This is a genomic window from Flavonifractor sp., assembly GCF_019422385.1.
GTDB lineage: Bacteria > Bacillota > Clostridia > Oscillospirales > Oscillospiraceae > Flavonifractor > Flavonifractor avistercoris.
Window position 1 is genome coordinate 1 of record NZ_JAHZDL010000009.1, and the last position, 46965, is coordinate 46965.

A 46965-nucleotide genomic window follows, 5' to 3' on the forward strand; every position below is an offset into this window, starting at 1 on the left:
TTTACGCTGGAGGACCGCTATGGCCTGAAAATCTGCGAGTGCGATGGAGAAATACATCTTCGGGTGGATGTGTTCCAAGGGAAAGAAGCGGCCCGGCTCCATGAGATGCTCTGCGCATGGGGAGAGCAGGCGGCCAAGCTGAAATCGGGGGAAATCAGCAAAGAGGACTACGACCGCTGGCGTTACCGCTACCCAGAGTTCGATACCACAGGCCACTGGCACAAGGTTGTCCCTTCCCAAGGGCTCAGCGATCTGCTGGCGGAAGCAGAAAAAGCAAATGGAAAATGAAGGGAGTAGAGCTTTATGAACCGCAATGATAAAAAAGCCAAAAGAGATTATATTAGTACCCATATCGACACAAGCAAAGCGCGTTTAAAGGACGATGAAGTTGATTTTCTCTGCGAGTTCATAGATGAGTATGATGAGAAGTACAAGGGACAAAGTCATACTCATAGGAGCAGCTATGATGGGTGGAGTTCAGATGGCAAGTACACCCGCAAAGAGGAAACTACATATACATTTAGCGATGATATTGGAATTCATGAGGAATATAGTTACCATGATGACGATGGTCAATCTGGATGCCAGAGCAGAGATATTACAGATGCGCGCGGAATTTTAAATTGGTTCAAAAAGCACAAGGACTAAAAAAAGAGCTACCTGACTTTCGCAAATCAGGTAGCTCTTTATTTTTGGAATAATGAAAACCGTTGCCAAATCGTTGCCACGAAGGGCATCAAGCCTCAAAAAGTCCCGTGTTTACAGGCTTTTCTCGACCTCTGAAATCATTCGAACTCAATGGTTGCCGGGGGCTTGCTGGTGATGTCATAAACGATCCGGTTGATGCCCTTGACCTCGTTGACGATGCGGGTGGAGATCTTGTCCAGCACGTCGTAGGGGATGCGGGCCCAGTCGGCGGTCATAAAATCACTGGTGGTGACGGCGCGGAGGGCCAGGGTGTAGTCGTAGGTGCGCCCGTCGCCCATGACGCCCACGGAGCGGGTGTTGGTGAGGACGGCGAAGTACTGGTTGATGTTCCTGTCCTCGCCGGCGGCGGCGATCTCCTCCCGGTAGATGGCGTCGGCATCCCGGAGGGTGTCCAGCTTCTCCTTGGTCAGATCGCCGATCACGCGGATCGCAAGGCCCGGGCCCGGGAAGGGCTGGCGCATGACCAGATACTCGGGCAGGCCCAGCTCCCGGCCCAGCTGCCGCACCTCGTCCTTGAACAGCAGGCGCAGGGGCTCAATGATCTCCTTGAAGTCCACATAGTCGGGCAGGCCGCCCACGTTGTGGTGGCTCTTGATCACGGCGGCGTCGCCGGCGCCGGACTCGATCACGTCGGGATAGATGGTGCCCTGCACCAGGTAGTCCACCCGGCCGATCTTCTTGGCCTCCTCCTCAAAGACGCGGATGAACTCCTCGCCGATGATCTTGCGCTTGCGCTCGGGCTCGGTGATCCCGGCCAGCTTGGCCAGAAAGCGCGCCTCGGCGTCCACCCGGACAAAGTGAATATCCCACTTGGCGAAGGCGGCCTCCACCTCGTCGCCCTCGTTCTTGCGCATAAGGCCGTGGTCCACGAACACGCAGGTGAGCTGGTTCCCCACCGCCTCGGCCAGCAGGGCGGCCGCCACGGAGGAGTCCACGCCGCCGGACAGGGCCAGCAGCACCTTGCCGTCCCCCACCTTCTCCCGGATGGCCCTGATGGAGCTCTCCTTGTAGTCCCCCATCGTCCAGTCGCCCGTGGCGCCGCAGACCTCATAGAGGAAGTTGCGGATCATGTCGATGCCGTGCTGGGTGTGGTTGACCTCGGGGTGGTACTGCACGCCGTAGAAGCCCCGCTTCTCGTCGGCGATGGCCACGTTGGGGCAGGCGTCGGTGTGGGCGGTGAGGGCGAAGCCCTCGGGCACCTTGGCCATGTAGTCTCCGTGGCTCATCCAGGAGATGCCCTGCTCCGGCAGGCCCTTGAACAGCTTGCAGCTGGTGTCGTAGTAGGTCTCGGTCTTGCCGTACTCCCGGGCGGTGTCCTCCTGGGCCTCGGTGACCTGTCCGCCCAGGGTGTGGGCCATGAACTGGCAGCCGTAGCAGATGCCCAGCACCGGCACCCCCATCTCAAAGATGGCCGGGTCGGCCTTGGGGGCGCCCGCCTCATAGACGGAGTTGGGGCCGCCGGTGAAGATGAAGCCGATAGGCTCCATGGCGCGGAGCTGCTCCAGCGGGGTGGTGTAGGGCTTGACCTCGCAGTAGACGCCGCACTCGCGCACCCGGCGGGCGATAAGCTGGTTGTACTGGCCGCCAAAGTCCAGGACAATCACGGTCTGATGGGACATTCAGGTACCTTCTTTCTATGGATTGTATGCTGCCCTTGAAGCAGGCAGCAATTGATATCTTAGAATATCATACTTTCCCCCGGCGCGCAATACTTCTACACAATATGCCCTCCCGATCCGGCCCCGGCGCGCGCCCGCCGCCGCTCCTCCAGCCGCCCGGAGAGCCGGCGGTACCAGCCCGCCTGAAACAGGAAGCGGACACAGCGCCCGACGGCTGGGTTTCCCAGGGCCAGCAGAATCAGCCCTCACACCGCCAGCACCTGCCACGTGCCGGAGAGCAGCCAAGGAAATTTGAGGCGGAGCAGCTGGATGAGAAAGCCGTGCAGCAGGTAGATGGACAGGCTGTTCTGCCCCAGGGTGGTGAGGAGCGGGAGCCGGCGTTTCATGCGGGGGGCCGCCACAACAAACAGGAGGAAGACCGCGCTGGCCGCGCAGCACATGATGAGCAGCCGCTGGGGCCAGCCGTAGTGCAGCTCCCCGTATGGATAGGCGCCCAGCATCATCTTTGCCGAGATGCCGCACCGGAAGACCAGCCACTCCAGCGCCGCGCAGCAGGCCGCCGCGGCGGCGGCCATCCCCGCCCCGGGGAGCGGGGCCATGCCCTCCAGCCGCTCCCTCCACGGTCTCTCCTTCCTGTAGTAGTAGCCCAGCAGGAACCAGGGCTGAAAGGCCACAATCCTGGAGGCGCTCCACTGGTAGCCGATGCTGGGGTCACACCCCACCAGCAGCGCCAGCACCACCGATCCCGCCGCCAGCATCCCCCGCCCCCACCGGGACGGGCTGTCGTAGACCGGCAGCAGGGCGGTGTACACCATCAGGGCGAAGAGGTACCACAGCAGCCAATAGGGCCGGGAAAACTCCACATGCACATAGGGATCCCCCAGCGCATGCACAAAGGAGGTGTACAGCGTCTGGAGGAGCAGATAGGGCAGGGCCAGGCCGAAGATATAGTGGATGCGGTCGAACCGGGCGAACATCCCGCTCAGGAACAGGAACGCCGGCATGTGAAAGGAGTAGATCACCGCGTAGAGGAACTCCCGGTGGGGGAACCCCTCCGCCAGCTCCAGCAGGTGCCCCAGCACCACCAGCGCGATCAGCAGAAAGCGGAGCGTATCATATTGATATTCCCGCGGCCCCGCATACGTTTCCATCTTTTGCACCCTCTCATCAGAAAGCCGCCGGATCCGGCCGGATCCGGCGGCTTTTTATTCGTTCTCCGATTCCGTCAGCTCCGCGCCGCCCCACTCCACAGCGGTGAAGCCGATGCGTGCCGGGCGGCGGCCAGCAGGGCCGCCAGGGTCAGGGAAAGCAGCTTTTTCACGGCGGATTCCTCCCCTGGTTCCGATGTCCTTTGGACGAAACCGGCGGGAAAAGGTTCCCTCAAATGGTGGTGATGTCGATGGGGCGCAGGTCGGAGGCCCGGCCCTGGGCCCGGACGGTGAGCATGGCCCGGGCGGTGTCGATGGCGGTGACGCAGGCCACGGAGTGCTCCACGGTGGAACGGCGGATCTTGAAGCCGTCGGTATCGTGGCGGCGGCCCCGGGTGGGGGTGTTGATCACCAGATCCACGGTGCCGGAGGCGATCATGTCCAGGATGTTGGGGTGGGCCTCTGAGACACGGGCCACCCAGCGGGCGGGGATGCCCGCCTCATTGAGCACCTTGCAGGTGCCGCTGGTGGCCAGGATCTCGATGCCCATGTCGTAGAAGCCCCGGGCGATGCCCACGATCTCCTCCTTGTCCTCGTCCTTGACGGTGATGATCATCCGGCCGCCCTTCTTGGGAGCCTTCAGGTTGGCGCCCTTGAAGGCCTTCAGCAGGGCCTGGGGGAAGGACTCGGCCAGACCCAGGCACTCGCCGGTGGACTTCATCTCGGGGCCAAGGCCGGTGTCCACGTCGGTGAGCTTCTCAAAGGAGAACACCGGCATCTTCACGGCGTAGTAGCTGGCCTCCGGGTAGATGCCGGTGCCGTAGCCCAGGTCCTTCAGCTTCTGGCCCAGCATCACCTTGGTGGCCAGGTCGATGATGGGCACGCCGGTGACCTTGGAGATATAGGGGATGGTGCGGGAGGAGCGGGGGTTGACCTCGATGACGTACACCGTGTCGTCGTAGATGACGAACTGGATGTTCACCAGGCCGATCACCCCCAGGGCCTTGGAGAGCTGGTAGGTGTACTTGAGGATGGTCTGCTTGTGCTTGTCCTCGATGTGGATGGGGGGATAGACGGAGATGGAGTCGCCGGAGTGGACGCCCGCCCGCTCGATGTGCTCCATGATGCCGGGGATCAGGAGGTCCTCGCCGTCAAAGACGCCGTCCACCTCCACCTCGCGGCCCATGAGGTACTTGTCCACCAGGATGGGGTGCTCCTGCTCCACCTGGTTGATGATGCGCATGAACTCGATGATGTTCCGGTCGTTGTAGGCGATCTCCATGCCCTGGCCGCCCAGCACGTAGGAGGGGCGCACCAGCACGGGGTAGCCCACCTCGTGGGCGGCGCTGAGGGCCTGCTCGGTGGTGAACACCGTGCGGCCGGCGGCCCTGGGGATGCCGCACTGGTTCAGAATCTCGTCGAACCGCTCCCGATCCTCGGCGGCGTCCACGCCGTCGGCGGGGGTGCCCAGGATGGGCACGCCCATGTCGGTGAGGGCCTGGGCCAGCTTGATGGCGGTCTGGCCGCCGAACTGCACCACCGCGCCCCAGGGCTTCTCCAGCTCCACCACGGCCTCCACGTCCTCGGCGGTCAGGGGCTCGAAGTACAGCTTGTCGGCCACGTCGAAGTCAGTGGACACGGTCTCCGGGTTGTTGTTGATGATGATGGTCTCATAGCCCAGGCGCTTGAAGGCCCAGACCGAGTGGACCGAGCAGTAGTCGAACTCGATGCCCTGGCCGATGCGGATGGGGCCGGAGCCCAGCACCAGCACCTTCTTTTTCTCCTCTCCCCCCTCCGTCCGGTGGGCCTGGGCGGGGGCGGCGGAGAGCCAGGGCGCCTCGGGCACGTGGGGGGCCAGCTCCCCTACGGCGGGAAGCTGCAGCTCCTCGGCGGCCTCGTTCTCCGTGTCGTAGGTGGAGTAGTAATAGGGGGTCTGGGCCTCGAACTCGGCGGCGCAGGTGTCCACCATCTTGAAGGCCGGGCGGATGCCGAAGCCCTCCCGCAGGGCCTTGATCTCGGTGCGCTCCTTCCCGGACAGGGCGGCGATCCAGGCGTCGGAGAAGCCCATCTCCTTGGCCTGCCGCAGGGTGTCGGCGTCCAGATGGCCGTGATCCAGCTTGTCCTCCATGTCCACGATGTTCTTGAAGCGGTCCAGGAACCACAGGTCGTACTTGGTGATCTTGTTAATCTTCTCCGGGGAGAAGCCCCGGCGCAGGGCCTCGGCCACCACAAAGAGCCGCTGGTCGTCGATGTTCACCAGCCGGTCCTCGATCTCCTCGGTGTACAGATCCTCCAGGCCGGGCAGGCGGAGGGACTTGACGGGCAGCTCCAGGGAGCGGATGGCCTTCATCAGCGCCCCCTCGAAGGAGTTGCCGATGGCCATGACCTCGCCGGTGGCCTTCATCTGGGTGCCCAGGGTGCGGCTGGCGGTGGTGAACTTGTCGAAGGGCAGGCGGGGGATTTTCAGCACGCAGTAGTCCAGGGTGGGCTCGAAGCAGGCGGTGGTCTTGCCGGTCACCGCGTTGGGGATCTCGTCCAGGGTGTAGCCCAGGGCCACCTTGGCGGCCACCTTGGCGATGGGGTAGCCCGTGGCCTTGGAGGCCAGGGCGGAGGAGCGGGACACACGGGGGTTGACCTCGATGACCGCGTACTCGAAGGAGTCGGGGTTGAGGGCCAGCTGCACGTTACAGCCGCCCTCAATCTCCAGGGCGGAGATGATGTTCAGGGAGGCGGAGCGGAGCATCTGGTACTCCCGGTTGGCCAGGGTCTGGGTGGGGGCCACCACGATGGAGTCGCCGGTGTGGACGCCCACGGGGTCGATGTTCTCCATGGAGCAGATCTGGATCACGTTGCCGGCGGAGTCCCGCATGACCTCGAACTCGATCTCCTTCCAGCCGGAGATGCACCGCTCGATGAGCACCTGGCCCACCCGGCTCAGGTGGATGCCCCGGTCGGCGATCTCCCGCAGAGACCACTCGTCATAGGCGATGCCGCCGCCGGTGCCGCCCAGGGTGTAGGCCGGGCGGACGATGACGGGGTAGCCGATGGAGGCGGCGAAGGCCACCGCGTCCTCCACGCTCTCCACCACGTCGGAGGTGACGCAGGGCTGGCCGATGGCCTCCATGGCGTCCTTGAAGCCCTGGCGATCCTCCGCCTTGCGGATGGACTCCGGGCTGGTGCCCAGCAGGCGGACGCCGTACTTGTCCAGGATCCCCTGCTCGTACAGGTTCATGGCCAGGTTCAGGCCGGTCTGGCCGCCCAGGGTGGGCAGGATGGAGTCGGGCCGCTCCTTGGCGATCACCTGCTCCACGCTGGCCAGGTTCAGGGGCTCGATATACACGTGGTCGGCGATGTCCTTGTCGGTCATGATGGTGGCGGGGTTGGAGTTGACCAGCACCACCTCCACGCCCTCCTCCTTCAGGGCGCGGCAGGCCTGGGTGCCGGCGTAGTCGAACTCGGCGGCCTGGCCGATGACGATGGGGCCGGAGCCCAGCACCAGCACCTTCTTGATATTCGGATTCTTAGGCATGGGCGCGCCCTCCCTTCATGTTGTCCACAAAGCGGTCGAACAGGTACTCGGTGTCCATGGGGCCGGGGGAGGCCTCCGGGTGGAACTGGACGGTGAAGCAGTTGGGCCGCCTGTACTTCAGGCCCTCCACGCTGCCCTCGTTCACGTTGACGTGGGACACCTCCGCCACCGCCGGATCCACGCTCTCGGCGGTGACCACGTAGCCGTGGTTCTGGCTGGTGATATAGGCCCGGCCGTGCTCCAGATCCTTCACCGGGTGGTTGCCCCCCCGGTGGCCGAAGCGCATCTTCCGGGTCTCCGCCCCGGTGGCCAGGGCCAGCAGCTGGTGCCCCAGGCAGACGGCGAACAGGGGCAGGTCGGAGTCGTAGAGCTTCCGAACCTCTTTGATGATCTCCGTGTTGTCCGCCGGGTCGCCGGGGCCGTTGGAGAGCATCACCCCGTCAAAGCCGCCGGAGAGGATTGTCTCCGCCGGGGTGTGGGCGGGGAACACGGTGACCTCACACCCCCGGTTCTGGAGGCAGCGGATCATGTTCTCCTTCACGCCGTAATCCATCAGGGCCACCCGCAGCTGCTGTTCCCCCGCGGCGGGATACACCTGGGCCTCCTTGCGGGTCACCCGCTCCACGGTGCCCTCCACCCGGTAGGCGTGGATGCGCTGGAGCGCCTCCTGGACAGAAAAATGCTCCGCACAGGTGATCATGCCATTCATGGTCCCCTGACTGCGGAGTATTCTGGTTAAAGCACGGGTGTCAACGCCCTCGATGCCGGTGATATGGAATTCCTTCAAATAGTCGTCCAGGGTGCCCTCGCAGCGGAAATTGCTCCCCCGCTTGGCCAGGTGCCGGACGATAAATGCCTCCGCCCAGGGACGGGAGGACTCATTGTCCTCGTGGTTCACGCCGTAGTTGCCGATGAGGGGATAGCTCATCACAATGCCCTGCCCGGCATAGGACGGGTCGGTGAGGATCTCCTGGTAGCCGGTCATGGAGGTGTTGAACACCATCTCACACACCCGCTCCTCGGTGGAACCGATGCTCCGGCCGGTGAAGAGCATCCCGTTTTCCAGGATCAAGGTCGCCTTCATCTTTCGCATCACGCCTTTCCCAAATTATCCTTTTGAGTATACCCGAAAAAATGGCCCCTGGCAACCGTCTTTTTCGCCTTTTTAAAAAACCGGGATTTTGGACAAAAAGCAGGGCGTTTCCGCCGGTATTTCCGCCTGACGCGCCCCCAAAAATTCAAAAAAATTTTCTTGTCAGATCATTTTTATTTAGTCTTTCTCTCCCGATCGCCCCATTGCGCCGGCGGGGGAAATGGGGTATCCTTATCCTAGGGCTTGTTTGAAACATGTCAACATGCCCAAGCGGCGGATCTTTTGCCCCCTGGACGGCGCAATTTTTCCTTGAAATCCACCAGGATTCCTGCGAAAAAATTGCTTGCCAGCGGCCCAAAATCCCTCGCCGCTGGACACATCGCCAATTTTCAATCAAGCCCTAGGAGGTGGAACCCATGGCAAACGAGGAGAAGAAGGATTTCAACGCCATGCTGCGCCGGGACAACGGGATGCCCAGAATCCAGACCGTCACCGACGAGGCGGCGATCCGCACCTATGAGGGGAGCCGGATGCTCCTGGCGCCCCCGCTGGCCTACGACGCCCTCATGCGCCGCGTCCCCGCCGGGAAGGTGACCACCACGGGGGAGCTGCGGGCTCACCTGGCCCGGGAGAACGGCGCCGACTTCACCGACCCCATGACGGCGGGGATCTTCGTCTCCATCGCCGCCTGGGCCAGCCACCAGCGCACGGAGGACAAGATCCCCTACTGGCGCACCCTGAAGGCGGGCGGGGAACTCAACCCCAAATACCCCGGCGGCGTGGAGGCCCAGCGGGCCAGGCTGGAGGCCGAGGGCCACACCGTGGTGCAGCGTGGGCGGAAAAACCTGCGCTGGTACGTTCAGGACTATGAGAAAGCCCTCTATCCCCTGTAACAGACGAGAAAGCCGGGCGGAGGTCGGGAATTCCTGATCTCTGCCCGGCTTTTTTAGGCAGTCCCCTCCGGCAGGATGTCCACCACCACCAGCTCCGGCCGGTTGAAGAGCCGGGGGATGCGGGTGCTCTCCCGGGCCAGCCCCCGGCTGACAATCATCGTGGTGTCCCCGTCCAACGCATAGCGCCCGCCGGCGTACCGGGGGAACAGGCCCTGGTTGGGGGCAATCAGGCCGTTGATCAGCCCCGGCAGCCGCCACTGGCCCCCGTGGGCGTGGCCCGCCAGCACCAGATCGAAGCCCCGGCCGGTGTAGTCCTCCACCCGCTCGGGCCGGTGGGTCAGCAGAATGGAAAAGGTCTCCCCATCCTGGGCGGCGGTCACCGTCTCCAGCTGCTCCCGCCAGATATCCTCCCCCACGCTGGGGTCGTCGATGCCGCCGATGCGGAGGGTCTGCCCCGCCGCGGTGACGGCGGCGCTCTCCCCCTCCAGCACCACGGCCCCGCGGGCGCGGAGCAGCTCCCTGACCTCCTCCACCCGCCCCGTCCAGAACTCGTGGTTGCCGGTGACGTAGTACACCGGCCACACCTCCGCCAGGGCCTCCACCGTGGCCAGGGCCCGCTCCTCGGGCATCCGGGGGTCGTCGTCCACGATGTCGCCGCACAGAAGCACCAGATCCGGGGACTGCACCGCCACCACGTCCAATAGGTTTTTCTGCCCCTCCCCGTAGGCGCAGGCGTGGAGATCCGTGAGCACCGCCAGCCGCACCGGCGTGCTCACCTGCTCGCTCTCTATGGCATAAGTACGCACCACCAGCCGGGCGTCCAGCCCGGCCAGCAGGGTCACCCCGGCGGCGGCCGCCAGGCCCAGGGCCAGGGTTCGCTTAGTTTTTTGGGTCATGGGACACCTCCAGTCTTTTCCCTGATTGTAGCCGCTCTCCGCCGTCCCGTCAAGGTTGGGCGCATAATCCGCCCAACCGCGGCCATACTGAGAGGAGAAACCATCCGGGAGGCCGCTTACATGGTCATCGCCTTTCTGCGCACCATCATTCTCTACATCTTCATCATCGCGGGCATCCGCCTCATGGGCAAGCGGCAGGTGGGGGAGCTGGAGCCCTCCGAGCTGGTGCTGGCCCTGCTGATCGCCGATCTGGCCGCCGTGCCCATGCAGGACTTCGGCATCCCCCTGCTCACCGGCATTGTGCCCATCTTCACCCTGTTGTGCCTCACCATGGCCCTGTCGGTGCTCACCATGAGGAGCATACGGTTCCGGGCCCTGATGTGCGGCAAGCCCAGCATCATTGTGGAGAACGGCAAGCTCCACCAGCTTGAGATGCAGAAGAACCGCTTCACCGTGGACGAGCTGATGGAGGAGCTTCGGATGCAGGGGATCACCGACCTCACCACCGTGAAGTACGCCATTCTGGAGACCAACGGGCAGATCTCCGTCCTCACCCGGGCGGAGGAGCGGCCGGTGACCGCCAGGCAGATGGAGCTCCACCCCAAAGACGGGGGCCTGCCGGTGGTGATCATCAACGACGGCCGGGTGCTCACCCGCAATCTGCACAGCCGTGGGCTGGACGACACCTGGCTGGACCGGCAGCTCAAGGCCCACCACGTGCGCCGCAGCTCCGACGTGTTCCTGCTGACGGTGGACGAGCAGAACCAGGTCTACCTGGCGGAGAAGGAGGGGAAGCGGTGAAGCGGCTGTGGATCGCGGCCATTCTGCTGTGCGCCCTGCTGGGGGCCACCCTGGCCAACGCCTGGTATCTGGGGCATCTGACCGGGGAGCTCACCGCCGCGCTGGAGGAGTCGGAGGCCCTGGCGGAGGCGGGGGACTGGGCGGGGGCCCAGGCCGCCACGGAGGCGGCCTTCCAGCGGTGGAACAACCACGAGATGTATCTGCACATCCTGCTGCGCCACTCCGACACCGACCTGATCTACGCCGGGTTTCAGGAGGCGCTGGAGTACCTGGACTGCCGGGAGGCGGGGGAGTACTCCGCCGCCAACGCCCGGCTGATGCTCCGGCTGGGCCTGCTCAGCGAGGCGGAGCGGCTCACCCTGAAAAACGTGCTGTAGCGATGGTTGACGGGAGGGGCAAAACCCGGTAGAATGGTGGGTGAAAGGAAGGCTGATACCCATGAGCACACCCACCGTATTCCTCTATAACCTGGACAACCCCCGGGGGGCCAAAATCCGCAGGCTGTGCATGCCCCTGGGCCTGCGCACCGCTCTGGTGCCCAGGGAGTCCTACGGCCTGCCCCTGGGGGAGCTGGCCGCCGGAAAGCAGCCCGAGGCCCCCTATGCCGGCGAGGGCTTTGACGACGAGATGATGGTGCTCTCCGACTGCCCCGGCCGCCTGCTGGATCTGCTGCTCCAGTCCTTCCGGCGGAACAAGGTGGCCCCGGTACACCTGAAGGCGGTGCTCACCCCCACCAACCGGGCGTGGGACTCCGTGGCCCTCCATGCCGAACTGTGCCGGGAGCGGGAGGCCATCCGGGCCGGTCAGGCCGCCGCACACCCCCAGAAGCCGCTGTGAAGCTGCTCATCTCCCCCGCCAAGAAGATGCGGGCGGACACGGACTTCCTGGCCCCCAAGTCCGTCCCTGCCCTGCTGGAGCGGGCCCGGGTGCTGGCGGACTGGCTGAGAGGGCTGGACTACCCGGCCCTGAAAAAGCTGCTCTCCTGCAACGATGCCATCGCGGAACTGAACTTCCGCCGGTATCAGGAAATGGACTTTGGCCGGGCCAATACCCCCGCCCTGCTGGCCTACGACGGCATCCAGTACCAGTATATGGCCCCCCAGCTCTTCACTGCGGAGCAGTTTGCATACGTGGAGGCCCATCTGCGCATCCTCTCCGGCCTGTACGGGGTGCTGCGGCCTTTTGACGGAGTGACCCCCTACCGGCTGGAGATGGGGGCCAGGCTGAAAACCCCCTTCTGTAAAAGCCTCTACGACTTCTGGAGGGACGGCCTGTACCGCGCCCTGACGGCGGACGGCACGGACACCCTGGTCAACCTGGCCTCGGCGGAGTACGCCAGGGCGGTGCGGCCCTGGGTCTCCCCGCCCGTGCGGTGGATCCACGTGGTGTTCGGGGAGCTGGACGGGAAGAGGCTGGTGGAGAAGGGGGTCTACGTGAAGATGGCCCGGGGGGAGATGGTGCGCTTCCTGGCCGAGCGCGGGGCCGGGACGCCGGAGGTCATGCGGGAGTTCGACCGGATGGGCTACGCCTATGCCCCGGAGCGGTCCGACGACACTACTTACGTTTTTCTGCGGGAGAGCCGCCCGGGGAGGTAGCCATGGAACGTCTGCTCTGCCTGCTGGTGGGCTATGTCTGCGGCGGGTTTCTCACCGCCGAGCTGGTGGCCCGGCACTGCACCGGAAAGAGCGCCGCATACCTGGGCACCGGCAACCCCGGCATGGCAAATCTGGCCCATGAGCTGGGAAAGGGCTGGGGCGCGGTGGTGCTGGCCGGGGACATCGCCAAGACCGCCCTGGCCTGGCTGCTGTGCCGGGCGCTGTTCCCGGGGCTGGGGGCGCTGGCCGGGCTGTGGAGCGGCCTGGGGGCGGTGCTGGGCCACAACTTCCCCGCCTGGCGGCGCTTCCGGGGCGGCAAGGGGGTGGCCGTCACCTGCGCCGCCCTGATCCTCTCCTCCCCCCTGTGGGGCACCCTGGCCTGCCTCATCGGGCTGGCGGTCACCCTGCTGTCTGGCTGGCTGCCCCTGGGGGCGGTGGTGATCCCCGCCCTGTTCGTCCCCCCGGCCTTCGCCTTTCACGGGCGGGAGGCCGGCCTGCTGGCCCTGATCCTGGCCCTGGTGATGCTCTCCCGCCACATCCGGGGCCTGGGCCGCATCCTCCGGGGGGAGGAGGCGCGGAAATTCCGGCGGCGCTGATCAAATCGGGTACCTTTTCCCCTGTATTTCCTCCAAGAGGATTGCAAATAGGAACGAGAAAAGGAGGCTCATGAAATGAAAAGACTGCTCACCCTGTCCCTGGCGGCCCTGCTGGCCGCCGCCCTGACCGGCTGCGGCGCGAGAGGCGCCAAGCCGGTGATCTACCTCTACCCGGAGGAGGAGACGGAGGTTTCCGTCACCCTGGAGCTGGACGGGACGTTCACCTCCACCTACCCGGACTACGGGGACGGCTGGACGGTGACCGCCCAGCCCGACGGCACCCTCACCGACCCGGAAACCGGCCGTACTTACTACTGCCTGTTCTGGGAGGGCATCATCGACCGGCAGTTCGACCTGTCCGCCGGCTTCTGTGTGGCGGGGGAGGGCACTGCCGCCTTCCTGGAGGACGCCCTGGCCCGGCTGGGCCTGACGGAGCGGGAGGCCAACGAGTTCATCATCTACTGGCTGCCCCGGATGGAGGGCAACCCCTACAACCTGATCTCCTTCCAGACCGACGCCTACACCGACGCTGCGGAACTGACCATCGACCCGGCCCCCGACACCCTGATCCGGGTGTTCATGGCGTGGAAGGGCCTGGACCAGCCGGTGGAGGTACCGGCCCAGGAGCTGACCACCCCGGAGCGCACCGGCTTCACCGCCGTGGAATGGGGCGGCGCGGAGCTGGGCAAATAAGTGAATTGACCCAGAGAAGCCGCCGGGGCCATTTGCCCCGGTGGCCTGTCAGACTGTCGAAAAACCTCCCAAAGAGAAAGCCTCGCAGAGTTCCGTCATCCGCAGATGACGGAACAAAATCAACATCCGTCATTTCCGGCGACATGCGCGTCGGAAATGACACTTCTCATGGCGGAAGGGGTGACAATTTCGCAAGAAATCGAGTCCCTTCCGCCATGCAGCCTTTCTCGAAAAAGTGGCTTCGTCCACTTTTTCGACACTCTAAGGCCGCCGGGGCCATTTGCCCCGGCGGCCCGTTTGTGCTATAATACCTCTCAGATTTCAAGAACAAGAGGGATTCCGCCATGCACAACGAACTGACCAAGAAGGACATTCAGATGATGAAGGAGGAGCTGGACTACCGCCGGATTCAGCTCCGGCCCCAGCTGCTGGAGGCGGTGAAGGAGGCCCGGGCCTTCGGCGATCTCAGCGAGAACTTCGAGTACAAGGCCGCCAAGCAGGAGAAGAACCGCAACGAGAGCCGCATCCGCTTCCTGGAAAACATGATCAAGACCGCCGTGGTGCTCCCCGAGCCGGAGGAGAGCGACGGGGTGGCCCTCTACGACAAGGTCACCGTCTTTCTGGAGGACGAGGGGGACACGGAGGTCTACCAGGTGGTCACCACCATGCGGCAGGATGCCCTCCACGGCCTGATCAGCAAGGAGTCCCCCCTGGGGAAGGCCCTGTTGGGCCGCAGGGTGGGGGAGAAATTCCACATCCAGGTCAACGACAAGTACGGCTACGACGCGGTGGTGAAGGCCATCGAGAAGGGGGCTGACGACGGCTCCGTGCCGCTGAACCAGTTCTGAGCGGCCTCTTTTCCCGGCCCGTTCGGTTCACCCGCTGTCCCCATTTCATTCAAAGAGGGCCTGACGCTCATGCGTCAGGCCCTCTGCGCTTCTTGCGCTGTTTATTCGTACAGGGGGTACTTGGCCGTCAGCCGGGCCACCTCCGCCCGGATGTCATCGGCCTTGGTCTCGAAGCCGGTGGCGGTCTGCCACATGAGGCGGGCGATCACCGCCATGTCCTCCTCCTTGAAGCCCCGGCTGGTGGCGGCGGGGGTGCCCACCCGGATGCCGCTGGTGACGAAGGGCTTCTCCGGGTCGTTGGGGATGGCGTTCTTGTTGACGGTGATGTTCACCTCGTCCAGCCGCTTCTCCATCTCCTTGCCGGTGAGGTGGGCGGGGCGGAGATCCACCAGCATCAGGTGGTTGTCCGTGCCGCCGGAAACCAGATCGAAGCCCTCGGCCATGAGGGCCCGGGCCAGAGCGGCGGCGTTCTTGACGATCTGCTGCTGATAGGTCTTGAACTCCGGCTTCATGGCCTCCCCCAGGGCCACGGCCTTGGCGGCGATGATGTGCTCCAGAGGGCCGCCCTGGCTGCCGGGGAAGATGGCGGAGTCGATCTTCCTGGCCAGCTCCTCCTTGCAGAGGATCATGCCGCCCCGGGGACCCCGGAGGGTCTTGTGGGTGGTGGTGGTCACCACGTCGGCGTAGGGCACCGGGGAGGGGTGGAGCCCGGCGGCCACCAGGCCGGCGATGTGGGCCATGTCCACAAACAGGTAGGCCCCCACCTCGTGGGCGATGTCGGCAAAGGTCTTGAAGTCGATGGTGCGGGGGTAGGCGGAGGCGCCGGCCAGGATCATGCGGGGCCTGTGCTGTTTGGCCAGATCCCGCACCTGGTCGTAGTCGATGTATCCCTGGTCGTTGACGCCGTAGGCCACGATGTTGTAGTTCTTGCCGGAGAAGTTCACCGGGGAGCCGTGGGTCAGGTGGCCGCCGTTGGCCAGATCCATGCCCAGCACCGTGTCCCCGTGGTCACACAGGGCGGCGTACACCGCATAGTTGGCGTTGGCGCCGCTGTGGGGCTGGACGTTGGCGTGCTCCGCCCCGAAGAGCGCGCAGGCCCGCTGCCGGGCGATGTCCTCCACCACGTCCACGCACTGGCAGCCGCCGTAGTACCGCTTGCCGGGGTAGCCCTCGGCATACTTGTTGGTGAGCACGGTGGCCGCCGCCGCCAGCACCGCCTCGCTGACAAAGTTCTCCGACGCGATGAGCTCGATGTTGCGCCGCTGCCGGTCGTACTCCGCCTGGACGGCGGCGCCAACCTCCGGATCCTGCCCGGAGAGGAACTCCATAATCTCCTTGACCAAATCTGCCTCCACCTTTCTCTCATGGTTCTCTGGTTTTTAGCCTGTTTCGTTCATTATACAGAATCTGCCTCTGAATTACAATCTCCCGTTCTGAAAAAAGGCTCTCGTTTTTTGCCGCAATCTGTGCTATATTGTCTAAGAGGTGATTCGATGAAAACCCACGAGGATGTCGTCGCCATCGTGGAGGAGCTGAAAAGGCTCTACCCCGACGGCCTCTGCTCCCTGCAATATCCCAAGCCCTATGAGCTGCTCTTCTCCGTCCGCCTCGCCGCCCAGTGCACCGACGAGCGGGTCAACATGGTCACGCCCGCCCTCTTTGCCCGCTTCCCCACTCTGGAGTCCCTGGCGGAGGCCGACGTGACCGAGGTGGAGGAGTATATCCGCTCCACCGGCTTCTTCCGGGCCAAGGCCCGGGACATTGTGGCCGCCGCCCGCATGCTGGTGGACGAGTACGGCGGCAAAGTCCCCGACACCATGGAGGAGCTGCTCAGGCTCCCCGGCGTGGGGCGCAAGACCGCCAACCTGATTCTGGGCGACGTGTACCACACCCCCGGCGTGGTGGTGGCGGACACCCACTGCATCCGCATCACCGGCCGGCTGGGCCTCACCGACGGCACCAAGGATCCCGGTAAGGTGGAGGAGCAGCTGCGCCCCATCCTGCCGCCGGAGGAATCCAACGACTTCTGCCACCGGATGGTGCTCCACGGCCGGGCGGTGTGCATGGCCCGCAAGCCGGACTGCCCCAGCTGCACCCTGCGGCCCTGGTGCGACTTCTTTGTCCGCTCGCAGGGCTGACCGCCTCCGGAGAGATGGGAGAATGAGAGAGATGCGGGAATCTCCACAGCTGGGCAGCCTCAGGCTGCTGGTGCGTTTTATCATCCTATCCGCCCTTCTGTCCGCCGGAGCTGCCGCCCTCTGCGTGCTGACCGCGGCGCTGGCGGGCCGGCTCAGCCCGGGGCCCGCCGTCTGGGCCGCCGCCCTGGCCGTCCCGGCGGCCTTCGGCGCGGTGACGGCCCTGCTGGCGGGGCGGTATTTCAACCGCCGGTTCCGACGGCTCCGGGACAGCTTCCAGACCATCATCGACGGGGATCTGTCCGTCCGGCTGCCCGTTGAGGGGAGCGGCGCCTTTTCCGCGGCCTATGCCGACTTCAACCGCATGGCGGAGGAGCTTCAGAACGTCCGCGCCCGGCGGGATGAGTATGTCAACACCTTCACCCACGAGTTCAAGACCCCTCTGACCGCCATCCGCGGCTTTGCCGAGCTGCTCCAGGAGCCCGGCTTTACCGAGGCGGAGCAGAAGAAGTACCTCCAGATCATCGCCAGCGAATCCACCCAGCTGGCGGAGCTGGCCAACGACGCCCTGCTGCTCACCAAGCTGGAGACCGGGAACCTGCCCGTGTCCCGGACGACCTTCTGGCTGGACGAGCAGGTCAGCCACTGCCTCCTGCTGCTGGAGGGCAGCGCCAGGGAGAAGGCGCAGACCCTCACCGCGGACATCGCGCCGGTGGAGTTCACAGGCAGTGTGGAGCTGCTCCCCCACGTGTGGAACAACTTGGTGGGCAACGCCATCAAATACACCCCCAACGGCGGCCACATCCGGGTTTCGCTGCAGCGGCAGGGGGACACGGCGGTGTTCACCGTTGCCGACGACGGCATCGGCATGTCCGACAAGGTGCGCAGCCACATCTTCGACCGCTATTACCAGGCCGATCCGGCCCACACCCGCCGGGGCATCGGCCTGGGCCTGCCCATCGTCCACAGCATCGTCTCCCTGTGCGGCGGCCGCATCCAGGTGGAGAGCACCCCCGGGGCGGGGAGCACCTTCCGCGTCCTCCTGCCCGGCGCCGGGACAACGGAGGCCGCTAGGACATAACCCCGGCGGCCTCCGCGGCAAATTGGGGCTTGACAGCGCCGGAAAAGCATGGTAAGGTTAGAGCATCGGTTAGCAATTGCTAACCGATGCTCTAACCTTAGTAGTTAGCTTATACTAACCATCGAACGGAGATGAAGCCATGACCCTCGAACAGGCCCTGATTGAGCACTGCTCCCCCACGCTGGTGGGCCTCAAGCCCGCCAGCCTGTTCCGCTTTCAGCCCGCAGACACCCGGGAGTTTGTCCGTGCCTTTCTCTCCCTCCGCTCCCAACTGGAGGGCGCCGGCCTGCGGCTGGTGATCCTCAGGGGCTGCCGCCGGACGGGCGCCTACCTGCTCTACCTGTACCGGGAGCGGGCGCTGACGGAGCTGCTGGAGGGCCGGGCCCACCAGGCGTTCCTGCGCTCCATGGGCTACGCTCCCTGGACGGGCCTGCGGGACTGCCTGCGGCAGCTGGCCTCCCGCCTCTGTCTCCAGGCGGAGTTCCCCCACGAGATCGGCGTTTTCCTGGGCTATCCCCTGGACGACGTGAAGGGCTTCATCCGCCACAAGGGGCGGAACTACACCTACTGCGGCTGCTGGAAGTGCTACGGCGACCCCCAGGCGGCCAGGCGGCGGTTTGAGGGCTTCCGCCGCTGCACCGAGACCTTCCGCCGCCGGTACGCGGCGGGCACCCCGATCATTCAGCTCGTGGTAGCTGCTTGATACAAGATTTTATGCCAACATCACAGTTCAGAAAGGATGACACACAATGGGCAAGATTGCGATTGTCTACTGGAGCGGCACCGGCAACACGGAGGCCATGGCCAACCTGGTGGCGGAGGGGGCCGGCGGCAGCGCCGACCTGTTCACCCCCGACCAGTTCTCCCCCGACCAGGCGGCGGGCTACTCCGCCCTGGCCTTCGGCTGCCCCTCCATGGGGGCCGAGCAGCTGGAGGAGGCGGAATTTGAACCCATGTTTGAGTCCGTCAAGCCCAGCCTGGGCGGCAAGACCATCGGCCTGTTCGGCTCCTACGGCTGGGGCGACGGCGAGTGGATGCGCACCTGGGCGGCCGACTGCGAGGATGCGGGCTGCAGCCTGGTGTGCGAGCCGGTGATCGCCTGCGGCGCTCCGGAGGGGGACGCCGCCGACGCCTGCCGGGAGCTGGGGAAGGCCCTGGCCGCGGTATAACAGGCAGAACGAACGGGACGCGCTGCACCTGTGCAGCGCGTCCCGCAGGCTGCCGAGAAACCTCCGTGAGGAGAAGCCTCGCAGAGTTCCTGCGGCCACAGCCGCAGGAATACAATTAAAATCCGTCATTTCCGGGGACATGCGCCTCGGAAATGACACTTCTCATGGTGGAAGGGGTGACTTTTTCGCAAGAAAACGAGCCCCTTCCGCCATGCGATCTTTCTCGAAAAAGCGGCTTTGCCGCTTTTTCGACACGCTGGGACGCGCTGCACAGATGCAGTGCGTCCCGTTTTTGTCTATTGCCGTCCCAGGGGCCGGTACACCGTGGCGTACATGGTGAGGATGCAGGCCAGGCCGCCCAGCACATTGGAGATGGGCTCGGCCAGGAACACCCCGTTCACCCCCATGCCCAGGGCGGGCAGCAGCAGGGTCAGGGGGGCCACGATAAAGGCCTTGCGCAGCAGGGAGAAGAACACGGCGTTTTTGGAGCGCCCCAGCCCCACAAACACCGACTGGCCGATGAACTGGAAGGACATGCAGAAGAAGGCGGCGAAGTAGATGCGGAAGGCGGGAATGCCGGCGGCGATCAGATCCGCCTCGCTGTTGAAGATGCGGATGAGCAGCTCCGGCACCGCCATCACCAGGGCCCAGGCGGCCAGGGAGTAGCCCACGGTGAGCACGGTGGTGAACCGGATGCCCTCCCGCACCCGGCCGTACTCCCCCGCGCCGTAGTTGTAGCCCAGCACCGGCTGGCAGCCGTTGGTGATGCCCTGCACCGGCATGGAGATCACCTCCCGGACGGAGTTGATCACCGTCATCACACCCACGTACAGGTCGCCGCCGTATACCTGGAGGGAGGCGTTGCACAGCACCTGCACCAGGCTGTTGGTCATGGACATGGCAAAGCCGGAGGCCCCCAGGGCCAGAATCCGCCGCACCCGGGCCCACCGCAGGCGCAGGGCGGCCGGCCGCAGCCGGAGGATCACCCGCCGGCCGGTGAGGAAGCACAGCACCCACACGGCGGAGCAGGCCTGGGAGATCACCGTTGCCAGGGCGGCCCCCCGCACCCCCATGCCCAGCAGGAAGATGAAGATGGGATCCAGCACAATGTTCACCACCGCCCCCAGGGCCACCGTCAGCATGCCCATGCCGCTGAACCCCTGGGAGTTGATGAAGGGGTTCATGCCCAGGCCGATCATGACAAAGACCGTGCCCAGCACATAGATGGTCAGATAGTCGTTGGCGTAGGGGAAGGTCACGTCGCTGGCCCCGAACAGGTAGAGGATGGGCCGCCGGAACGCCAGGCACAGCACCGTCAGGCCCGCGCCGAAGAGGAGCAGCAGGGCGAAGGAGTTGCCCATGATGCGCTCGGCCTCCCCGTTCTCCCCCCTCCCCCGGTGGATGGAGCACAGGGGCGCGCCCCCCATGCCGCACAGGTTGGCAAAGGCCATGAGGATGGAGATGATGGGCAGGCACAGGCCCAGCCCCGTCAGGGCCAGGTGGCCGGGCAGGCGGCCCAGATACATCCGATCCACCACGTTATACAGGATGTTGATGAGCTGGGCCACCGTCATGGGCAGGGCCATGTGGACGATATTGCGGGCCATCCCGCCTCTGGAGAAGTCATTCTGTCCCGGATTTGCCGTAATTGCTCCCCCTCTCCGCTTTCTGCACACACTTTTCCGTATTGTACGCCATTTTTCCCCGCTTTGCAAGGCCGGAGCGGGGTGTACAGACAGGGGTTGACATGTCGGGGGAGCTATGGTATCATTTCGGATAGTCCGTTTTAGTAAAATATGATTTCAGATAATTGAGGTGATCCCTATGTGTGACAGCCGGGAGAAGAATACCGGCCTGGACGCCCTGAATGAGGCGTTTATGGAGCTGGATCGGGCTTATGTCCAGCTGGCCAGGGCCTGCGGCCTGTCAGAGGCGGAGTTCTGGTGCCTGGTGGCTGTCCGCCACGGGGCGGAGACCCAGCGGGAGATCTGCGAGCAGTTCAGCCTCAGCCCCCAGACGGTCAACTCCGCCTTCAAGCTGCTTATCCGGAAGGAGCTGATCCGGCTGGAGCCCTACGCCCACAACCAGCGCAGCAAGCGGGCCGTGCTGACGGAGCGGGGCCGGGCCTTTGTGTCGGAGCGCGTGGCCCCGCTGGAGGCTCTGGAGGCCGAGGCCTGGGATTCCCTGTCCCGGGAGGAGCAGGCGGTGCTGATCCGGCTCCTGCGCCGCTTCAGCTCGTCCATGGCAGAGCGGCTGACGGTTCCGCCGAAGCCATGCCCGCCGGAGGAGCCGTGAGTCCGGCCGCAGGGACAGGGCCCCGGGCGGCTGTCTGAAACCTTTTTGTTGAGAGGAGCATTCCCCCATGAAACTGATCCTGCGCTTCCTCAGGCCCCACTGGAAGCTGACCCTGCTCACCGTGGTGCTGCTGGTGGTGGAGATCACCGGCGGCCTGTTTATCCCCACCTTGGTAGCGGAGATGCTCAACCTGGGCACCTCCGGCGCCACCTTTGAGGCGGTATGGCACACCGGGGTGAAGATGGCGGTGGTATCCCTGGCCGCGGGCGGGTGCGCCGTCCTGGGAGGCTACGCCTGCGCCACCCTCTCCGCCCAGGTGGGCAAGGAAATGCGCCAGGCCATCTACGCCAAATCCCTGGCCCTGTCCATCTATGACTTCCGCCAGTTCGGCACCGCCTCCATCACCACCCGCACCATCTCCGACATCACCACCATCCAGTTTGCCCTCACCAGCACCCTGCAGATGATCGTCCCCGTGCCCATCATCTGCGCCATCGCCCTGGGGCTCACCTTTGGGCTGGACGTCCAGATGGGGCTGATCCTGCTGGCTGTGGTGGTGCTGATCCTGCTCATCGCCTTTTTCATCATCCGGGGGGCCGCTCCCCTGTTCCGCCGTCTGCAGAAGCTGCTGGATCGGATGAGCACCATCCTGCTGGAGAACCTCACCGGCGTGCGGGTGGTGCGTGCCTTCAACAATGAGGCGCGGGAGGAGAGCCGCCTTATCACCGCCTTTGCCAACTACGCGGCCACCTCCATCAAGGCCAACCGCCGCTTTGCCAATCTGGACGGCCTGGCCTTCTTCTTCATCAACTTCTTTGTGGTGATTGTCTACTGGGTCAGCGGCGGGCGCATTTCCGCCGGAAAATTCCAGATCGGCGACATCACCGCCGCCATCGAGTACTCCATCCTGGTCATGTTCTTCCTGATGATGGCCCAGCTGGTGATCCTGATCCTCCCCCGGGCCCTGGAGTGCTGCGAGCGTGTCCGGCTGGTGCTGGATCACAGCCCGGAGATCACCGATCTTACCGACCAGGCCCCGGCGGAGTCCCACCCCGCCGAGGTGCTCTCCTTCCGCGACGTGTCCTTCCGTTTCCAGGACGCGGAGGAGGATACCCTGAGCCACCTGGACTTCGTCTGCCGCCGGGGGGAGACCACCGCCATCATCGGCGGCACCGGCAGCGGCAAGTCCACCGTGGCCTCCCTGATCCTCCGGTTCCACGATGTCACCGACGGCTCCATCCAGCTCAACGGCACCGACATCCGTGACATGCCCCAGGAGTACCTGCGCTCTCACCTGGCCTATGTCCAGCAGAAGGCGTGGCTCTTCTCCGGCACCATCGCGGAGAATCTGCGCTACAGCCGTCCCGACGCCACGGAGGAGGAGCTGATGCACGCCGCCGACGTGGCCCAGGCCGGGGACTTCATCCGCTCCCTGCCCGACGGGCTCAACTCCTTTGTGGCCCAGGGGGGCACCAACTTCTCCGGCGGCCAGAAGCAGCGGCTGTCTATCGCCCGGGCCCTGGTGAAGCGCCCGGAGCTGTATATCTTTGACGACAGCTTCTCCGCCCTGGACTTCAAGACCGACGCCGCCCTGCGGCGCGCCCTGGCGGCCGAGACACAGGATGCGGCGGTGGTGATTGTGGCCCAGCGGGTCAGCTCCATCCGCCACGCCCACCAGATCGTGGTGCTCCACGAGGGTAAGATGGCGGGCATCGGCACCCATGAGGAGCTGATGGAGACCTGTCAGGTTTACCGCGAGATCTACGAATCCCAGACAAAGGAGGCCCAGGAAGCATGAGCGCCCAAGTTCAAAAGAGGCCGGGCACCGTGGTACGCCTGTTTGCCAATCTGAAAGGGCAGCGGCTCCGCCTGGGGGTGGTGGCCGTATCCATCGTCATCTATGTGGCCCTGTCCATCTGGAACCCCATGTACAGCGCCATTGTCATCGACCACCTGTGGGCGACCATCCAGGCCTGCTGGCGGGAGGGGGCGGCCTTCACCTTCGCCGGCGGCCTGGGCCGGGAAATGGCCCAGCTCACCGTCCAGTACCTGTTCACCTGGCTGTTCTACTACCTCCAGTCCTATCTGATGGCCAGCGTGGCCGAGAGCCTGGTGCTCTCCCTGCGCAGCCAGGTGGCGCAAAAGCTCAACCGCCTGCCCCTGCGCTTCTTCGACCAGAACAAGGCCGGCGAGATCCTCAGCCGGGTCACCAGCGATCTGGACAAGATCTCCGAGGTGCTCCAGACCGGCCTGCTCAAGCTGATTGTGGCCGTGGGCACCATCATCGGCTCCCTGATCGTCATGTTCTGCTACAGCCTGACCCTCACCGGCATTTTCCTGGTGTTCATGGTCATCGGCATCGGCATCACCAACGTGGTGGCCCGCAGGAACCTGGCCTGCGCCGCCCAGCGACAGGAGACCATCGCCGTCCTCACCGGCGTGGTGGAGGAGTACTACCACGGCCGGGATGTGATCAAGGCCTACAACCATGAGGCCGACAGCATCCGGAAGGTGTCCGAGGCCGCCGAGGCCAACCGGGCCGCCAACCAGAAGGCCGACTTCCTCACCAACTGCGTCAACCCCCTCATCCGTATGCTCAACCGGCTGGGCCAGGTGGTGATCGCCGTGATCTCCGGCTGGGCCATGCTCAACGGCACCATGACCGTGGGCGTGGTGCAGGCCTTTTTCCAATATATCAACCAGACCGCCGAGCCCCTCACCGAGGCGTCCTATATGATCAACTCCCTCCAGTCCGCCTTTGCCTCCGCCAAGCGCACCTTCGAGCTGCTGGACGAGGAGGAGGAGATCCCCGACCCCGCCTCCCCCGCCGTGGTGGAGAACGCCGTGGGCCGGGTGGCCTTCGAGCACGTCAGCTTCGGCTACGAGCCCGACCGCCTGCTGATGCGGGACATCAGCTTCGAAGCAAAGCCCGGCCAGAAGATCGCCGTGGTGGGGGCCACCGGCGCGGGCAAGACCACCCTGATCAATCTGCTCATGCGGTTCTATGAGGTCAATGGCGGCCGGATCACCCTGGACGGGGTGCCCACCGCCGCCATGAGCCGCGCCGGCCTGCGGCACAACTTCGGCATGGTGCTCCAGGACACCTGGCTCTTCGGCGGCACCGTGGCGGAGAACATCGCCTACGGCCGCCCCGACGCCGCCCGGGAGGAGATTGTGGCCGCCGCCAGGGCCGCCAAGGTGGACTACTTCATCCGCACCATGCCCCAGGGCTACGACACGGTGCTGGACAACGACGCCGCCAACCTCTCCGCCGGGCAGCGGCAGCTCCTGACCATCGCCCGGGTGTTCCTGTGCGACCCGCCCATCATCATCCTGGACGAGGCCACCTCCAGCGTGGACACCCGCACCGAGGTGGAGATCGGCAAGGCCATGAAAAAGCTGATGGACGGACGCACCAGCTTCGTCATCGCCCACCGCCTGTCCACCATCCGGGACGCGGATTTGATCCTCTACATGGAGCACGGCAACATCATCGAGCAGGGCGACCACCAGACCCTGCTGGCCAAGGGCGGGGCTTACGCCGCCCTCTACTACAGCCAGTTTGAATAGGCGGCCGGCAAAAAATGCCCGGACGGAAATCCGTCCGGGCATTTTGACATTCAGGTGGCAATGGGATAGGCGCCGGTGAAGCAGCCGTCGCAGAAGCCGCAGGCGGCGTCAGGGGCGATCTGGTGCAGGGCCTCCAGGCTGAGGAAGCCCAGGCTGTCCGCGCCGATCAGCGCCCGGATCTCCTCCACCGAGTAGCGGCAGGCGATCAGGCTGTCCTTGTCTGGGATGTCGGTGCCGAAGTAGCAGGGGGCGATGAAGGGGGGCGCGGAGGAGCGCATGTGCACCTCCCTGGCCCCGGCCTCCCGCAGGAGGGTGACAATCTGCCGGGAGGTAGTGCCCCGGACGATGGAGTCGTCGATCATCACCACCCGTTTGCCCTCCACGCAGCTCTTCAGGGGGCCCAGCTTGATGCGCACCGCCTGCTCCCGGCTCTGCTGGCCGGGGGTGATGAAGGTGCGGCCGATGTAGCGGTTCTTCACCAGGCCCACGCCGTAGGGGATGCCGGACTCCTGGGCGTAGCCCATGGCGGCATCCAGGCCGGAGTCGGGCACGCCGATCACCACGTCGGCCTCCACCGGGTGCTCTTTCGCCAGGAAGCGGCCCGCGTTGCGCCGGGCCTCGTGGACCGACTGGCCGCAGAGCACCGAGTCGGGCCGGGCGAAGTAGATGTACTCGAAGATGCACAGGTGGCTGGAGGCCGCCGCGCAGTTCTCCCTGATGGAGCGCACCTCCCCGTTGTGAACCACCACGATCTCGCCGGGCTCCAGCTCCCGCTCGAAGGCTGCCCCCACCGCGTTGAGGGCGCAGGTCTCGGAGGCGAACACCACCGCGTCCCCCCGGCGGCCCATGCACAGGGGCCGGAAGCCCCAGGGATCCCGGGCGGCGATGAGCTTCTGGGGGGACATGACGATGAGGGAGTAGGCTCCCCGCAGGCCCTTCAGCGCCTGGCACACCGCCTCCTCCGCCGAGCCGCAGCGCAGCCGCTCCTGGGCGATGGCGTAGGCGATCAGCTCCGAGTCGGTGGTGGTCTGGAAGATGGCCCCCCGGTATTCAAAGGAGGTGCGCAGCTCCGCCGTGTTTACCAGGTTGCCGTTGTGGGCCACCGCCAGGGTGCCCTTGACGTACTTCAGGGTCAGGGGCTGGGCGTTCTCCCGGCGGACGCCGCCGGTGGTGGAGTAGCGCACGTGGCCCACCGCCAGGGTGCCCCCCAGCTCGTCCAGCTTCTGGGCATCGAACACCTCCCCCACCAGGCCCAGATCCTTGTGGAAGCGCAGCTCCAGCCCCTGCATGGTGGCGATGCCGCAGGCCTCCTGCCCCCGGTGCTGGAGGGCGTAGAGTCCGTAATAGGTGGTGCGGGCGCATCCGCCGGCCGGGTCATAGACGCCGAACACGCCGCATTCTTCGTGGATTGCCATGGAAATTCACCGCTTTGCTCTAGGATTTGGAATAAAAAAAGTGTATCACGTCTCCTTTCGCCGCACAATTGTGAAATTTGCAGGCATTTTCTCCATTTTTATCCAAAATTCCGGCTATTTTACCCCCCAGGCCACCAGGGCGGTGGGGCTGACCCGGCGGCACTCCACCCCGTGGAAGGCGGTGGACAGCAGCTCCTCCAGCTCCCTGGCGCTGTAGATGCGCACATCCCCCTCGCGGGACAGGGGGAGCAGCAGGTTGGTCACCGTCCGCACCCCCGCCGGGGAGGTGCACTCCCCCAGCAGCAGGATCCCGCCGGGCTGGAGCACCCGGGCGAACTGGGCCAGCACGGCCCTGGGATTGGGGTAGTGGTGGAAGGAGTCGCAGCAGAGCACCACGTCGAAGGCCCCGTCGGCGAAGGGCAGGCGCTCCGCGTCCCCCCGCACCAGCTCCACCCCCTCCCCCAGCTTGTGCCGGGCCATGGAGAGCATCTCCGCCGACAGATCCAGCCCGGTGCGGGTTGTCTCCGGGAACCGCTCCCCCACCATCCGCAGCAGCTCCCCGGTGCCGCAGCCCACGTCCAGCACCCGGCGGCGGGGGAGCTGGGCCAGCTGGGAGAGCAGGATGGGGTACAGGCCCCGGGCGTGGCTGCCGAAACTGGCGGTGTCGTAGGTGGGGGCCTGCCGGTCAAAAGCCCGGCGGGAGTTCTCCTTGTAATCTTGCATGGTTGTCCATCCCTTCGTTGAATTCTAGTCATTGAATATAGTTCACTCGTGTGGGGTGAGAGGGCCCCGGCGGGTCTCCCCGGCCGGGGCGGATGGGGGGATTCAGTTCTCCGGCTCCAGAATCCGGTCGGCGCAGCGGCGGAGCAGCGCCACCCGTGTCTCCAGGGGCGTGCCGCTCTCCCCCAGCAGGCCGATCTGCCCGTGGAGCAGGTAGCTGGCCGTCAGCTCCGGGTGCTCCAGGCGCAGCTCCCCCCGGGCGCAGGCGTCGGAGAGCTCCTCCGCCACGTGGGGCACCAGGTACTCGCAGATGCGCAGGTTGAGCTCCGTGTGGAAGGACTGGCTGCCCGGCCGGTGGTAGAAGGCCCGGTGGCGGGCGGTGTCCTCCATCCGGAGGACCAGTTCCGCCATGTCGTCCAGCCGCTGGCGGATGGTGCGGCTCCGGTCGTGGATGATGGGCAGGCCGGCGGCGCAGCACTCCTTCACATACTGCTCCATGGCCTCCTGAAACAGCACCCGCTTGGAGTCAAAGTACCGGTAGCACAGGCCCTGCACCACCCCCATGCGCCTGGCGATGTCCGCCATGGAGGTGTCCTCGTACCCCTTCTCCGCGAACAGCTCCATGGCCGTGTCCAGAATCTCCTGCCGCCGCACCTCCGGCGGCTTGGATATACGCGCCATTGTTCTCACCTCGGCCCCAGTCTACCACGCCAGTGAAAATAAGTCAATGACTTTTATTCATTCATGGCAGGAAAAGCCGCCCGCACGGATTCCGTGCGGGCGGACAGCAGGTATTTTACTGCTTCTCAGAGGCGCAGGCGGTGCAGCCGCCGCAGCCGGGGTGGGACTGGCTCCACAGCTTCTCGGCGGTGGGCGTCCAGTTGTCGGCGTAGGGGTGGGTCTTGGCGGTCAGGTGCTCCACCGTCTCGGGGGACTGGGGATCGGTGGAGTGGGCGCCGGTCTCGTTGACCATCTTCTCGATGAACTCCGGGTTCTCCAGCATGGGGCAGGGACGGAGCATGTTCTCGTTGAAGGGCTGGTTGTCATGGTAGGCCATGAACATGGGGGACTGGAGGCACTCCAGCAGGGTCTTCTCCCGGATGTTGGAGTCGGAGTAGTGGATGAACACGCAGGGATCCACGTCGCCGTTGGCGTTGATGTGCAGGTAGCGGCGGCCGCCGGCGATGCACCCGCCCACGTACTCGGCGTCGTTCTGGAAGTCCATGGCGAAGATGCCCTTGGTCTGGCGCATGGCGCGGATGCGGTGGTAGATCTCCTCCCGCTGCTCGGGGTTGGGCATCAGCTCGGGGGCGGCGTCGTTGCCCACGGGCATGTAGTGGAAGAACCAGATGAAGTAGGCACCCAGATCGATGATCTTGTCGTAGAACTCCTCGCTGGTGATGTCCTTGTAGTTGACGCTGGTGTAGCAGGCGGAGATGCCGAAGGGCAGGTGGTGGCTCTTCAGCAGGGCCATGGCGTCGGTGACCTTCTTGTATACGCCCTGGCCGCGGCGGGAGTCGTTGGCCTCCTCAAAGCCCTCCAGGGAGATGGCGGGGACAAAGTTACCCACCCGCAGCATATCCTGGCAGAACTCCTCGTCGATCAGGGTGGCGTTGGTGAAGGACAGGAAGGCCGCGTCGCTGTGCTTCTCGCACAGGGCGATCAGATCCTTCTTGCGCACCAGGGGCTCGCCGCCGGTGTAGATGTAGAGGTAGATGCCCAGCTCCTTACCCTGGGTGATGATGGAGTCGATCTCATCAAAGGTCAGGTTCAGCTTGTTGCCGTACTCGGCGGCCCAGCAGCCGGTGCAGTGCAGGTTGCAGGCGGAGGTGGGATCCAGCAGAATGGCCCAGGGGATGTTGCAGCCGTACTTCTTGCGGTTCTCCTCCTGCTTGGGCCAGCCCACCAGGTTGGCGTTCACAAAGAAGTTGTTGAACAGGGTCTTGAGCACGTTGGGATCCGTCTGAGTCCAGACCTTCTCAATCAGCTGATGCCAGCAGGAGTTTTCGTCGTTGATCACGTTGTCGAAGGCCTGGCGCTGGGTGGCCAGCGTCTCAGGGCCGGCAAACTTGTTCACCAGCTCCATCACCTTGGCCATGTTGTTCATGGGATCCTTATCCAGGTAGTCGAACACCTTGGCCAGACCGTAGCGTTTCAGGCTGTCAGGAATCTTCATCTTGTCTTTCCCCTTTCGCGGCATTGCAATACCTTTCATTGTGGCTATGATACCGCGCATCCTTCGGAAGTGAAATAGACAAAATCCGCTTCCTGTCAAAACTTCAGACAAAAACGGCAGTTTGCTTAAAATTGGGCTTGTTTGCAGCTTGTCCGTTTGTTTATTTTTTATATTATATTATGTGATTTATAAAATTATATCAGGAGCCTCATCCTGTATGCCAAGGCGGGAGTATCTCACATCCTGCTCCCTTCCACTGGGTTTATAGGTCAATCACGTCCGCCTCTTCCGTGCCATCTCCGTGGACAATCGTCACGTGCAATGCGTTTCTGTCCTCTGAAAAAGCCAGATCATAAATGTAAGCATCTTCTGCCAGATCATATGATTTTATCATTCGCCCATCGTATGCGTAGACATCCGACCAAAAAGAGTATACCGCTGTTGTGATGTCGTCGTTGTACCAGGTCAGATGATTCCCCTGCAAATTGGCCTCAAAAGACTTGCTGGCAGTATCAAATATACAGTATGCGCCATTTTTCGGCCCAACATGGCACTCTACCACAATTTTATCACCCACGGGAACGGCGGATACGATGCCAGTCGCTGCCTTGATGCGGGAAGTGATGTCCCAGCTCTGGTTCCCACAAGAAAATGTGGTTCCATTGAAAGAAAAGTCCGGCTTATCCGAAGGGAGCACCGGCAGACCGTCGTTAAAAGAGAGGATCAGCCGGTGCTGGAAGTCCTCATACAGAGCATTATACCGGCTGCGCACCTCCCGGGTCGCCTGCTGGAGGGCGGGCAGCGGGACCTGATAGCCATAGCTGTACACATAGCACCCAGGCCTGCAGCCCAGCAGGGTGTCCCGGTCAGTGACGGCCTCCAGGGGCTCGTCCAGGAAGCTCACCTGGGCAATTCCTCCCGTCTCCGGCCCCAGGGCCGCGCAGTAGAAGATGACGCTGTCCTCTCCCTCCTGACAGGCTCCATATTCCTTCCAGCTGCCTGGCAGGGTGAGGGTGAGTCCCCGGGCCTCATTTTCGTAGACCAGCGCATCCCCGCGGATCCCGTTGGCCTCCCGGTATCCCGCCAGGAGATCCACTGTCCCCTCAAAGCCCAGAAAGTCGCTGTCCGGCTGTGCTGTGCAATAGGCGTCCAGGGAGAGCTGGGTGATTTCCTCCCACTGTTCCGGCGGGATCTCCAGAATGTAGGTCTCGCCCGGCGTCCACTCGGCATCCTCCATATAGTGGAGGCTGATGCCTCCCAGTTCCGCCGTCTCCGCCTGGCCGGAAATCTGTACCCGCCAGAGCTCCTCCGGCAGATCCAGTTTGGGAAGGGTGAAGGTCACGGTGCCCTCGTCATAGGTCATGCTGCCCTCCAGAGCGTCCATGGCGGCATCGGCGGCCATCCGGTTCCACTCACCAATATCCTCGGCCGGCAGGCCGTTGGCCGTCCGCCAGAGGGCCAGCAGGTCGATGGTGCGTCCCAGCCGCGCGGCGGTATAGGTGCCCGTGCCGTAGGCCTGGGGCGGGCACGCCTCCAGGGTCAGCTCGGTGACTGTCTGCCACACCTCTGTTGTCATCCCTACCGCGTAGCCCTGCCCCGCCTTCCACGCCTCGTTCTCAAAGTAATGCAGGCTGACCACGCCTTCCTCCGTCTCCGACAAGCCGCTGACAGTGATCTCCCACAGATCCTCCGGGCCGCAGTGCTTCGGGACGGTGAAGGAAATGCGGTCGCCCTCCACCGCGATGCTGTCCTCCAGGGCGTCCAGGGCCTCCTCGGGGGTGAGCTTTGCCTGCTCACAGGCTACCAGGGAGGTACACAGCAGGGCGCAGGCCAGGGCGATGCACACCAGGGCGGCGCTGTTGCGCTTTTTGCGGAACAGGTTGCCCAGGCGGGCTTTCAGCTGTCCCTTGCCGCCGCCGAACTGGGTGGACAGGGGCATCCGCCCCCCGGTGGCGGTGCGCAGGAGCACCGAGCCGTACCGGCGGCAGAATGCCTCGTCCCTCCCCCGCACCACCGCGTCGTCGCAGCACAGCTCCAGGCTGCGGCCCGCCTCCCGGCCCATCCACCACACCAGGGGGTTGAACCAGTGGACGGTGCGGGCCAGGAGCAGCAGGGCCTGATAGGCCACGTCGCGGCGCTTCAGGTGGGTGAGCTCGTGGCGGAGCACCACCTCCAGCGCCTCCTCCGGCAACTGCCCCTCCGGCAGCAGAAGAACCGGCCGGGCCAGCCCCAGCACCATGGGGGAGGCCGCGTCCGCCGTGCGGAGCAGGGGCGGCGCCCGCCGCACCCCCAGCCCGGCGGCCAGGGCCGCCAGGAGGGCGGTCTCCTCCTCTGAGCCGGGCTCCGCGTCCCGGAGCAGCTTCCGCCGGGCCAGGGCGTAGCCCGCCCCCTGATACACCAGCAGGGCCGCTACGCCGCCCAGCCACAGCCAGGTTCCCAACTGCGTCCAGGAGAAGGTGCGCCCCGCCTCCGGCGCAGCGGGCGCGGGTTCCGCGGCCCCGGCGGATTGGGGAACATCGGACACCGCCGCCTCCGCCCGGGGCCGCACCGCGGCGGGCACGGTTACCGCCTGGGAGGGGGGCAGCTCCACCGTCACCGCCGGCTCCGGCAGGATGAGCTGGACGGGGAGCACCAGCCGGACGGCCAGCACCAGCCACAGCACATAGAAGGTGCGCCCGGCGTAGCGGTGGTGCAGCCGGGGGGCCAGCGCCAGCAGGGGCAGCAGCACCAGCGACGCCGTCAGGGACAGGGTGAGCACCCGCAGGAACAGGTTTTCCATACTACCCCTCCTTTTTCAGGGTGTCCAGATAGTCCTCCAGCTCCTTCACATCCTCCGGCGACAGGGCGCCCCCGTCGTAGAGGGCGGCGGCGAACCGCTTCAGCGACCCGGCGTACAGCTTGTCCAGCACCGTGCGGCCCTCCTGCTTCTCATAGTCCGCCCGGGAGATCAGCGGGAAGTAGCGGTTGGTTCTTCCCTCCTTCCGGCAGGCCAGAACCCCCTTGTCCTCCAGCCGCTTGAGATAGCTGTGCAGGGCGCTGGCCGTCAGGGGACGGGCCAGCCCCTCCAGGATGCCCGGGGCCGTGGCCCCCTCCTCTCCGGCCTCCCACACCGCCAGCATGATATCCAGCTCCGACTCGGGCAGCCGTCCGTCCCGCTTCATGGCCGTCCCTCCTTTTTCTGCATTTGCAAATCTTTCTGCTTTTATTCTACATTTGCAGAAGATAACTGTCAAGATGTTTTCTGCATTTGCAGAAAATTCAGGCTGAAAAAGGGCGCACCTCCGGTGCGCCCCTCAAGCTGTCGAAAAACCTTCCGTGAGAAAAAGCCTCGCAGAGTTCCTGCGGCCGCAGCCGCAGGAATCAAATCGAAATCCGTCATTTCCGGGGACAGGTGCCTCGGAAATGACACTTCTCATGGCGGAAGGGGTGACTTTTTCGCAAGAAAACGAACCTCTTCCGCCATGTGGCCTTTCTCGAAAAAGCGGCAGAGGCGCTTTTTCGAGACGCTAAAGGGCGCACCTCCGGTGCGCCCCTGCTATACCTCCAGGATGACGGTCTCCAGCCCCCGCTTCATGGCGTAGGACAGGGTGTACATGGTGCCTCCCAGCATCCCGTCATACACCGCAATGAGCATGGACGAGTGGTCTACCAGATACCGGTTGCGCCGGAGCATGCAGCCCTTATCGTAGTGGTGCTGCAGCATGGTCTCTCCGTCGCACCGCTCCACCAGGGAAAACCAGCGCTCCCGCTCCCGCTCGCTCCAGCGGGCGGCCTGCTCCTCACAGGGGATCACCGCCTCCAGCGTCACGCCGCTCCGCCGCTCCCGCAGCTCCAGCACCGCGTCGCAGAAGTAGAAGTCCGCCCCCCGGGCCATGCCGCACAGGAAGTGCCGCATCCCCCGGTCATAGGCGTCCTCCACCGCCGCCGCCAGCCGCTCCTTCAGCGCCAGGCAGCGGGGGTCTCTCTCATCCCTACGCCAGGGCAGCTTCTCCGGCCGGTGGCCGGTAAAGCTGCATGTCGTCTCTCGATTCATACCGCTCCCCCGTCTCTGATTTTCTCTCATTGTAGTATATCCCGAAAGGCAAGTCAATGGTCGTCGAACATTTGTTTGTAAAAATTGTGCTTGCAATTTGGGGCAGAGTGTGTATAATGGTGTTGGAACAACTGAATGAGATGTCTTCAGGGCAGGGTGAAAATCCCGATCGGCGGTACAGTCCGCGAGCCGGCAACGGCAGATCCGGTGCAACTCCGGAACCGACAGTGACGCGCACAGACACGGGCGCGAAGTCTGGATGAAAGAAGATGTGTTGAAATTGGGCACGCTCCTTTTGATTTTGACACCTGGAAGGCATGGGTCTTTCAGGTGTTACCAGATCAAAAAGGAGTGTTTTGTTATGTCTGAAAAGTCGGCACGCATCAAAAAGCTGGTTCTGCTGGCCATGTTCACCGCCATTGCAGCCGTTTTGATCACACTGGTGCACTTCCCCCTTTTCCCCTCCGCCGCGTTTCTCCAGTATGACCCCGCCGACGTGCCCATCCTGATTGCCGCCTTCGCCTTCGGCCCGGTGGCCGGCCTGATCGTCACGGTGCTGGCCTCCTTCATCCAGGCCTTCTTCCTGGGGGGTGACGGCATCTACGGCTTCCTGATGCACGTGATCGCTACCGGCATCTTGGTCATGGTTGCCAGCACCATCTACCGGAAGTTCCACACCCGCCCCGGCGCGGTGGTGGGCCTGGTGCTGGGCACCATCGCTATGGGCGTGGGCATGATGATCGCCAATCACTTCATCACCCCCTTCTACATGGGCGTACCCACTGAGATGGTGGACGCCATGCTGGTGACTGTAATTCTCCCCTTCAACCTGCTCAAGGCGGGCATCAACTCCGCCATCACCTTCCTGGTGTACAAGGCCGTGTCCAGGTACATCATCCACGGTGAGGGCCATGTCCGGGGCAGCGAGAAGGCCGCCGGCGAGATCTAACTAACGGTAGATAAGAAGAGCGCCTCCCCGTGGGGAGGCGCTCTTCTGCGCGGATCAGGCTGTGCCTGTTTTCCCCTGCGGGCAGGACGTCTCAGCTTTCGGCGGGACAGGCATCCGCTTAATAAGGCTCTCACGCCGGAGCCTGCTCCTATTCCGGCCCGCGTGCTCAAAATTCTCCGATAGCAGATTTGCTGCTACTGCTTCTGCCTGCAAAAAACCGGCGGACCGCACAGCGGTCCGCCGGTTTCGGTCTGGTATCACATGAGGCGCACAGTGTAGTACACGGCCAGGATCAGCAGCCAAGCCACCAGCACGCCGTACAGCAGGGTCAGGGCCCCCAGCACCAGGGCCGCGATCACCACCACGGCCACCACGGCGCAGGTCACATAGAGCAGGACGTAATTGGCGCTCTTGGGCAGGATTTCCACCCACTTGCCGCCCAGCTTCAGCTTACCCCCGGCGGTCTGCATGATACAAAACACCACCACAGCGCCCACCAGAACCACGCCCAGCACAATGGCATAGGTGTAAGCGATTTCCGGGAAACTCACCCGGTAGGGTACCACCTTCACGCCCAGAATGCCCAGGGCGCTGAGGACGGCGGCAAAGAAGAATTCCCGCTGGTAGAGGTAGTAGATCAGCGCCAGCACCGCCACGGCGGGCACCGCCACATAGAGCAGGCGGATACCGCTCTCGTCAAAGACGCGGATGATCACCGCGCAGGCCGCCAGAGCCAAGACAATGATGGCCAGCGCGGCGGAGAGGCCGGCATGCTTCCCCGACTTGCGGGCCTTCACGGCCCAAATCAGCAGCAACACAAAACAGATGGGCAGGGCGATCGCCAGACCGGTAAACACGCTGCGCAGTGCGACAGCCAGCTGGATCTGCGCCGGAGTATAATGGGAGTAGACCTGATTGAGCAGAAGCAGCAGGGCCTCCAGCACCACAGCCCCCACAATCCACCATAGGGCCTTGGTTAAAATCGCGTCCTCCTGCTTGGCGCGCTGAATCTGTTGTTCTTTCTTGTTCATGTATCCATCTCCTGTGGCTGGGCGCCCGGTCTGAAATTGCCACGCATGGACGCCACCAAGTCATCAATCTTCTTTATTCTAGCAGAAAATCCGCTGCTTTGCAAGCAGAGATTCGTTTTCTCTTTTCACTGTCCGAAAACTATGGTAGAATACCCTTGATCAAACCTGTGGTTATTAAGGAGTATGCCATGAAACACCGGATTTCTTCCCTCCTTTTGACGGGTATTTTTTTGCTGTGCGCCGGCTGCGCCGGGCCGGCGGCCTCCGGGCAAGAGGAGCCCGCCTCCCTGCAGTTTTTTTCCATGGACACGGTGATGAGCGTCACTGCCTACGGCGAACAGGGTCAAACGGGCGTCCAGGCCGCCCGGGAGGCGGTGAACCGGCTGGACGGCCTGCTCTCCCGCACCGATCCGGACAGCCAGATCTCCCGGCTCAACGCCCACGCCGGGGACGGCACGGCGGTGGAGGTGGAGCCCGACGTGGCGGAGCTGCTCTCCTTCGCCCAGTCCGTCTCCCAGCAGCTGCCCGGCGACTTTGACATCACCATCGCCCCGGTCATGGACGCCTGGGGCTTCACCACCGAGGAGCGGCACGTGCCCTCGGCGGAGACCCTCTCCGCCGCCCTGACTCTGGTGGACAGCACCCAGTTGGAGGTGGACGGGGATACCTCCACGGCCCGGCTGCTCCAGGCGGGCATGGAGGTGGATCTGGGCGCCGTGGCCAAGGGCTTCGCCGCCGGGGAGGCGGAGGAGGCCCTCCGGGCCGCCGGCGTGGAGCGGGCCACCATCGACCTGGGGGGCAATGTGACCGTGATCGGCACCCGGCCCGACGGCGATCCCTGGCGGGTTGCGGTGAAGGATCCCCGGAACACCGACGGCTACCTGTGCATCCTGGAGCTGGAGGACGTGACCCTGTCCACCTCCGGCGGGTATGAGCGGTATTTTGAGGAGGACGGCGTGCGCTACCACCACATCATCGACCCCAAGACCGGCTATCCGGCGGACTCCGGCCTGCTGTCCGTCACGGTGGTCACGGCCAACCACGTGCTGGCCGACGCCTTGTCCACCGCTCTGTTTGTGGCGGGGCCGGAGGAGGCCCTGGACTTCTGGCGGAGCCGGGACGACTTCGAGCTGGTGCTGTGCACCGATGACGACCGCATCATCGTCACCCAGGGGCTGGAGGATGCTTTCCAGCTTTACGACCAGGACGGAGGCTACACCTATGAGATCGCCCGCCGCTGACCGCAGCCGCCCCACCCTGTGGGACGGGCTGCTGGCCCTGCTGGTGGCCGCCGCCGCCGTGGCCCTGCTCTTTTTTCTCCGGCCGGCGGAGAGCAACTTTTTGACCGCCTCCGTCGTCTTAGAGGGTGAGCTTATCGCCGAGTACGATCTGTCCGCCCTCACCGGCCCGGTGACCATCACGCTGGAGCAGACCGACTACCCCCTGACCATCCGGCTGGAGCCCGGCCGCGTCTGCATCGGGGAGAGCGCCTGCCCCAGCCAGGACTGCGTCCACACCGGCTGGATCAGCCGGGCGGGGGAGCAGATCATCTGCCTGCCCAACCGGCTGGTGATCTCCCTCACCGGAGGCCAACAGGAGTTTGACGCCGTGACCGGCTGAAAAGTTCCCTCATTTTTGGAAAAAGGAGGTGTCTCCCCTTGTCGTCCCCCCTGCGGCGGCTGACCCGCTGCGCGGTGCTCACCGCCCTGGCCCTGGCCCTCTCGGTGGCGGAGGGGCTGGTGCCCCTGACCATTCTCTTCCCCCTGCCCGGCCTTCGGCTGGGCCTGGCCAACCTGGTAACCACCTACGCCCTGTGCCGCCTGTCCGGGCGAGAGGCCCTGCTCATCCTGGTCTCCCGGTGCCTGCTGGGGGCCCTGCTGGGGGGCAACCTGATGGCCCTGGCCTTCTCCCTCACCGGCGGGCTGCTGGCCCTGGCTGTCATGGCCGCCCTGGTGCGCTGTCCCTTCCTGTCCCTGTTCGGCGTGTCCATCGCCGGGGCCGCCGCCCACAACACCGGGCAGATCCTGGCCGCCATGGCGGTGCTGGGCTCCCGGGCCCCCCTGGTATACCTGCCCCCCCTGCTGCTGTGCTCCCTGGTCACCGGCGCGGTGACCGGCGCCGCCTCCACCCTGCTGGTCCACCGGGTCCCGCTTTTTGGCGACATAAAATCGTAAGAATTTTGTCACCCTTTTGTTGTTTCCTTTCCCCGTATCCCGTCGTAAGATAGACCTATAGAGAAAACATGCAGGAGGAACCCTACCTATGAAACGGATACTCACGAGAGCCGCCGCCCTGGCGCTGGCGTGCGCCCTGATGCTCCCTCTGGCCGCCTGCGGCGGCGGCACGGAGGAGCCCGCCGACAACACCCCCGTGGCCGTGGCCACCCCCACGCCCACCCCCACGCCGGAGCCCGACCCCTATGAGGCGGTGCGCACCTACTGGAGCGAGGAGCAGCTCACCCAGGCCTGGGGCCCCGATCAGGTGGTGGAGCACCTATTCTTCCACCCGGTGATCGCCTACCCCGAGTTCGCCTTCTCCGACGCGGTGCCCCAGGATCGGCAGGAGGGCCTGGACGACTGGATGGTGACGGCGGACGAGTTCAAGAAGATCCTCCAGAGCGTCTATGACAAGGGCTACATCCTGGTGAACATGGGGGATGTGTGGAGCGAGGTCACCGGCGAGGACGGCGTCAAGCGCATGGAGCGCAACACCCTCATGCTCCCCGAGGGCAAGAAGCCCCTGGTTATCTCCTTTGACGACGTGAACTACTACGACTACATGCTGGCCGAGGGCTTCACCTCCAAGCTGGTGCTGGGGGAGGACGGCCAGATCTGGGCCGAGTGCACCGACCCCTTCACCAAGGAGACCTTCCTCACCCAGGAGCTGGACGCCACCCCCATTCTGGATCAGTTCGTGCTGGAGCACCCCGACTTCTCCCTCAACGGGGCCAAGGCCATCTTCTCCCTGACGGGCTATCAGGGCATCCTGGGCTACCGCACCCAGAACGACATCGACATCGCCGCCGACGACCCCGCCCGCCCCGCCTTTGACGCCAGGCGGCAGGCGGAGATCGAGGCGGTCAAGCCGGTGATTGAGCGCCTCAAGGAGACGGGCTGGACTTTCGGCTCCCACACCTGGGGGCACATCCGCCTGGACAGCCGGCCCCTGGAATCCATCCAGCGGGACACCGTCCGCTGGCAGGAGGAGGTGGGGAGCCTGGTGGGTCCCACCAACATCCTCTTCTACCCCCACGGCGGCCGGCCCGACGGGGACGACTGGCACTCCACCGGCCCCGCCTTCCAGTACCTCCAGAGCCAGGGCTTCCGCATCTTCGCCAGCGTGGGCATCAACTCCTTCTCCTATATCAAGAAGGACATCTCCGCCGTCATCTGCGACCGGCTCCACCCAGACGGCACCACCCTGCGCAACGGCAAGGCCCTGGAGTGGTACAAGCAGTTCTACGACGCCCGGGAGATCATCGACTTGGACGTGCGGCCCGATCTGGGCGTCACCTGGTAAGTTCCGTCCCCCTTGGCGCCCTGCCCGGCCTTCCGCCGGGCAGGGCGCCTTTTTCTCTTGACATTCCGCCGGCGGCGTGGTACCATAGCTATCCTTTACCGCGGCTGGGAAAGGAATGAGTGTCTATGATCCCTCACTGGAAGCAGAAATTCGTCCTCCTCTGGACGGGGCAGGCCCTGTCCATCCTCAGCAGCATGGTCTCCCAGTACGCCCTGATCTGGTATCTGACCGATCTCACCGGCTCCCCCGCCGTGCTCTCTCTGGCCACCATGGCGGCCATGGTGCCCCAGGGGGTGCTCTCCCTGTTCACCGGGGCCTTTGCCGACCGCTTTGACCGGCGGATCATCATGATGATCTCCGACGGGGCCATCGGAATCATCTCTTTGGCGCTGGCCGCCCTGGCCTTCGCCGGGCCGCTGCCGGTGGCCCCCATCCTGGTGGTGGCCGCCCTGCGCAGCGTGGGCGGCGCTTTCCATTCTCCCTGCATCCAGGCTGTCACCCCCCTGATCGCGCCCCCCGAGTCCCTGACCCGGTGCGCCGGGTGGAGCCAGGGCATCCAGACCGTGTCCATGCTCCTCTCCCCCGCCCTGGCCAGCGTGCTCTACGCCCACGTGCCCCTGGCCTGGATCCTCCTGCTGGACACCCTGGGGGCGGTGTTTGCCATCGGCGGGGTGCTGCTGGCCCGCCTGCCCGTCCTCCGGGCCGGGGCGCACAGGGCGCCCCTCCGGCTGTGGCAGGACACCAGGGAGGGGTTGGCGGTGCTCCGCTCCCACCGCTGGCTGTGGGAGCTCACCCTGATCTGCGCCCTGTTTTCCGTGGCCTTCCTGCCCGTGTCCGCCCTGTTCCCCCTGATGAGCATGGACTACTTCGGCGGGGACTCCGCCTCCGCCGCCCTGGTGGAGACCCTGTTCTCCGCCGGGATGCTGCTGGGCTCGGTGATCCTGGGCCTGTGGGGCGGAACCCGGGACAAGATCCTCACCATGACGGCGGCGGTGCTGGGCCTGGGGCTGACCCTGGTGCTCTCCGGCCTGCTGCCCCCCGGCGGCTTCCGGGCCTTCGCGGCGCTGTCCGGGCTGATGGGCCTGTCCGCCCCCTTCTTCAACTCGGTATTCATGGCCCTGATCCAGACCCGGGTGGAGCCGGAGTACCTGGGCCGGGTGCTGGGCCTGACGGGGGCCATCATGACTCTGGCCTCCCCGGTGGGGCTGGGCCTCACCGCCCTGTTCGCCGGGGCCGCCGGGCTCACCGTGTGGTTCCTCCTCTCCGGCGTGGTCACCCTGGCCTGCGGGGGGCTCATGCTCCTCCTCCCCGCCGTGCGCACCTGCTCCCGGTAGTTGCAGGCCATCCAAAAACGTGGTACAATGGGCTTCCAGACCCACTGTACCACGTTTCTGTTTGAAGGGAGGACTTTGGTATGATGACTGATCAGGAGCTGGTGGAGCTGGCCTTCACCATGCTGGAGCGCTCCTATGTGCCCTACTCCCACTTCCCCGTGGGGGCCGCCCTGGAGTGCGCCGACGGCACGGTGTTCACCGGCTGCAACGTGGAGAACGCCGCCTTCGGCTCCACCATCTGCGCCGAGCGCACCGCCCTGGTAAAGGCGGTGAGCGAGGGGCACCGGGACGACCTGGTCCGCCTGGCCGTGGTGGGCAACTCCACCGAGCCCTGCTGGCCCTGCGGCGCCTGCCGCCAGATGCTCTACGAGTTTGCCCCCGAGCTCACCCTGCTGGTGGCGCGAAAGGATCACAGCTTCGTGAAGCTGACCCTGGGGGAGCTGATGCCCCACGGCTTTGGGCCAAAGGGCATGGACTGAACCCGCCCGCCCCTCTTGACAGAGGGGCGGCGCTGTGTTATTTTAAACATACCGACGGTATGTATGAAAAGGAGGGGGCCCCATGGCCCGCAACAAGCATCCCGAGGAGACCGTGGAGAAAATCCTGGACGTGTCCATGCGCCTGTTCAGCGAGAAGGGCTATGAGCACACCACCATCCAGGACATTGTGGACGCCCTGGGCATGTCCAAGGGGGCCATCTACCACCACTTCAAGTCCAAGGAGGACATCATCGACCGCCTCAACGACCGCTACTACGAGGGGCTGGACTGGTTCCCCGACCTGTCCAAGATCCCCGGGGAGAACGGCCTGGAGAAGCTGCGCTACGCCTTCCGCCACTTTCTCACCGACCCGGCCAAGCGGAAGGTGGACCGGCTGGTCATCGGCTACGTGGTGAAGAACCCCAAGATCACCCTGCTCACCCTGGAGTCCACCTTCCGGGACGCCGCCCCCTACGTGGAGAAGATCATCCGCCTGGGCATCGACGACGGCTCCATCCAGGGGGTGGAGTACCCCCACGAGGTGGCGGAGGTGCTCATGCTCCTGACCAACGTGTGGACGGGCATGTTCGCCGGCAGCCGGGAGGAGTTTGCCCGCAAGCTCCGCTTCAGCGCCGAGTTTCTGAAGCGCTTCGGCCTGCCCGTGCTGGACGAACAGCTCCAGGCCGATGCCCTCAGCTACTACGACCAGGTGATTGAGACCCTCTGACCCTCCGCGCCCCCCACCGCCCTCCCGGCGAGGGCGGTTTTTCCGGGCACAATACATACCAACCGTCGGTATTAAAATGAAAGGAGCTCTTTCCATGAAGTCAGCCCGCCTGTTCTCCCGCGACTTCACCCTCATGGTGATCGGACAGATCATCTCCCTCCTGGGCAACGCCGTCCTCCGCTTCGCCCTCCCCCTCCAGGTGCTGGACGCCACCGGCTCCGCCGCCGCCTTCGGCGGGGTGCTGGCCCTGTCCATGGTGCCGGTGCTCCTCTGCTCCCCCCTGGGGGGCGTGCTGGCCGACCGGGTGCCCCGGCAGAGGATCATGTGGGGCCTGGACTTCTCCACCGCCGCCCTGGCGGCGGGCTACGGCCTGCTGTTCGCCCGGGGACACTCGGTGGCGGCGGTGGGGGGCATGATGGTGCTTCTCTCCGCCATTCAGGCCCTCTACCAGCCCGCCGTCCAGGCCAGCATCCCCGTTTTGGCTGCGGAGGAACATCTCCCCGCCGCCAACGGGGTGGTGGCCCAGGTACAGGCCCTGTCCAGCCTGCTGGGCCCCATCCTGGGCGGGATGCTCTACGGCTGGGTGGGGCTGGCCCCCATCGTGTGGGTGGGGGCGGCCTGCTTTTTCGGCTCGGCGGTGATGGAGCTGTTCCTCCGCATCCCCTTCCGGCGGCGGGGGGACGGCGGCGCGCCCCTGGCCGCCCTGGGCCGGGATCTCCGGGACGCGGGGGTCTTTCTGGTACGGGAGCAGCCCGGTCTGCTGCGGGTGCTGGCCCTCATCGCCCTCATCAACCTGTTCCTCTCCGCCCTGTTCCTCGTGGGCCTGCCCTACCTCATCAAGATCACTCTGGGCCTGTCCTCCCAGCTGTACAGCTTCGCCGAGGCGGCCCTGAGCCTGGGCTCCATCCTGGGGGGTATGCTCTCCGGCGCGGCCCTGGGGCGGACGGGGCTGCGGGGTGCCTGGCGCTTCCTGCTGGGCACCGCCCTCTCCCTCCTCCCCATCACCCTGGCCCTGGTGCTGGGCCTCCCGCCGCTGGCGGCCTACGGGGTGATCCTGGCCGCCGTGCTGGCGGGCATGGCCTGCGCCATGCTGTTTACCGTGGCCGCCCAGACCTACCTCCAGCGGGCCACGCCGCCCCACCTGCTGGGCAAGGTGGCCGCCTTCGTCTCCGCCATCTCCACCTGCGCCATGCCCCTGGGGCAGGCCCTGTACGGCGTGCTGTTCGAGGCCTTCCAGGCCCGGGTCTGGGTGGTGGTGCTCCTGGGCCTGGGGGCCAGTCTGGCGGTGGCCCTGACCGCCGCCCCCGCCCTGAGAAAGCTCCCCGGCCTTGACGAAGCCCCCTCCGGCGGGTATACTGAGGAAAGTTTGAACCCCTAGGAGGTCATTTCATGGAAGAAACTCAGGTCTACGCGGCGTCCTGCCCGGACTACGAGCAGGCGGAGGCGTGCATCCGCGCCCTGGTGGAGCAGATGGGCGGCATGGGCCGGTTTGTCCGCCCCGGGGAGCGGATCGTCCTCAAGGCCAACCTGCTCCGGGCCGCCCCGCCGGAGAGCGCTATCTGCACCCACCCGGCGGTGGTGGAGGCGGTAGCCAGGCTGGTGAAGGAGGCGGGGGGCACGCCGGTGATCTGCGACAGCCCCGGCGGCGCCCTGCACAAGGAGTCCGTGCTCCGCAGTCTGTACGAGAAAACCGGCATGGCGGCGGCCGCCGCGGCCGCCGGGGCGGAGCTGTCCATGGATTCCTCCACCCGCACCGTGTCCCTGCCGGAGGGGAAGGTGCTCCGCCAGGCAGAGATCATCACCCCCGTGGCGGAGGCCGATGGGGTGATCGACCTGTGCAAGATGAAAACCCACGTGCTCATGAGCATGACGGGGGCGGTGAAGAACCTGTTCGGGGTGATCCCCGGCCTGTCCAAGGTGGGCTACCACGCCACCCACCCGGATCACGAGACCTTTGCCGACGTGTTGCTGGATCTGACCGGGTATGTGAAGCCCCGGCTCAGCCTGATGGACGGCATCCTGGCCATGGAAGGGGACGGCCCCGGCTCCTCCGGCACCCCCCGGCAGGCGGGGCTGCTGCTGGCCTCGGCCAACCCCCTGGCCCTGGACACCGCCGCCGGGGCCATCATGAACCTGCCCCGGAAGGACAACCCGGTGCTGCTGGCCGCGGAGCGGCGGGGCCTCACCCCCTGCCGCATGGAGGACGTGGAGCTCATCGGCGGCACGGTGGAGGAGCTGCGCATGGCGGACTACAAATTCCCCGCCAGCACCAAGTCCAATCTCATGGACTTCCTGGGCCCTCTGGCCCGCCCGGCGGAAAGGCTCTGCAAGAAGGCCCTCTCCCAGACGCCCAGGATCGACGGTGCCAAATGCGTGGGCTGCGGCATCTGCGCCAAGTCCTGCCCCGGCCAGGCCATCGCCATGACCGCCCCGGGGAAAAAGGCCCGCATCAGCCAGAATGCCTGCATCCACTGCTACTGCTGCCACGAGCTGTGCCCCCAGAAGGCCGTGGAGCTGCACCAGAGCTGGCTGGGGCGGCTTCTGACAAAATAAGCGCATAAATTTTGCGCACATGGAAATGCTAACGGCGTATCTCAATGTGAGGAGGAAGCGTTTCCATGTTTTTAGATAAGATTGCTCTGATTCTCGCCATCATCGGCGGGCTCAACTGGGGCAGCATCGGCATCTTCCGGTTTGACATCGTGGCCGCCCTGTTCGGCGGCCAGGACAGCATGGTCAGCCGGATCATCTACACCCTGGTGGGCCTGGCCGCCATCTGGTGTATTTCCCTGCTGTTCCGGGACACCAGGGGCAAGGAATAAATCCCCGGCGGGGCCCTCTGCGGAGGGCCCCGCCGCGTGTCGAAAAAGTCTTTTCGACACGCGGCTGAACTTTTTGAAACTTCAAAAAGTTTCAAAAAGTTGTTTGATCCAACGCGAAAGGGAACCCTGACGGTTCCCTTTCACACTATCCCTCCCTCCGAATCCTTCAGCGGGAGGGTTTCTTGACAGCCTGGGCGGGGCCCTCGCGGAGGGCCCCGCTCTTTTGCTTTCCGGTTAGCTGCCACAAATTTCTTCCGCAGGGGGCTTGACATTGGTTTGCCGTCGGTCTATACTACACCCCAGGGGGGTGTTAAGTACCATGATGGCAGATGAGAAAAAAATCCTCCGCCTGTTGAAAACCGCCCGGGGACAGATGGACGGCATCATCCGGATGGTGGAGGAAAACCGCTACTGCATCGATATTTCCCAGCAGCTCATGGCCACCGAGGCCATCCTCAACCGGGCCAATAAGGAGATCCTCTCCGCCCACCTGAAGCACTGCGTCCGGGAGGCCGCCAGTGAGGAGGAGCGGAGTCAGAAGATCGACGAGTTTGTGACCACCCTGGGACACATCCTGAAGTGAGTCCCGCCGCTTAGAAAGAAGCATCCGTATGAAACAGAAATTCAACGTAACCGGCATGACCTGTACTGCGTGCTCCGCCCATGTGGAGAAGGCTGTGAACGGGGTGCCCGGCGTGGAGAGCTGCAATGTGAACCTGCTGGGCAGCTCCATGCTGGTGGAGTACACCGATCAGACCAATGCCGAGCAGATCATCCACGCGGTGGAGGAGGCGGGCTACGGCGCCTCCCTCCCCGCCCCGGCGGGCCAGGCGGCCCCGGCCGCCGCCGCCCGCCCCACCGACACCATGGCGGAGGAGGCCGCCGGCATGAAGCGCCGCTTCCTCACCTCCCTGGTGTTCCTGGTTCCCCTGTTCTATATCGCCATGGGCCACATGATGGGCTGGCCCCTGCCCGCCTTCTTCCACCAGCCGTCCAACGCCCTGGTGGTGGCGTTTATCCAGTTCCTGCTCACCCTGCCCATCATGTTCATCAACCGGAAATACTACACCGTGGGCTTCAAGACCCTGTGGCACCGTTCCCCCAACATGGACTCCCTGATCGCCCTGGGCTCCGCCGCCGCCGTGGTATACGGCGTGGCGGCCCTGTTCCTCATCGCCTGGAACCTGGGCCGGGCGGCCTACGGCGTGGGGGACACCGCCGCAGCCCTGGCCCACGTGGAGCACTGGTCTATGGATCTGTACTTCGAGTCCGCCGGCATGATCCTCACCCTGATCACCCTGGGCAAGTGGCTGGAGACCCGCTCCAAGGGCAAGACCAGCGAGGCCATCACCCGGCTGATGGATCTGGCCCCCAAGACGGCCATGGTGCTGCGGGACGGCCAGGAGGTGGAGCTGCCTGTGGAGGACGTGGTGGTGGGCGATCTGATCGTGGTACGCCCCGGCGGCCGCATCCCGGTGGACGGGGTGGTCACCGAGGGCGCCTCCTCGGTGGATGAGTCCGCCCTCACCGGCGAGAGCCTGCCGGTGGAGAAGCTCCCCGGCCACAAGGTGGCCGCCGCCTCCATCAACAAGTCCGGCTCCTTCACCTTCCGGGCCACCCGGGTGGGTGAGGACACCACCCTGGCCCAGATGATCCGCCTGGTGGACGAGGCGGCCTCCTCCAAGGCCCCCATCGCCAAGCTGGCCGACAAGGTGGCTGGGGTGTTCGTGCCCACCGTCATCGGCATTGCCATCGTCACCGCCATCGTGTGGCTCATCGCCACCGGCGGCGACGTGACCCGGGCCCTCACCGCCGGCGTGGCGGTGCTGGTGATCTCCTGCCCCTGCGCCCTGGGCCTGGCCACCCCGGTGGCCATCATGGTGGGCACCGGCAAGGGCGCGGAGAACGGCATCCTGATCAAATCCGCCGAGGCCCTGGAGACCCTGCACACCGTCAAGACGGTGGTGCTGGACAAGACGGGCACCCTGACCCAGGGCAAGCCGGTGGTCACCGACTGCCGCCCGGCCCCCGGCGTCACCGAGGAGGAGCTGCTCTGCGTGGCCGCCTCCCTGGAGAAGCCGTCGGAGCACCCCCTGGCCGAGGCCATCACCGCCGAGGCGGAGGCCCGGAACATCCCCCTGGCCCCCATCGAGGACTTCCTGGCCACCCCCGGCCGGGGCATCCAGGGCACCCTCCACGGCGAGGCCGTGCTGGCGGGCAACGCCGTCATGCTGGCCGAGGCGGGCGTCTCCCTGGGCGGCTTTGAGGCTGCGGCGGAGGAGCTGGCCCAGGCGGGCAAGACCCCGCTGTACTTCGCCGAGGGCGGCAGGCTCCTGGGCGTGGTGGCCGTGGCCGACACCCCCAAGCCCACCAGCGCCGCCGCCGTACAGGCCTTCAAGGACATGGGCATCGACGTGGTCATGCTCACCGGCGACAACCGGCGCACCGCCGAGGCGGTGGGCCGCCAGCTGGGGGTGACCCGTGTGGTGGCCGAGGTGCTGCCCCAGGACAAGGAAAAGACCGTGGCGGAGCTGCAGGCCCAGGGCCAGCGGGTGGCCATGGTGGGCGACGGCATCAACGACGCCCCCGCCCTGGCCCGGGCCGACGTGGGCATCGCCATCGGTGCTGGCACCGATGTGGCCATCGAGTCCGCCGACGTGGTGCTGATGAAGAGCGATCTGCTGGACGCGGTCACCGCCGTGCAGCTGTCCAAGAAGGTGATCCGCAACATCAAGGAGAACCTGTTCTGGGCCTTCATCTACAACATCATCGGCATACCCCTGGCCGCCGGGGTGTGGTACCCCCTGTTCCACATCCAGCTCTCCCCCATGTTCGGCGCGGCGGCCATGAGCCTGTCCTCCGTGTGCGTGGTGTCCAACGCCCTGCGCCTCAAGTTCTTCCGCCCGGTGCGGCCGGAGGTCCCCTCCCCCGCCCCGGTGAAAGATATGCCCCGGGAAATTCCCGAATCTGATGAAACGAAAGGAACGAGTACCATGACCAAGGTGATGAACATCAACGGCATGATGTGCGCCCACTGCCAGGCCCACGTGGAAAAGGCCCTCAACGCCATCGACGGCGTGGAGGCCAAGGT

The 46965-nt window shown here is 65.0% G+C and carries 44 protein-coding genes, 1 pseudogene and 1 riboswitch; of the genes and pseudogenes, 30 read left to right on the forward strand and 15 right to left on the reverse strand.

The window, feature by feature from the left end; genetic code table 11:
• Together QZ378_RS02405 and QZ378_RS02410 are read left to right on the forward strand one after the other, a co-directional pair.
• Positions 1-288 (forward strand): annotated as a pseudogene (locus tag QZ378_RS02405) (transcriptional regulator); the annotation flags it as partial.
• 15 nt (positions 289-303) lie between these two features.
• Complete coding sequence (locus QZ378_RS02410) at positions 304-648, forward strand: hypothetical protein (protein ID WP_291257188.1); 345 nt, start codon at positions 304-306, stop codon at positions 646-648.
• Between the two features lie 137 nt (positions 649-785).
• Here the strand turns inward: QZ378_RS02410 and guaA are convergent, their stop codons facing one another.
• The 4 genes from guaA to QZ378_RS02430 all read right to left on the reverse strand — a co-directional run bounded on the left by guaA (position 786) and on the right by QZ378_RS02430 (position 8097).
• A complete protein-coding gene (guaA, locus tag QZ378_RS02415) occupies positions 786-2327 on the reverse strand; it encodes a glutamine-hydrolyzing GMP synthase (protein ID WP_291257189.1) in 1542 nt (513 codons plus the stop codon).
• Positions 2328-2572: 245 nt separating this feature from the next.
• Positions 2573-3478 (reverse strand): acyltransferase family protein, encoded by a 906-nt coding sequence (locus QZ378_RS02420; protein ID WP_291257190.1) that lies wholly within the window; start codon positions 3476-3478, stop codon positions 2573-2575.
• 229 nt (positions 3479-3707) lie between these two features.
• Positions 3708-7004, reverse strand: coding sequence for a carbamoyl-phosphate synthase large subunit (carB, locus tag QZ378_RS02425; RefSeq protein WP_291257191.1), 3297 nt, complete (start codon positions 7002-7004; stop codon positions 3708-3710).
• Positions 6997-8097: a carbamoyl phosphate synthase small subunit gene (locus tag QZ378_RS02430; RefSeq protein WP_366935116.1), complete on the reverse strand. Its 1101-nt coding sequence runs from the start codon at positions 8095-8097 to the stop codon at positions 6997-6999. Before QZ378_RS02430 ends, carB begins: the two co-directional genes overlap by 8 nt.
• A 416-nt stretch (positions 8098-8513) precedes the next feature.
• Between QZ378_RS02430 and QZ378_RS02435 the strand changes: the two genes are divergently transcribed.
• Positions 8514-8990, forward strand: coding sequence for an MGMT family protein (locus tag QZ378_RS02435; protein WP_291257193.1), 477 nt, complete (start codon positions 8514-8516; stop codon positions 8988-8990).
• Positions 8991-9043: 53 nt separating this feature from the next.
• Here the strand turns inward: QZ378_RS02435 and QZ378_RS02440 are convergent, their stop codons facing one another.
• Complete coding sequence (locus QZ378_RS02440) at positions 9044-9886, reverse strand: metallophosphoesterase (RefSeq protein ID WP_191528190.1); 843 nt, start codon at positions 9884-9886, stop codon at positions 9044-9046.
• Positions 9887-10006: 120 nt separating this feature from the next.
• Between QZ378_RS02440 and QZ378_RS02445 the strand changes: the two genes are divergently transcribed.
• The 7 genes from QZ378_RS02445 (at position 10007) to QZ378_RS02475 (ending at position 14419) form a co-directional block, all read left to right on the forward strand.
• Positions 10007-10687: a DUF421 domain-containing protein gene (locus QZ378_RS02445; RefSeq protein ID WP_291257194.1), complete on the forward strand. Its 681-nt coding sequence runs from the start codon at positions 10007-10009 to the stop codon at positions 10685-10687.
• Positions 10684-11064: a DUF4363 family protein gene (locus QZ378_RS02450; protein WP_191528188.1), complete on the forward strand. Its 381-nt coding sequence runs from the start codon at positions 10684-10686 to the stop codon at positions 11062-11064. The genes QZ378_RS02445 and QZ378_RS02450 overlap by 4 nt, the downstream gene beginning before the upstream one ends.
• 61 nt (positions 11065-11125) lie before the next feature.
• On the forward strand, positions 11126-11524 hold the full coding sequence (locus tag QZ378_RS02455; protein WP_291257195.1) for a DUF3783 domain-containing protein: 399 nt from the start codon (positions 11126-11128) through the stop codon (positions 11522-11524).
• The gene (yaaA, locus tag QZ378_RS02460; protein WP_291257196.1) at positions 11521-12282 is read left to right on the forward strand and encodes a peroxide stress protein YaaA; all 762 of its coding nucleotides are present in this window, start codon (positions 11521-11523) and stop codon (positions 12280-12282) included. The genes QZ378_RS02455 and yaaA overlap by 4 nt, the downstream gene beginning before the upstream one ends.
• A gap of 2 nt (positions 12283-12284) precedes the next feature.
• A complete protein-coding gene (locus QZ378_RS02465) occupies positions 12285-12878 on the forward strand; it encodes a glycerol-3-phosphate acyltransferase (RefSeq protein WP_291257197.1) in 594 nt (197 codons plus the stop codon).
• 75 nt (positions 12879-12953) lie between these two features.
• Entirely contained in the window at positions 12954-13571 is a 618-nt protein-coding gene (locus QZ378_RS02470; protein WP_291257198.1) for a hypothetical protein, read from the forward strand.
• Positions 13572-13915: 344 nt separating this feature from the next.
• A complete protein-coding gene (locus QZ378_RS02475) occupies positions 13916-14419 on the forward strand; it encodes a GreA/GreB family elongation factor (RefSeq protein WP_191528184.1) in 504 nt (167 codons plus the stop codon).
• A gap of 101 nt (positions 14420-14520) precedes the next feature.
• Here the strand turns inward: QZ378_RS02475 and glyA are convergent, their stop codons facing one another.
• Positions 14521-15762 (reverse strand): serine hydroxymethyltransferase, encoded by a 1242-nt coding sequence (gene glyA, locus QZ378_RS02480; protein WP_291257199.1) that lies wholly within the window; start codon positions 15760-15762, stop codon positions 14521-14523.
• Between the two features lie 150 nt (positions 15763-15912).
• Between glyA and nth the strand changes: the two genes are divergently transcribed.
• The 4 genes from nth (at position 15913) to QZ378_RS02500 (ending at position 18804) form a co-directional block, all read left to right on the forward strand.
• On the forward strand, positions 15913-16557 hold the full coding sequence (gene nth, locus QZ378_RS02485) for an endonuclease III (RefSeq protein ID WP_191378796.1): 645 nt from the start codon (positions 15913-15915) through the stop codon (positions 16555-16557).
• Between the two features lie 22 nt (positions 16558-16579).
• Positions 16580-17635, forward strand: coding sequence for a HAMP domain-containing sensor histidine kinase (locus QZ378_RS02490; RefSeq protein ID WP_291257200.1), 1056 nt, complete (start codon positions 16580-16582; stop codon positions 17633-17635).
• Between the two features lie 139 nt (positions 17636-17774).
• Positions 17775-18338: a DUF3793 family protein gene (locus QZ378_RS02495; RefSeq protein WP_291257201.1), complete on the forward strand. Its 564-nt coding sequence runs from the start codon at positions 17775-17777 to the stop codon at positions 18336-18338.
• Positions 18339-18384: 46 nt separating this feature from the next.
• Positions 18385-18804: a flavodoxin domain-containing protein gene (locus QZ378_RS02500; protein ID WP_191378799.1), complete on the forward strand. Its 420-nt coding sequence runs from the start codon at positions 18385-18387 to the stop codon at positions 18802-18804.
• A 296-nt stretch (positions 18805-19100) separates the two neighbouring features.
• Here the strand turns inward: QZ378_RS02500 and QZ378_RS02505 are convergent, their stop codons facing one another.
• Positions 19101-20411: an MATE family efflux transporter gene (locus QZ378_RS02505; protein ID WP_191528181.1), complete on the reverse strand. Its 1311-nt coding sequence runs from the start codon at positions 20409-20411 to the stop codon at positions 19101-19103.
• Between the two features lie 217 nt (positions 20412-20628).
• Between QZ378_RS02505 and QZ378_RS02510 the strand changes: the two genes are divergently transcribed.
• The 3 genes from QZ378_RS02510 to QZ378_RS02520 all read left to right on the forward strand — a co-directional run bounded on the left by QZ378_RS02510 (position 20629) and on the right by QZ378_RS02520 (position 24669).
• Entirely contained in the window at positions 20629-21099 is a 471-nt protein-coding gene (locus tag QZ378_RS02510; protein WP_191378801.1) for a MarR family transcriptional regulator, read from the forward strand.
• Between the two features lie 67 nt (positions 21100-21166).
• Positions 21167-22897 (forward strand): ABC transporter ATP-binding protein, encoded by a 1731-nt coding sequence (locus QZ378_RS02515; RefSeq protein WP_291257202.1) that lies wholly within the window; start codon positions 21167-21169, stop codon positions 22895-22897.
• Positions 22894-24669: an ABC transporter ATP-binding protein gene (locus QZ378_RS02520; RefSeq protein ID WP_191378803.1), complete on the forward strand. Its 1776-nt coding sequence runs from the start codon at positions 22894-22896 to the stop codon at positions 24667-24669. Before QZ378_RS02515 ends, QZ378_RS02520 begins: the two co-directional genes overlap by 4 nt.
• A gap of 50 nt (positions 24670-24719) precedes the next feature.
• Here QZ378_RS02520 and purF read toward each other — a convergent pair whose 3' ends face one another.
• From purF to QZ378_RS02555, 7 genes are all read right to left on the reverse strand, one after another.
• Positions 24720-26084, reverse strand: a complete 1365-nt coding sequence (purF, locus tag QZ378_RS02525) for an amidophosphoribosyltransferase (RefSeq protein ID WP_291257203.1) — start codon at positions 26082-26084, stop codon at positions 24720-24722.
• Between the two features lie 114 nt (positions 26085-26198).
• A complete protein-coding gene (locus tag QZ378_RS02530) occupies positions 26199-26807 on the reverse strand; it encodes a class I SAM-dependent methyltransferase (protein ID WP_291257204.1) in 609 nt (202 codons plus the stop codon).
• Positions 26808-26909: 102 nt separating this feature from the next.
• Positions 26910-27485: a TetR/AcrR family transcriptional regulator gene (locus QZ378_RS02535; protein ID WP_291257205.1), complete on the reverse strand. Its 576-nt coding sequence runs from the start codon at positions 27483-27485 to the stop codon at positions 26910-26912.
• A gap of 115 nt (positions 27486-27600) precedes the next feature.
• Positions 27601-28980, reverse strand: coding sequence for a radical SAM protein (locus tag QZ378_RS02540; RefSeq protein WP_291257206.1), 1380 nt, complete (start codon positions 28978-28980; stop codon positions 27601-27603).
• A gap of 262 nt (positions 28981-29242) precedes the next feature.
• Entirely contained in the window at positions 29243-31759 is a 2517-nt protein-coding gene (locus QZ378_RS02545; protein ID WP_291257207.1) for a M56 family metallopeptidase, read from the reverse strand.
• Between the two features lies 1 nt (position 31760).
• On the reverse strand, positions 31761-32141 hold the full coding sequence (locus QZ378_RS02550; protein WP_291257208.1) for a BlaI/MecI/CopY family transcriptional regulator: 381 nt from the start codon (positions 32139-32141) through the stop codon (positions 31761-31763).
• A gap of 374 nt (positions 32142-32515) precedes the next feature.
• Positions 32516-33013, reverse strand: a complete 498-nt coding sequence (locus tag QZ378_RS02555; protein WP_291257209.1) for an SLOG family protein — start codon at positions 33011-33013, stop codon at positions 32516-32518.
• A gap of 138 nt (positions 33014-33151) precedes the next feature.
• A riboswitch (FMN riboswitch) is annotated at positions 33152-33288 on the forward strand.
• 86 nt (positions 33289-33374) lie between these two features.
• Between QZ378_RS02555 and QZ378_RS02560 the strand changes: the two genes are divergently transcribed.
• Entirely contained in the window at positions 33375-33962 is a 588-nt protein-coding gene (locus QZ378_RS02560; protein WP_291257210.1) for an ECF transporter S component, read from the forward strand.
• Positions 33963-34219: 257 nt separating this feature from the next.
• Here the strand turns inward: QZ378_RS02560 and QZ378_RS02565 are convergent, their stop codons facing one another.
• A complete protein-coding gene (locus QZ378_RS02565) occupies positions 34220-34993 on the reverse strand; it encodes a hypothetical protein (RefSeq protein ID WP_191528172.1) in 774 nt (257 codons plus the stop codon).
• Between the two features lie 188 nt (positions 34994-35181).
• Between QZ378_RS02565 and QZ378_RS02570 the strand changes: the two genes are divergently transcribed.
• The 12 genes from QZ378_RS02570 to QZ378_RS02625 all read left to right on the forward strand — a co-directional run.
• Positions 35182-36234, forward strand: a complete 1053-nt coding sequence (locus QZ378_RS02570; protein WP_291257211.1) for an FAD:protein FMN transferase — start codon at positions 35182-35184, stop codon at positions 36232-36234.
• A complete protein-coding gene (locus QZ378_RS02575) occupies positions 36215-36613 on the forward strand; it encodes a NusG domain II-containing protein (protein ID WP_191528170.1) in 399 nt (132 codons plus the stop codon). The genes QZ378_RS02570 and QZ378_RS02575 overlap by 20 nt, the downstream gene beginning before the upstream one ends.
• 38 nt (positions 36614-36651) lie before the next feature.
• Entirely contained in the window at positions 36652-37167 is a 516-nt protein-coding gene (locus tag QZ378_RS02580) for a Gx transporter family protein (RefSeq protein WP_191378814.1), read from the forward strand.
• 88 nt (positions 37168-37255) lie between these two features.
• Positions 37256-38512: a polysaccharide deacetylase family protein gene (locus QZ378_RS02585; protein WP_191378815.1), complete on the forward strand. Its 1257-nt coding sequence runs from the start codon at positions 37256-37258 to the stop codon at positions 38510-38512.
• Between the two features lie 125 nt (positions 38513-38637).
• Positions 38638-39846: an MFS transporter gene (locus QZ378_RS02590; RefSeq protein WP_291257212.1), complete on the forward strand. Its 1209-nt coding sequence runs from the start codon at positions 38638-38640 to the stop codon at positions 39844-39846.
• 83 nt (positions 39847-39929) lie between these two features.
• Positions 39930-40325, forward strand: coding sequence for a cytidine deaminase (locus tag QZ378_RS02595; protein ID WP_291257217.1), 396 nt, complete (start codon positions 39930-39932; stop codon positions 40323-40325).
• Positions 40326-40407: 82 nt separating this feature from the next.
• The gene (locus QZ378_RS02600; protein ID WP_291257213.1) at positions 40408-41052 is read left to right on the forward strand and encodes a TetR/AcrR family transcriptional regulator; all 645 of its coding nucleotides are present in this window, start codon (positions 40408-40410) and stop codon (positions 41050-41052) included.
• 94 nt (positions 41053-41146) lie between these two features.
• Complete coding sequence (locus QZ378_RS02605; RefSeq protein ID WP_291257214.1) at positions 41147-42430, forward strand: MFS transporter; 1284 nt, start codon at positions 41147-41149, stop codon at positions 42428-42430.
• 11 nt (positions 42431-42441) lie between these two features.
• A complete protein-coding gene (locus QZ378_RS02610; protein WP_291257215.1) occupies positions 42442-43605 on the forward strand; it encodes a DUF362 domain-containing protein in 1164 nt (387 codons plus the stop codon).
• A gap of 65 nt (positions 43606-43670) precedes the next feature.
• Entirely contained in the window at positions 43671-43874 is a 204-nt protein-coding gene (locus QZ378_RS02615) for a DUF378 domain-containing protein (RefSeq protein ID WP_087239344.1), read from the forward strand.
• Between the two features lie 319 nt (positions 43875-44193).
• Entirely contained in the window at positions 44194-44457 is a 264-nt protein-coding gene (locus QZ378_RS02620) for a metal-sensing transcriptional repressor (RefSeq protein WP_191528165.1), read from the forward strand.
• Positions 44458-44485: 28 nt separating this feature from the next.
• The coding region (locus QZ378_RS02625) for a heavy metal translocating P-type ATPase (RefSeq protein ID WP_291257216.1) at positions 44486-46965 on the forward strand (2480 nt) is incomplete at its 3' end.

Coding starts and splice junctions, on each gene's coding strand:
- QZ378_RS02515 (WP_291257202.1), top strand. CDS start 21,167: ATGAAACTGATCCTGCGCTTCCTCAGGCCCCACTGGAAGCTGACCCTG.
- carB (WP_291257191.1), bottom strand. CDS start 7,004: ATGCCTAAGAATCCGAATATCAAGAAGGTGCTGGTGCTGGGCTCCGGC.
- QZ378_RS02470 (WP_291257198.1), top strand. CDS start 12,954: ATGAAAAGACTGCTCACCCTGTCCCTGGCGGCCCTGCTGGCCGCCGCC.
- QZ378_RS02550 (WP_291257208.1), bottom strand. CDS start 32,141: ATGAAGCGGGACGGACGGCTGCCCGAGTCGGAGCTGGATATCATGCTG.
- QZ378_RS02520 (WP_191378803.1), top strand. CDS start 22,894: ATGAGCGCCCAAGTTCAAAAGAGGCCGGGCACCGTGGTACGCCTGTTT.
- QZ378_RS02620 (WP_191528165.1), top strand. CDS start 44,194: ATGATGGCAGATGAGAAAAAAATCCTCCGCCTGTTGAAAACCGCCCGG.
- QZ378_RS02535 (WP_291257205.1), bottom strand. CDS start 27,485: ATGGCGCGTATATCCAAGCCGCCGGAGGTGCGGCGGCAGGAGATTCTG.
- QZ378_RS02530 (WP_291257204.1), bottom strand. CDS start 26,807: ATGCAAGATTACAAGGAGAACTCCCGCCGGGCTTTTGACCGGCAGGCC.
- QZ378_RS02430 (WP_366935116.1), bottom strand. CDS start 8,097: ATGCGAAAGATGAAGGCGACCTTGATCCTGGAAAACGGGATGCTCTTC.
- purF (WP_291257203.1), bottom strand. CDS start 26,084: ATGGCAATCCACGAAGAATGCGGCGTGTTCGGCGTCTATGACCCGGCC.
- QZ378_RS02555 (WP_291257209.1), bottom strand. CDS start 33,013: ATGAATCGAGAGACGACATGCAGCTTTACCGGCCACCGGCCGGAGAAG.
- QZ378_RS02495 (WP_291257201.1), top strand. CDS start 17,775: ATGACCCTCGAACAGGCCCTGATTGAGCACTGCTCCCCCACGCTGGTG.
- QZ378_RS02475 (WP_191528184.1), top strand. CDS start 13,916: ATGCACAACGAACTGACCAAGAAGGACATTCAGATGATGAAGGAGGAG.
- nth (WP_191378796.1), top strand. CDS start 15,913: ATGAAAACCCACGAGGATGTCGTCGCCATCGTGGAGGAGCTGAAAAGG.
- QZ378_RS02440 (WP_191528190.1), bottom strand. CDS start 9,886: ATGACCCAAAAAACTAAGCGAACCCTGGCCCTGGGCCTGGCGGCCGCC.
- QZ378_RS02565 (WP_191528172.1), bottom strand. CDS start 34,993: ATGAACAAGAAAGAACAACAGATTCAGCGCGCCAAGCAGGAGGACGCG.
- QZ378_RS02410 (WP_291257188.1), top strand. CDS start 304: ATGAACCGCAATGATAAAAAAGCCAAAAGAGATTATATTAGTACCCAT.
- QZ378_RS02595 (WP_291257217.1), top strand. CDS start 39,930: ATGACTGATCAGGAGCTGGTGGAGCTGGCCTTCACCATGCTGGAGCGC.
- QZ378_RS02505 (WP_191528181.1), bottom strand. CDS start 20,411: ATGGCCCGCAATATCGTCCACATGGCCCTGCCCATGACGGTGGCCCAG.
- QZ378_RS02500 (WP_191378799.1), top strand. CDS start 18,385: ATGGGCAAGATTGCGATTGTCTACTGGAGCGGCACCGGCAACACGGAG.
- QZ378_RS02455 (WP_291257195.1), top strand. CDS start 11,126: ATGAGCACACCCACCGTATTCCTCTATAACCTGGACAACCCCCGGGGG.
- QZ378_RS02590 (WP_291257212.1), top strand. CDS start 38,638: ATGATCCCTCACTGGAAGCAGAAATTCGTCCTCCTCTGGACGGGGCAG.
- QZ378_RS02445 (WP_291257194.1), top strand. CDS start 10,007: ATGGTCATCGCCTTTCTGCGCACCATCATTCTCTACATCTTCATCATC.
- QZ378_RS02465 (WP_291257197.1), top strand. CDS start 12,285: ATGGAACGTCTGCTCTGCCTGCTGGTGGGCTATGTCTGCGGCGGGTTT.
- QZ378_RS02490 (WP_291257200.1), top strand. CDS start 16,580: ATGAGAGAGATGCGGGAATCTCCACAGCTGGGCAGCCTCAGGCTGCTG.
- QZ378_RS02570 (WP_291257211.1), top strand. CDS start 35,182: ATGAAACACCGGATTTCTTCCCTCCTTTTGACGGGTATTTTTTTGCTG.
- QZ378_RS02545 (WP_291257207.1), bottom strand. CDS start 31,759: ATGGAAAACCTGTTCCTGCGGGTGCTCACCCTGTCCCTGACGGCGTCG.
- QZ378_RS02605 (WP_291257214.1), top strand. CDS start 41,147: ATGAAGTCAGCCCGCCTGTTCTCCCGCGACTTCACCCTCATGGTGATC.
- guaA (WP_291257189.1), bottom strand. CDS start 2,327: ATGTCCCATCAGACCGTGATTGTCCTGGACTTTGGCGGCCAGTACAAC.
- QZ378_RS02610 (WP_291257215.1), top strand. CDS start 42,442: ATGGAAGAAACTCAGGTCTACGCGGCGTCCTGCCCGGACTACGAGCAG.
- QZ378_RS02615 (WP_087239344.1), top strand. CDS start 43,671: ATGTTTTTAGATAAGATTGCTCTGATTCTCGCCATCATCGGCGGGCTC.
- QZ378_RS02575 (WP_191528170.1), top strand. CDS start 36,215: ATGAGATCGCCCGCCGCTGACCGCAGCCGCCCCACCCTGTGGGACGGG.
- QZ378_RS02510 (WP_191378801.1), top strand. CDS start 20,629: ATGTGTGACAGCCGGGAGAAGAATACCGGCCTGGACGCCCTGAATGAG.
- QZ378_RS02560 (WP_291257210.1), top strand. CDS start 33,375: ATGTCTGAAAAGTCGGCACGCATCAAAAAGCTGGTTCTGCTGGCCATG.
- QZ378_RS02435 (WP_291257193.1), top strand. CDS start 8,514: ATGGCAAACGAGGAGAAGAAGGATTTCAACGCCATGCTGCGCCGGGAC.
- QZ378_RS02585 (WP_191378815.1), top strand. CDS start 37,256: ATGAAACGGATACTCACGAGAGCCGCCGCCCTGGCGCTGGCGTGCGCC.
- QZ378_RS02600 (WP_291257213.1), top strand. CDS start 40,408: ATGGCCCGCAACAAGCATCCCGAGGAGACCGTGGAGAAAATCCTGGAC.
- QZ378_RS02540 (WP_291257206.1), bottom strand. CDS start 28,980: ATGAAGATTCCTGACAGCCTGAAACGCTACGGTCTGGCCAAGGTGTTC.
- QZ378_RS02420 (WP_291257190.1), bottom strand. CDS start 3,478: ATGGAAACGTATGCGGGGCCGCGGGAATATCAATATGATACGCTCCGC.